The following is a 56,809-nucleotide window of genomic DNA, read 5'->3' as shown; positions in this document are numbered from 1 at the left end:
ACCACTAGTTGAAAAAGTGATTGAGAAAGTTGGGAAACCGGAAGCCGTTGCCGCAGATGCAGCTTATAAAACACCAGCGATTACAAGCTACCTGTTTAACAAAGAAATCATACCGGCTTTACCTTATACACGTCCTCGCACCAAAGAAGGATTTTTCCGCAAACAGGACTATGTATACGATGAACATTTTGATTGTTACCTTTGCCCTTCGGGCAAAACTTTAAAGTACTCAACAACAAATAAAGAGGGCTATCGCGAGTACAAATCGCCAAAACAAATTTGTACAACATGCTCATTTTTATCTCGGTGTACAGAAAGCAGAGACTGTCAAAAAGTGGTGACACGGCATATCTGGCAAACACATGTGGAAGAAGCAGATCATCTGCGTCATCATCAAGATGTAAAACCTATATATGCAAAACGTAAAGAAACGATTGAGCGTGTATTCGCTGATGCAAAAGAAAAGCATGGTATGCGTTGGACTACTTTAGGGGACTTAAAAAATTGTCGATGCAGGCGATGCTTACTTTCGCTGCCATTAATTTAAAGAAGATGGCCAATTGGACATGGCGAGGTCCAAAAATGGCCTAACATAGTGGGCTCGTAGAGCCCCAATCTCTTAACTTTAGGCGGAAATTCAAAGGGAATTTCAAAAGGGGTTCAGAATTTTTTAATTCCGAACCCCTTTTGTCTACAAACTGTAATGAGATGCTTCTTGATAAGAAGCATCTCATTTTTTCATAAAAAATACTATTTTTATCTTCGAAATAAAGATTGATCAAAAGTTCCGCCCGAGCCCCATATTAACTTAAATTAGAATCCATTTTGAAAAAAGATTGACCAAAATGGATTCTTTTATTTATAAAGGTTGCCGAAGCAACCAATTATTGATGCACAAATCCTCTCTTTTCTTTTTTTGTTGATGTAAAGTTTAGTTCTCATAAACAATAGGCTAGATCCATTCCACCCTTTTTGCAGCAATATATCGTCTGTAACCGTCCGGATGGATCTTAGTTCATCCACCTTTCCAGATCCATACTTGCTTATCATCGTATACGAAGTATTCTGAAAAAAGAGTTGACATCAAACTTGTACTTACCTTAAAGTATAGCTTATACAACAAAAAGTTTCCTTAAGGAAACTTTTTAGAAGGGGGTCAAGTAATGACTGATGAGAAAAAGGTTTCCCGCAGAGATATTTTAAAGATGGGGACTGCAGGTGCGTTTGGAGTAGCTGGATCTTATTACTTAAATAAAATGGCACAATTTCCAACTATGGCTCAGGCATCCAATAATTCGTCTCACAAGAATGGCAATCATTCCAATCATTCCAATCATGCAAATATGAGTGATAAAACAAAAACCACAGGTTATAAAATGGCAGAACGGCTCCTTACTGAGTTTGATTATGGAAACGCTACCAAGCTGCCCAACGGTCAAACACTCCGGGAATATGAAGTCGTGGCAATTGATAAGGAAATCGAAATTGCCAAAGGAATTAAATTTCCAGGCTGGACTTATAATGGAACAATTCCAGGGCCTTCTTTTCGTTGTACCGAGGGGGACCTTTTGCGGTTTCACTTTATTAATCAGGGCAGCCATCCCCACTCTATTCATTTTCACGGAATTCATCCTCCAGAGATGGACGGTTTAACTTCTATTTATCCTGGACAGAAATTCACGTACGAATTTGAAGCGAAGCCTTACGGATTACAAATTTACCATTGCCATGTGCTCCCCCTAGCCCGCCATATTCATAAAGGCTTATACGGTAATTTTATTATTGATCCAAAGAAGCCAAGAGAGCCGGCATTAGAGTTAAACATGGTTATGAATGGATTTGATTTGGATTTAGACGGCGAAAACGAGTTTTATACGGTGAATGGCTATGCCTTCGCATTTATGAATCACCCTATTAAAATCAAAAAAGATCAACTCGTAAGGATCTATCTAAGTAATTTAACAGAATTCGACTTATTAAATTCGTTTCACTTGCATGCGAATTACTTTACGTATTATCCAACCGGGAGAAACGATAACCCCTCTCAGTTCACTGATACGATCATGCAATGTCAGGGAGAACGTGGAATTATTGAAGTTCGATTTCCATACAAGGGAACATATATGTTCCATGCCCATGTAAGTGAATTTGCTGAGTTAGGCTGGATGGGATTCTTTGAGGTCGAATAAAAAAGGAGGGATAATTATGAAGGGAAAATGGCTAATTACTGTTTTAATACCGTTAGTATTACTTATAGGGGTGCTAGGATGGGTGCTAATGAATGGCGCAGGTGTAGAAAAAGATCCTGCAGCACCGATAGAAGTCTTGAACATTGAACGCATCAAGGTAACTAAAATCGGTTTCGAATTATCTGTTAGTAATACCGGACCTAAACCCTTAACGATTTCTCAAGTGATGGTTAATGATTCGGTGTGGAATTATAATGTCTCTCCTCAAGCAAAACTTGAACGATTTGATGAGGGAAAGGTGACCATCTCATACCCATGGGTGGAAGGTGATCCACATACCATTAAGTTAATCACAGAGAATGGCATTATCACGGAAGGTGAAATTGCAGCTGCCACACTCACTCCAGAAACCACCTGGAGCAACTTTCTTAATTACGGCTTAATCGGATTTTACGTTGGAATTGTCCCGATCACATTGGGGTTGTTATGGTATCCATTTATGAAACGTTTCTCACGAAAATCTATAAATGGGATTCTTGCTCTAACCGTTGGGCTCCTTTTATTCTTATTTGTCGGGACTCTGGCTGATGGATTTGAAATTGGTGCAGAAGCACCTTCTGTCTTTCAGGGGAATATGGTTGTCATAATTGGGGCTTCCTTAACCTTTTTATTATTGATCGGCTTTGATCAGTATCAACAAAGAAAACAAGAAAGGAAAGGATATTCCCCTTTTGGTCTGGCTTTGTTAATGGCTACCGGAATTGGCCTTCATAACTTTGGAGAAGGTTTGGCAATTGGTTCTTCCTTTGCACTAGGTGAAGCTGCTTTAGGAACCTTTTTAATCGTAGGGTTTACCCTTCACAACATCACGGAAGGGATTGGAATCGCTGCTCCTTTATTAAAGGCCACACCTCGTTTTAGAGACTTTCTATTACTTGGAGTTATCGCAGGTGCACCCGCCATTGCGGGTACATGGGTGGGCGGATTTATCTTCTCACCAATTTGGGGAGCTTTATTCCTTGGTATTGGAGCAGGGGCCATTCTTCAAGTAATTTATGTAATAACAAAAATGCTCATTGAGGATCATAGAAAACATAATGAAGCATCTGTTTCATGGTTAAATCTTTCTGGTTTCGCGATTGGACTATTAATCATGTACTTTACTGCATTTTTCGTGAAATTTTAAGGGATGCCTTAATCTTGTTTGGACCCATAAACAATTCCCGAACTTGGTAGAGCTATTCAACATTGTTGAATTTAAAATTTAATCAACGCTGCTAAAACTAATTAAAAGGAGCGTAATTGGTAATGAAACTTTGGAAAAAAAGAAGTAATTTTGGTAGATGGGTGGATAAACAAAAAGACCTAAATGAATTAGATTTAGAAAGAGCATCAAATATAAGTAGAGGTACAATTTCAAAATTATGTAGCGATCCGAACTATCGACCAAAAATTTCAACGGTAATTAAAATAAATCAGGGCTTAAAAAAACTTGATAAGAATATGGATTTAAACGATTTTTTTTACTGAAGTTATTCTAAAAATGATCTAAAAGGAATTACAAAATTTAATTACTTGGGGGAATTATTATGTTTCAAAGTATAGGTATACCAGGTTTAATTTTAATACTTGTCATTGCCTTGATTATTTTTGGACCTAAAAAGCTGCCGGAAATCGGTAGAGCCTTTGGACGTACTTTAACTGAATTCAAGGGTGCAACCAAGGGATTAGTATCTGATGAAGATAAAGGAGAAGGGGAAAATCCTGAGTTAACGACTGTTGAAAAGAAGCAGGATAAATCAGGTGATGCCTAAGAATTAAAAATTGTTCCTGCTTTTTGATTTTTAGAATATCAACAAAAAAGTATTACGTTTACAAACGGTCAAGCAAACTATAAAGCCCATTTCCGAAATTTTATACGCTAAAAGAATTCCAACATAAAAAGTCGATCTCCTTTACATTAAGGAATCGACTTTGTTAGTTTTTCTTAAAGAATCGCGCCCTATAATTGAACAAGATAAATTGCCTATTTAATATTTTTTATCGGTTCTTCTCGCCATAAACGTTCCATATTTACTTCATTGTTTGTATAACTTAATAGAAACACATCAGGATTACTAAGATTCTTCCAACAATCAAAATCAAAGCTGTTATCATAATTCTTTAGCAGTAGAGACATTAAATTTCCGTGAGTAACGATTATTGTGTTTTCAGTTTCACTTTTAAAAACTTCATCTACAACGTTTACTATTCGGTTCATAGCTTCTTTACTCGACTCTCCTCCTTCAAATTTCAACTCCAAATCATCGAATGTTGCTTTAAGTTTTTCAAGCCAGTCAGGTAAATCCGTTGTACTAAGTGTGCGTTCTGATAAACGTTCATCAATCTCTATTTTTATGTTTGTTTCCTCACTTATTGGTTCTACTGACTGAATTGCACGTAAGAAAGGACTTGATATGATTCGGTCAATTTTAGGATTGGAGAAAAATTCAGATAAATATATCGCTTGTTTATATCCTTTATCAGTTAGTTGTGACTCCGAAGGTTGCCCTTGTGCTTCACAATGTCTCACAATATAAATCTTTTTTTTCATACAAAGTTCCCCCAATTATGTATTACAAAATTACTTCTATTATAGTTTCTTATTTTCCCACTTCAACTGGCCCAATACAAAAAGACGCCTTATTATTAAAGAAAGACGCCCTTTCGTTGAAGAAGAAACGAGGTTAGATTTTAAGCTTGAAATATATAAGGAGACGAGGATTTAAGTAAACTTTCTACACCATTAGGATGATAAGGCATCCATTCATTAGCCTTTGGTATGTCTACCCATACTATTTCTGAAATTTCATCTTTATCTTGAATTGAAATTTCACCATCTACGATTTTTGCTTTAAATGTTATAAATAATGCATGATGGTCCTTTTCCTTAAAAATTGCTTCATTAACAGCTGGAACCTCTTCAACTTCAATTGTTAAACTGTTTCTTCCTTAGTCTCACGAATAACTGCCTGTTCCAAAATTTCCCCTTGTTCCACGGCACCAACAGGAAGAGACCAAGTCCCACCTTTGTTATTAACCATCAGGATTTTGTGTTCATCTTCCTTATATAAATGCATACGCTACATCTACTCTAAGCATTTCTTACTGTCACTCCTAAGTTTTTTAAGGTTCAATAAACCATATTATAACAGAATGATATTCAAGAATATGGTCCTATTGTTGAACAGAGAATCATCTTGTTGTAGGAATTGATATTGCACAACAATTTCATGTTGCTTGAGCTGTTAACTATCGAGGAATTTTGGTCGGTCATCCTCTAACCTTTGAAAATAACGATGAGGGGTTTACTAAATTTCTAAGTTCGATCAAAGAACTTAGAAATTTAGTAAACCGTTTAGACACCGCCATCGTGGGAATTCATTACTGGCTGAATCTATCAAAATGGTTAGTCATAATGAACAAAAACGGTAATCTGCCCCGATAGTTGCATAAAGAAAAAGCTGCCTTAAAGGCAGCTCCGATTTAAACTAACGCAGTGTTCTTTCACAAACGTTTTTCCTGATCAATGTCAAAGCCATTGATTCTCAAAGGTATCTCACCTTCTCGCTTCCCAGTTACTTCACCCACCCAACAGCAATACAATTCAAAAAAAAGTCTTCAAGATGACTAATCATAATATGTGTCAGACCCCATCATTAGTTTTAACTCATGACTTTCAACAATGGGGCGAAGAATATCCAGTCCTTGCTACTTGTATCATTGCTTTTCCCAATTCTTCTGATGTAATGATACTGCTTAACGTATCATCAAAATGTTGGTGGTACCTGCCGAATGCTTGACTGTTCTGTTTGAGCTTTCCATTCTTCCTGACGGAACTCTTTTTCCCACTTCGAAACCACAATACAAGCGAGAACATGTCCAGGAGTATTACAAGCTGTACGTGCCATATCCAGCACACGGTCAATGCCTGCTATAATTGCGACGCCTTCTGCAGGAAGCCCTACTGCTGAGGCGGTAGCTAAAAGGACAACTAGCGAACCGGATGGAACAGCAGCAATTCCTTTTGAGGTTGCAACAAGAACCCCCATTACAATCAACTGTTGGCCAAAATCCATTGGGATGCCATATGCCTGTGCTAGGAAAATAGAGCAAACAGAAAGGTACAATGTCGAACCATCACAATTCAGTGATAGCCCAGAAGGAATAACGAATGAAACAACACGTTTCGAACAACCGTATGCTTCCATTCGATCCATTAACTGAGGCAGAATGGTTTCCGTACTTGTTGTAGAAAAAGCGATAAGGAACAAATCCCATACCATTCGAAACACTTTAAAGTAAGAAATCTTCAAGAACCAAGCAATTATTGGAAACAGAACGAAAATAACAATAGCAAGCCCAAGATACACAACCCCAATCAACTTTGCCATAGGGATTAAAAGGGCAATACCATACTGACCTACAGAGGCTGCCATGAGAGAGAGTACACCAATCGGAGCGGTTACCATGACCATTTGTGTCAGTTTAAACATGATATTTGCAACTGATTCCATAAACTTCATTGCCGGCTCTGACTTTTTGCCAATTGCTCCAGCAGCTGCACCAAATAAAATAGCGAAGAATATAACAGCTAATAAATCACTTTTTGCCATCGCATCAACAATGTTGCTTGGAATGATGTTAACAAGCATCGTTTTAAAATCGACAACTTTGGTAACGCTTTCATTTAATTGTGTGATATCCTTTTGAGCGAGGTGGGACAAATTAAGCCCAGCACCAGGCTTTAGAATGTTAACAAGTAAAAGACCTATACCTAGAATCAGAGTGGTAATAAATTCAAACCATATAATTGTTTTAAGTCCTAATGAACCCATTTTTTTCATGTTTCCGTCGCCCGATGACCCAATGACAATGGTTGTGAAAACAATAGGCACAACAATCATTTTAATAAGATGAATAAAAGCGTCGCCAATTGGTCTTAAGGATTGGCCAAGTTCAGGGAAAAAATGTCCGATAAGTGCTCCAATAAACAATGCAATTAAAACTTGAAAAGCAAAAAACTTTTTCATAGGTTGTCCTCCCTGAACGAAAGATTAATAGCCTCATCACACAATATGTCCATAAATAGATCATTCCTTTCTCATTTGACTATTGAAAGAGAAAGAAGAAATAGCTTTTAAAAATCGTTTCTGTATATTCCATATATAACCTCCTTTTAAAAATATTTGTAAATATAAAAAAACTGTATCACCTATTCGCGATTCAGTAAAATACTGAATTACTATAAAGTTATAAGAATAAATTATTAATCCCGTTTACATTTTTAATTGTTCCTTAATCAGCTAACGCACCCGTTCGTATAAGGTCAGCCAGAAAATATTTCTGGTTGACCATTTTTTATATGGTTTTATTATAACGGTAGCCGGGGCAAAACGTACCTGCTCGTGGGATAAACCCCGTCAACTAAACAGTTTGCCCCTGCTTGTAGAAACATGATTAGGCTGGTTGGGACGTAGATCTCATATAACTAGCGAAGCTGTGACACTACAAGGAGAAATAGGGTAATCGGCAATCCACTAGATTAGGAGGAGATTTAGAATTTATATAAATACGCTTGTTTGCTACCGAATTTGATTAAATTCTTCAAGATGTAAAACCAAAAATACTTTATGTTTACTAAATGAGAGTAGAAGATTTATCTTCATTTAATATGGCTTAATGGAAATAGGGTGCATGATTTACACTGATTTTGGATATGTTTCGGAAACTTGAATGTATAAAAGCGAGTCTAAGATGCCATCATCAATCTTTATTTTATACTCCCAGTTTGACTGAATCTGCTGGAACGAATCTTTTTAATTCGCCAACAATTTTTCTTCATTTGACCCAAGCTTGATCGTGTATTCAGTCGGTATCCATAAGCCTGTATTCTCATTTCTTCCTTGGAGAACATATTTCGGGTTGTTTTTGCCCATACTTTCTGCAGCTGTTTTCGAAAGCTTGCCGATATCACCTGTTTTGAGGCGGTTGATAATTAAACCTAGTTTCAAACTCTTAATTGTCAGCATTTCATAATCTGTACTGCTGTCTCCAGCTACGAATATCGGACCGTATCCGCCCCGCTTTTTGGAGATGGCGTGTTCGATCACTTCCACCTTACCTTCTCGAGCAGTGATCGGCCAATTGTCTTCATATTCTGCTTGAGTAATTCCTTCCTTCTTTTTTAATCTCATCCCAAAGACATTTTCCTTTGGAAGGTTGTAGCCGTATTTTGGATTTGACGAAAATACCTCCACCACCTCTTCCATCGAAGCCGAAATAACATAAACGTCAATCCCATTCTCCATAAAAGTATGCATTAAGTTTGCGATTTCCGAGGCCAGACGCAGTCCTGTTGTATAGGTAACTTCAACTGTACCGGCTTTTCCTAACATGGACCCAGGACTTATAAGCGTCACCGATGCCATTCCCGCCCCTAAGTTATAATCATTTGAAGCCTCTGCAAGCTGCTGAATTTCTTCGGTCGACATGTTCGCAAATAAATAAAGCACCCATGGATATCCGATTTCAACACCGTATGTTTCCCCAATGGCTTCATACAGAAAGTACATTTTCGCTTTAAAATCTTTAAATCGATCAGTTGAATGTAGCGTTTCTAACCGCTCTTTTCCATTCATCCCATTATAGTTGGAATAAAGAAATTCGTAATCGCGTTTCAGATCCTCGGCGATTTGCTTGAGAGTGACTGCATCTCCCTGAAGGTTTTTAAACTCGTGTGAAAAGGGTCCATTCGGCACATTTTTTTTGATCACTTCATAAAACTCTTCCGGTTGCATGTTATATGCCAAGTGATCAATTTGATAAAGAAAGAGGGCCTCCTCCGTATCATTCATGATGCTCGAATGATCCCAATCAAAAACAACATAAGGTTTTCGTTTTGGATCGTATGCTGTACTTCCAGCACCATGCTTATCAATTAGGTTTTGAATAGACTTATAGGTGTCAGGAGCCCATTTTCCTTTATCCAACACTTGAATACAGTGGCCCTCCCTTTTTGGCTCATTCGAAACTGCATTTCCGCTTGCAGTCGCTCCTAAGGAAGCAGACAAAAACAAGCAAATGATGATCATGCCAAATAGAGCCTTTAATTTGGTTCTATTATTCATATTATCCCCCCCTGAAAAATGCAAAAGACGCCTGCCCAATAGCTCGTTATTAGCTATTGAAACAGGCGCCATTGCCGATTGATTCTTTTATGCGTAAATATTATCAATAATTTCCAGAATAGTCAAATATTTATTTGTAATTCTTAACATTTTCTATAAAATCCTCTCTAATAAGTCCCCTACGTTCTCTGCCATTTCCTTTGGTGGATAAGGCATGCCATTTTTTAACCACCATTCCACTACACCTACATAAGCATTTGCCACAAATTCGACAACTACATCTTCACTTTGGCCAAAATTTTTTCCTTTTGTTATATCCACGTCTTTTTTGAACTCTTCGATATTATGCTGAACAAACCGGCTGCGAAAGTACGGAGCTCCCTCACTTGCCAACATCGTCGAAAAAAATAAATAATTACGTTCAAGATATTCCATGCAGTGTACAGTCGATTCAATCCAATCCATTTCAGCTTCCGATTCACAAAGGTTAACCATGTTATTGATATGTTCTTCTATGATTTTATCCAACAGATCAAATTTATCCAAGTAATGGAGATAAACAGTTGCACGGTTAATATTTGCCCTGTCAGAAATATCCTGAATGGTCATGCTATCAAAATTTTTTTCAGACATCAATTCAAGAAATGCTTTCTTAATTGCTTCTTGAGTTCTTACAATTCTTCTATCCACTTTTGCCATATTTACACCATACTTTCCTTGAGATAGTCAACAATTTTTATTGATTTGTTGTTTAAACAACAAAACTGATTAAATTAACGATTTATATGCCTTGTTTTGTTAAAATTTATATTTTAAATTATAGACAGATGTCGAGAAAACATCAATTGTAGTTTTATTTTACATGAAAGGATGAAACGAAATGACAATTGAAAACAAAGTGGTTGTAATTACAGGCGCAAGTTCGGGTATTGGGGAAGCAACAGCTAAGCTGTTAGCTGAAAAAGGTGCAAAAGTTGTACTTGGCGCAAGTCGTGAAGAGCGTTTAGCAAAATTAGCAGAAGAAATTAGATCGAACGGTGGTCAAGTGACTTATCACGTCACAGATGTCGTTAACCCAGATGATAGTCAGCAGCTTGTTCAACTAGCTAAAGACACTTTTGGCGGTGTTGATGTTATCTTCTTGAACGCTGGACTAATGCCTAATTCACCACTTTCCGAATTAAAAACTGACGAGTGGAACAGCATGGTTGACGTTAATATTAAAGGTGTATTGAATGGTATCGCAGCAGTATTGCCAACATTTACTTCGCAAAAGTCTGGACATGTCATCACTACGTCATCAGTAGCTGGGCTTAAAGCATACCCAGGCGGTGCTGTTTATGGAGCAACAAAGTGGGCTGTTCGTGATTTAATGGAAGTTTTGCGTATGGAATCTGCCCAAGAAGGTACTAACATCCGCACAGCAACTATTTATCCAGCAGCGATCAACACGGAATTGCTGGATACGATTACTGATAAGAATATTTCGGAAGGTATGACTGCGCTGTACGAACAATATGGTATTGCACCTGATAGAGTTGCCAATATTGTGGCATTCGCTATTGATCAGCCAGAAGATACGAACATTAATGAGTTTACAATTGGACCAACAAGTCAACCTTGGTAATAATAAAAGGAAGATAAAACTAAGAGCTATTCATTTTCTGAAATTTAGGCTGTCGAGAAGATCTTGACAGCCTTTCAATTTCTTCTCGGGATGTTTCAGGCTTTAACTGGAGAAATCTCCTCTGATCAAAATTATTATCCGAAAAATGGAGGAATTAACATGTCAAAGGATACGAAAGTTGCACTTGTCACAGGCGGAAATAGAGGAATTGGATATGAATTGGTCAAACAATTAGCTTTGCTAGGTTTTAAGGTTATTTTGTCAAGTCGAAATCCGGAGATGGGTCATAAAGCGATACAACAACTTAGGGAGTCAAATCTGGACGTTTCGTTTGTGTCGATAGATGTCAATAATCAAGAAAGCATCCGTCAAGCTGCGGTAGCAATAAATGAGAAGTATGGAAGATTAGACGTATTGATTAATAATGCTGGCGTGTATCTGGATGAGAATAAACAATTATTGAATATGGATCCATCAATTTTAGAGAATACAATGGCAACCAATTTCTTTGGAGTTTACCATATGATCCGTTCCTTTATTCCCCTCATGGAAAAACAAGGCTATGGGAGAATCATCAATGTTTCCTCAGAATATGGGGCAATGAGCGAAATGTCATATCCAGGAGTAGGGGCTTATAAAATGTCCAAATTTGCCCTGAATGGATTGACACAATTAATAGCTGTAGAAATCAAATCTGATATCAAAATAAATGCGGTCGACCCGGGATGGGTAAGTACAGATATGGGGGGACCATCTGCTCCAAGAACTCCTGAGCAAGCTGCTGAATCTATCCTTTGGTTAGCTACTACTGGGGCTGAAGGACCTAACGGGGGATTCTTCAAAGATGGAAAACGAATCGATTGGTAGCAATACTTCATGAGCAAATTATTTGGTGTTAAAGCTGGTTCCATGAAACCATCTTTTGCAATTGTTATTGCTTTAGAACCAATTAAAGAAAAAATCCGGTTTTCCTTTGCCTAACTAGGATAACCGGATTTTTCTATAATTTGGTGAAGAAATATACCTAAACTAAACTGTCCCGTTCGTGCCATATGAAAAAGGCTGCCTCAGCAACCTGCCTTATTGAAGTAAAGCACTTTAGTTGAAGTATTTTGCGAGTATTATTTCATAGACTGTAGATATGCTGGTTTATTAACTTTCAATGGAGATTTTTTTCATAAATCGTTTTTAATTTATCTTCCGTAGCTGTTCCCTCTACTGGTGTATAGATACTGCATCTTAGGTCCATGTCCCCCTGGACTTGGAGAGAAGTTAAATTAAACAGCATCTTACCGGCTTTGGCATGTCTAAATTCAATCATCATTTCTGGAGCTTTACTCACTTGACTTTCTTGCCATAAAGATTGAAATTCCGGATGAGAATCACTCATTTCTTTAATAAATAGGTTATACCACTCATCACCTAAGTAGTGACCATAATAGGCACGAAAAATGGAAAGAAATCCTTTAACAAAATGCTCCCAATTCACAGCTAATGATTTTAATTCTTTTCTTGTAAATAATAGATGGATTAAATTTCTTTGGTCATCAGGAAGTTGTTCAAAATCTAGAAAGACGTGAGCGGCAGCATTGTTCCATCCTACAATATGACAATGTCGATCTGTAATGATAGTAGGGCAATACGTTAACTCCGCTAAAATTCTTTCCAAAGAAGGACTAAGTTTTGGCTGATCCTTCTTTCGATGAATAATGGATGATTTCACTTCTAAAGCTAAATCATATAGATACTCTCGTTCATCATTATTTAATTGCAGAGCTGTAGATATGCAGTCCAATACGCTTGTAGAGACCTTTATATCCCGACCTTGCTCTAGCCACGTATACCAAGTAGTACTGACTCCCGCCAAATGTGCAACTTCTTCTCTTCGTAAGCCAGGTGTTCTTCTCCGTGTACCAGTAGGTATACCTATAGATTCAGGCTTAATTTGGGATCGCTTCGTTTTCAAAAATGTAGACAAAGCTTCAAGTCTGGTTTTATCATTCATTTCTAAACCCTCCATCATAACCATTTAACCGGGTAGTTATTATACCAGGATAAACGCTCACTTGTAATAGGATAACCCTGAGATATAATACGAGTATACTATTCATTTGGGGTGATGAAAAATGGAAAGAGTCGTTATTACCGGAATGGGAGTAGTCTCTCCTATTGGAAACAACGTAGAAAAATTTTGGAGAAATCTGACTGAAGGTAAGTCAGGCATTTCCTCTATTGATACATTTGATGTGAGCAACCATAAAGCAAAAATTGCTGGAATTATTCGTGATTTTAATGCAGATGATACTTTAGGAAAAAATGAAGCCCGACGTCTAGATCGCTTTTCCCAATTTGCTTTGGCTGCTGCTGAACAAGCTTGGACTGATTCTAAATTAGATATTGATGATATCAATCTAGAAAGACTTGGCGTATATGTTGGTTCGGGGATAGGAGGAATTGAAACATTGATTGAAAATGTGGATACTCTTCGAGAGAAAGGTCCAAGAAGAGTCAGTCCAACCCTGGTACCAGCCATGATTTCTAATGCTGCCGCAGCCCAAATTAGTATTAAATGGAACGCAATGGGACCTACTATGTCACCTGTTTCTGCTTGTGCAATCGGAAATACCGCTATTGGTGAAGCATTCAGGCTTATTCGCTTTGGAGAAGCTGATGCCGTTTTTGCTGGAGGAGCAGAGGCAGCTATTACAGATTTATCACTAGCTAGTTTTGGTAATGCTACAGCATTATCAACGAGAAACGATAATCCAGCTAAAGCTAGCCGCCCTTTTGATGTAAATCGAGATGGATTTGTCATGTCAGAAGGAGCAGGAATTTTAATCTTGGAATCTTTATCCCACGCTTTACGCAGAGATGCAAAGATTTATGCTGAAGTCATAGGGTATGGTGCAAGTTCTGATGCCTATCATATGGTAGCTACACACCCAGAAGGAAAAGGAGCCTACCTTGCAATGAAAATGGCTTTGAAAAACGCAAATATTTCTCCAGAAGAGATTGATGTTATTAGCGCACATGCAACAAGTACAGAAGTGGGAGATCTATCTGAGACACTAGCGATTAAAAAGCTATTTGAATCAAAAGCTTATCAAATCCCAATAACAGCTAATAAATCTATGCTAGGTCATATGTTAGGAGCAGCTGGAGGCGTGGAAGCAATTGCTTTGGCAAAAAGTTTAAAGGAAGGAATTATTCCTCCAACCATCAACTTAGAAAAGCCTGATTCATTATGTGATTTAGATTATGTACCAGGTGTTGCTCGGAAAGTGAAAATAAGTACTGGTCTATCCAATTCATTTGGTTTTGGAGGTCATAATGCAGCTATCGTTTTAAAAAAGTACGAGTGAATTAACTTTCACTCGTATTTTTATTAAAGTCCTCAATAGTACCTTTAGTTAGCGCATTGGGACTTTTTCTTCGATTAAGGTTTTTTTCTTATTCAGAAAGCCATATTTTTTTAAATACCTTTTAGCTATACTAACTAATTTAGTAAACAAAACAGTTAGAATTCCTTGTACACAAGTTTTCTGAAGTAAAACATATTAATACTCTTATTGGTATTGCACCACAAGCAATAATTTTTCATTATCTTTTATCATCCATATAAACAAGGCTACATTTTTCTTCGATTAAGAAAATGACAAAAAAAGATCTAGTGCCAATGACTAGATTCTCTTTTTAATATCTTCTCTTAATGATTCAATGATAGTACCTGATAAGTTTGCAGGAAGAGATGAACCATCCTCAAAAACCCATGCATTAATTATTTCAAGATCTTCTTTTTTTAAAGTAATGCTATAATCTTTATCATTGTGAGTAAAGTCAGCTGTAACCGATTCTTCACCATTAAACTCGTCATCAATAATCATATTTTTTATTTCATATGGCTTCACGATGTAATCTCCTTTTTAACATTCTTGTCTATAGAATTAGCCTTATATGATTGTTTATTCATTTTTTTCACGCCAAACCAAAAAATGAAGGGCTATTTTCAGAAGATGAAAGAATGTCAATTCCATTAACTTTGTGGTTATCATAGTTGAACATTCATATTTTCTCTCCATCACTTCTTCATTTTCCTTCATGATCTTCACCTAATCCTTTATCACAATCGGCTAGCTATGACTTCGTTTTTAGTGAACTGTTCCGGGAAAGGAGAACGGAGATTTTAGACTGATGATAAAACTTTTCCAAATATAGGAGGATTAAGGGGGAATCGGAGCGCAATAGAAAGCAAGTGCACTATGAAATGTTCTCTTCCTGGCTTATAAAAACAACAATAAAACAAGCGTTACTTACTGATCAAAGTAAGTAACGCTTGTTTACTAATTCATACTCAAGAACTGATTAGTGCGCCTTTTTTTATTTTATAACATACCCTAATTATTTTTAGGATTCCCCATCCCCATTATCAAAAAATGAATCAAATCCCCCATCAAATTCCTCTGTTGCTTCTTCAAACATCTCCTCCATATCAAAACCTTCCATCATCTCAGTGAATAACATAGTCCCTAAAACACCCACTGCTAATCCACCAACCATTCCAGGAATAGCGTTTCCCATTTGGGAAGAGCGACCATGAGTATGGTTTGCGGAATAAGAGAACGGCCGTGTAAAAGCATGAGGCTGTTCAATAGCTTCCGATATATACTTTCCAAGTAGCTTATGAAGATCGTCTTCTTGCTCAAGAACTTCTCGATTTAAAAGAAACTCTCGTTTCGCTTCAATTTCCTTGTAGCCGCTTTTACAGTCAACCTCCATCCAGACCCGGATACCTGATTCTTCATTGGCAAACCGCATTTCCACTTCATTTACTTGTCCCATGAATTGTTGAGTGGGAAAGAAAGCAAATTCCTGTCCATATTGATCGATTTTACCTGAGTCAGCTGTCTCGCGAAATCCTAATTGAGCCATTGCATTAAAAATGGATGTGATGGATTCCTGGGATTGGATGACTAGCCGGTCTACATCTTTGCGGTCGACCCCGCCCTCAATATCAAGATGTGTATCCAGATAGTATGAGACAGTTCCCCTTGAAATAGGTAAATTCGCAGGTAGGACGTAATGAAAAGGAATGACCTTACGTTCTTTGGGCTGAATACAATCTCGATTAATTAATGGTATATGTGCAACTTCCTTAGTAACGCTTCCTTGGTTTAATACCACATTCATCATCAGCCGGACAGTCACTTGATTGATTTTCTGTTCCACCTCACCGCCTTGAATGACTATCTGCCCTTGAATGCTTTCTCCAGCTTGATAATTATGATTGTCACATTGTAAATCTACAGTTGCAGCTCCTTTTCCAAAGCTGGCTAAGATTTTTTTAAACATACGTCCTCTTCCCTTCGTCAAACCAATATTAGAATTTATATGTATAATGGGGCGTAATTAGAAATAACTGGAAATCCATTTGTTTTTTATGAGATTTCTAAATTATCCCTGATAGTATTACGTGAAAAAATGAAAATAGTTTCAAATAATTTGCCGCAGTAAGTGATCTTCTTTTGATAATGGAGTTCGTCGTCTTTTATGATGCTGTTGATGGATTATTAAATTAAAAGGCTGTTTTCACATACTTTGTTGCTATTTAACCGGGTAGTGAGTTGTGGTTGATTTCCCCTCCAGATGCTCGCTTTCCGCGGGGCGGGCGGTGAGCCTCCTCGGTGTAAACGCCTGTGGGGTCTCACCTGTCCCGCTGCTCCCGCAGGAGTCTCGCACTTCCGCTCCAATCAACCTTAAATAGTTTCGTTTTAAAAACAACAATCTTTACGAAAAGAGCCAATTAAAAAGAGAAGGATTGATTCCTTCTCTTTAATTATTAATTATTTTAATATAGGGGAAATCCAGCAACAAAACGTCAAAGTAAAGAAAGAGAGAGTTCAATTTTCTCTCTAAAAAAAATGCCAGGAGCTAACAATCCTCCGTCCTGGCATTTTTTTTGTTTAGAAAATACTTTAAAAATAACAGTTCGTCTTTATTATGATATATCCATTTCCCGGAACATTATTAGCCATTAAACTAATTTATCCTCGCTGGTAAAACAAATCTATTCCATCCCTCTTAAATGCATGCGCTTACATTCAAATCCGGATAAACACGTCTCCCTTTCACAACAGATCCGTTCATTATTACCTTACTGGGCTAAAGGTATATTCCTATCTAAAATATATAGAAATAACCGACTTCACGTTATTAAGGGATATTAGGACCATATTATAATTTCTCGATTAAGGATTGCAATTCCTCTTGAAGGTTTTCTTTTGAAAAAGCAGAGTGCAGAATTTCATGAACAGTATTTAAGGATATTTGTAGTTTTTCTTCACCTAATGTAGTTAACCGTGTGTAAATACCTCTTCGATCATCTTCGCATATTTGCCTTTGTAATACGCCGCAGCTTTTTGCTTCAAGCCTGACTACCAGCCTGGATATAGCACTTTGACTTAATCCTACCATCTCTTGTAATTGTTGTAGCCTCAATTGTTTTTCGCTTGTTTTGGATAAAAAGTAAAGAACGTAAAACTCTTTTAATGAAAGGTTATGATTTTTTTGCAAAGCACTTTCCAGCTCATTCGTAATGCCCATTTGAATATTTGTAATCGAGAGCCAATTATCTAAATACTTCTTTTCTTGGTTGTTTTTCATGCACATTCCACCCTGTTCCATCCTATATAATTAAAATTTGGCACTTTAATTGATTATCATAAGGCATATAAATTGTTCTAAGATACTCCATAAAAAATAATTTTACCAAGCCATAATGTAATGGTTAAACTTATTTTAAAAAAGTGCGTGCCATCCATGTATGTTATATGGTTATTTTAGACGAGTTTCTTCTTTTTGTCTAAAATTGAGCTAATCCATAAAAAAAGCAGTCAAAATGACTGCTTTTTTCTTTAACCCATTGTAACAGAACAGGACCCTATTTCATTTCCACCCCAGTTAAGTGAAAGCTGGTCCTGATCTGAAAGAGGACCGACGCCACTTGGAGTACCGGTATAAATTATATCTCCTTTTCCAAGCCCAAAATGCTCTGCTGTAAATTCTATAATGGTTTGCAAATCAAAAAGTAAGTCTTTAATATTCCCGACCTGTACACGCTCTCCATTTTTTAAAAGGGAAAAATCTAATTGTTCACATGCTTCAACACCTGGAAACGAAATAAAATCACTAACAACTGCCGAATTTTTGAATCCTTTAGCCAAAAGCCAAGGATGCTGTTTTTGTTTTAACTGTGATTGAACATCTCTAAGTGTCAGATCCAACCCAATGGCCATGGAGTCTACTATTTCATCTACTTTCATTCCTGGTTCGAACTGTTTTGCGATATGTATGACAAGTTCAGTTTCAAAGTGAACGGAACCCTGATTACTCGGCAAAGTAATTGACTGACCGTGTGCCTCCACGAGCGAATGAGTCGGTTTTGAAAATAAAAAAGGGGAAGTTGGTATTTCATTATTCAATTCCTTTGCATGCAAGGCATAGTTTCGACCTACACAATAGATATTTTTAATGTCTTTCATCATAAAAACCACTCTTTTCTCTTAAGAAATAAATATTTAAATGATAGTGGAACAATTTGAAAACCTTACTCATGACATAAGAAGAAGCCCTCCGATTTAAGTACATTTTATATTTTTCTGACTTTTTATACAATGATTAATATAATTCCATGTTGAAACGACGTTAGGTCGGTCCAGATTTTAACTTGCGGATAAAATACGAAGTCTTAATGCGCTATGATTGGTGAAGAAGAATTCATACATATAATTATTTTTTATTTTGACAAAAAAAGAGCCAACAAAAATTGTTGGCTCAAACTGTAGGCAAACTCGATGAAAATCGAGTTTGTCTATTTTTATGGCTTGTACAAATACGGACGTTGATTTCCACTACAGGCACTCGCTTTCCGCGGGCGGTCGGGGAGCCTCCTCGGCTTTCGCCTGCGGGGTCTCCCCTAGACGCGCTTTTCTAAGCAGGAGTCTCGAACACCCGCTCCAATCAACTTTGTCTTACCTTTTAGATAGAACACTTTTGCCTAGAGTCATTTTTGTTTTAAATATAGAAGTATTAAAACCTGAGGTGATGAGGATGCTTTCTAAACATGATTCTATTCAGCGAGATCAACTTGAAATGATTACTTTAGATCAACTGGTGCCACCGAACCATTTGGTTCGTAAACTGGAGGCTACCATTGACTTCCCTTTTTTATGACTTGGTGAAAGATATGTATTCAGAGGTAGGAGGCCCAAGTATTGATCCAGTTATTTTAATTAAACTGACCTTCATTCAATAATGGAAACCATAGTTGAAACAAATATGGCTTACTTTCGCTGCCATTAATTTAAAGAAGAGGTCAATTGGACATGGCTAGGACCAAAAACGGCCTAACATAGTGGGTTCGTAGAGCCCCACTCTCTTTAACTTTAGGCGAAATTCAGAGGGAATTTCAAAAGGGGTTCAGAATTTTTTAATTCCGAACCCCTTTTGTCGACAAACTGAGCCAACAAAAATTGTTGGCTCCTTGATTTAAAAAGTAGAAGCTAGATCTTTTGAACGTGCTATAGCATTTTCTTTAATTTCTTGTGCTTTATCAGGCATTGCTGCATGTCCTTCAACGAATAAACCTTCAAAGGAAGGCACTCCGAAGAATTGCATAATGATATTTAAATATCGGTGACCCATTTCCATTTCAGCTGCCGGTCCTTCTGAATAAATACCACCGCGGGCTTGAATATGCAAGGCTTTTTTATCAGTTAAAAGACCAACTGGGCCTTGTTCGGTGTATTTAAATGATTTACCTGCAACAGCTACTGAATCAATATACGCTTTCAAAACCGGCGGGAATGAAAAATTCCATAAAGGCGATACAAATATATATTTATCGGCAGCTATGAATTGCTCACATAATTCTGAGAGCCGACTAACTTTCGTTTTCTCCTCCGACGAGAGTTCTTCAAAACCCTTTCCAGCTTGAAGTTTCCCCCAACCACTGAAAACATCCACATCAATTTCAGGAATATTTTCTTTATAAAGGTCAATATTCACAATTTCATGGCTAGGATTTACTTCTTTATATGTGTCAATAAATGCTTTTCCAACGGCCATACTGTAAGATTGTTTGTCATCATGAGGATGAGCCGTGATATACAATACCTTTGTCATTCAGTATCTTCCCTTTCTTTTTAAATATTTGAACATTCTAGTTTGTCTAGGGAATTCAACCTTTATACAATTACTCGAACTAAAATATCTTTAATTGATGGGTATTAAATTAAATCCGTAAGATAGAAATTCGTTTTCGAGGGTAGTAAGGTATAAATCTTCTTTCATTTTGTGAGAAAGGATATGAATTTTGGATATGATAAAATAAGACAATCTGGTTCACTTTAGGAGGACTAAGTAAATGACGAATTCAATAAAATTTGATCTCCACACACACCATGAACGCTGTGGACATGCTATCAGCACAATTGAGGATTATGTAAAGCAAGCCATCGAATACGGCTTGCATTATATTGGGATTTCTGACCATTCTCCATACTTTTATAGTGAGGACGATCATCTATACCCAACTATTGCGATGGCAAAAAGTGAGCTTGTTCCTTATATTGAGGAAGTACTTCGCTTAAAAGAGAAATATGCAGGCAAAATTCACGTGTTATTAGGAATGGAAAGTGATTTCTTCCCTGATCACATTGAAGTCTACCGCGATCAATATCTTTTACACCCTTTTGACTACATAATTGGATCTGTTCATTATGTTCAGGATATTAGCATTTTTAAAAGAGGGCGTTGGGATGGCTTAACCTCTAAAGAACAGTCAAAAGTAAAGGATGAATATTATGAATTAATACAGAAATCGGCTAAAAGCGGAGTGTTCCAAATCTTAGGCCATATTGATGCAATGAAAGGTTTTTATCCAGCCTTTTCTTCCATTGAGACAGACAGTATTGAAAAAACGCTAAAAATCATTAGTTCAGAAGATATCGCCATTGAGATTAATACCTCTGGTAAAACGAAAGATTGTGGTGGGTGGTATCCAGCAGATGACATTTTAGAACGAGCTCTTTTCTATGATGTGAAGGTAACCTTTGGATCGGATTCGCATACACCGGAACGTATTGGCGATGAATTTGAACTAGTTAAAAAAAGACTAAAGGAGATCGGCTTTTCTGAGTGGGCTTACTTTGTTAAAAAGGAAAGGATTCTCACTCTACTTTAACCTTTCAATTAGAACGGGTCCGATCATTAGAGCTTCCTGTAACCACAAGTGGAATGAACTTTTTCAATCCTTTTGCTACTAAGAAGGCCGAAGACCAAAATCCCTCAACTGATCAATGAATCGGTACCATTTTTTTTTATGGGCATAAAATAATCATTATGCATCCTGTCATAAAAATCATCACGATTGCTTACACGTTTTTCTCCGTTCATTTCAATGAATTCCAGTCATCACCATATTTTTTTGCATAAAATAAAAGTATTTAGGGAATTAATAACTAACCATTCGTTTATCTTATAAAAAGGAGTTGATTTTGGGATGATTGATAACCCATTGCATAAAGAGAATGACGAAACCCTTGTAGAGTCAGTTGAAGGTGGTATCAACTCTTCAATAGGGCGATCCGAAGCCCCTCCAAAAGCCCAGTCAAAAGATCCTGAATTCGATCTTTTTGGCACAGTATTAAATGGGTATCTTTAATTTATACTTCCTTATTGAATAAACCTTATTTCAAGACCTAAAACATTATAAATTCCTAAAAAGAAGAGCACATATTAGTCACGCATAATATGTGCTTTCCTTTTATTAAATTCAAGCGCCCGTTAAAGCTGGTGTACCCGATTAATAATTAATCTTATTATCTTAGATATTCTCCATTAATAATGTTACGCCTGTAAAATGTTTGGCTCTATCTGATTTTAAGTAGACAACCGTATCCAGTCACACATTCAGGCAGGACAGGTGTATTTATGAGATGGTGATTTAAATAATCGCCTTTTCTCCAAGCAGGTATCTTACCATCATCGGAGTATTAGCCATCGCAGGAGCGACAGCATTAACTCTGCTTTAGACACCGAACAACTCTAATTAAGACTACCAACATATCATTCATCCTGAGCGCAACTAATCTTGGCAGGTCATTTGTAAAGGGAATAAACATTCAGAAACAAAACAACCATCTATATGGCTGATTTTTCACTTCATGTAACTACAACTACAAGTCTTATTTCCAATGGTGTGGATACCACCTGCGTCATCCATCGCGATCAAGTGCAGATGCATCCGGCCTATCCTCTAAAGGAATTTTCCAATACCACCATTTTAACTTAATGGATATTACAACGCAGACAATAGAAATAGCCGCGTAAATGCCAATAAATGACCAGTGTTGTCCACCTAATAGCATTGCCGGTCCAGCTGACCATGCAAATAATTCTATAGGCGTATTAAGCGGCCCCACGATAGCTGTATCTGTGAGTGTCTTAGATTTATTATTTGGATCAACTACTCTTAATAGGGTCAGCCCTATGGCAAAGACACCTGTTGCATAACCGTAAACAAATATTGAACGCTCAAACCAGCTTTCATAGTTCATGAGTGGACCGACTGCCCATAACATTAAAATGACAATTATCATTCCTGAAAGCATTAATAATCCAAGTGGAAGTGCATATTCAAGAACGACAGGTAGTTTTATTGAGGCTACTCCAAAGAATACAAGGTAATCCGTTGCTGAGCTACCTAATCTATTTACAACATTTTCGTCCACATATTTATAGACACCCTTTTTCCCCTTGCCCATGAATGCATACATTAACAATGCAACGATGAATGCTATTGTAAATGTTGGAAAGTCTAGGCCCCAGGTATCTGCAATATATGTATTAAGTAAGTAACCTAAACCGGATGGAATTAGTAAAAGCGCAACATGAAATGCTAATGGATCAAGTGCTATTGGTGAAATCGTCTCCGTCCCTATGGATACTCGATTACCAGGCTTTACTAAACCTGTCCTCATGTCCTCTGATATTTCGGAGAAGTCTTTAACATATTGTGTATATCCTTTTTTTGTGGCCATTTTTATAAATATTAGTCCACCGAAGATACCTGCTAAAATACCAATGGTGGCTGATGTCATACCTAAATCAGTTGCTGCAGCAAAACCTAAATTTTCAAAGGTTGATCCTACCGCAGCTGCTGTTCCATGACCACCATAGAATCCAGTTGCCAAAATTAACCCAAAACCATAATTAATCTCAGGAACCCATTTAGAAATAACCAATATTGAAAATGTAATTGGAATAAAAATGAGGACGCCTATTATCAATATTTTGTATGAAGCATATGCCCCCATTCTTTTGAGGTCTTTTTTCATATTTCCCGGGGTAAATGAAAATCCATTTATCCCTACCGAAGCAAACACGAAAATTATGATGACTCCTGCATACGAACCTATGTCCGCTGAGAATGGTAGGATATTCAGGAATCCAGGACCTAACGCTAAACCTAAAAATCCTGCCATTAAACTTGCGGGAATGAAATTCTTTTGCAATAACTTGATTTTTGACCGCATAAACATACTTACTAATATAAGTATACTTGCGAGAGTGAAGTCTACCAATAGCGTATATAACGTCATAGCTGAATCCACCTTTTCTGATTAGATTTTTAAAAAGTAATCTGATCTTGTAACTGTAGCGGGTGGTGCAATGTCCAATTTCACTTGTGTAATATCGAGGATATCTTCCGGTTTTATCCATGGTCTGTTTTGAATAGCACTAGTTTCTTCATGAGTGAGATAGCCTTTATACGCCGTCAGACTCCGTCTTAAAAAACCATCTTTTATGCAGGCTTCTTTAACACCTGAATTTAGAATAGATCTAAGGTGGCCTAATACAGATGCAGCATATGCTACGGATGTGGAATTTGCTATAGCGCCTGGAATATTACCCACACAATAGTGAACGACGCCGTTATCAATATACGTAGGATTATCATGAGTGGTTTCACGGAAGGACTCGATTGCCCCTTCAGCATCATTGCTAATATCTACAATGACAGATCCTTTTTCCATTAAGTTGAGCATATCTCTATCTATTAAATATTCCTTATTACCTTTTGGCCATTTCACGCTATTAATCACTATATCAATTTCCGGAAGTATTTTTTGGATATTTTGTTTAGTTGATATTTGAGTGTTTACTTTTTCGTTGTAGATCTTTCCAATTTCCCTTAAAGTACCGAAGTTTATATCCATTACAGTACACCAAGCTCCTAATGAATGTAGAACTTGTAATGCGGATTTTCCGACTAGACCTCCCCCGAGGATGAGGACTTTAATGCTGGGTGCTCCTGCTAATCCGCTTACAAATTTCCCTTTGCCTCCATTTATCGTTAGCATCGAGTGTAAGCCCATTAGAGCTCCTTGTTTACCTGCTGCTTCACAATTCACTGAGCCGAATCGATGTGAATCTTCTGCCGTAAATGCAATACATTTGCTGTCAAGAATGGCTTGGACTTGTTTTTCATTAGCAGCTGGATGGATACAGGTAAAGATAATTTGATTCTCTCTAAGTAATTTGTACTCGATTTCTTCAATTTCTTTCACCTTTGCCAAGAGGTCAGACCTTTCATACATTTCCTTCAATTCGTCTACTATTTCAGCACCTTGCTCTTCATATTCTTCATTGCTAAACCCTGCTAGGAGTCCCGCATCTTTTTGAACAAGGACGGTATGACCATCGCTTTTAATAGTTCCGACCTCTAATGGAGTTGCTATTACTCGGAACTCCCCGACTTTACTATCTTTCAATACACCAAATATCAATTTGCTTCCCCCTTAGTTTCAAAATTCACAGCACCATATTGCCTATTCAATACCGACTGTGTTTTCATTGTGACAATAAAATTTTTTCACTATAAGGTACCTTTTTAATTCAATATAATTCCTAATTTTTTATAATCCTTTTTCCTAACTAACTCAACCTTTCACTCCTTTCCCTACCTTTATGACTAAATATTACTTCCTATTCTTCGAAAGGTTACAAATCCCTTGTGTTTCATATGTATACGTAAGCAAGAAGTATGCCAAAATAAATCATCATTTTCGGCTGATTTAAGCAGAAAAAGCATGAGTTTCTCTTTATAAATATTTCAATTGCAGTTATAAAAAATGATAAATTGTTAATATTTGAGCAGTGAATGTTATTTTTTGGGCACTTCGTGCATAACTTTATTTCTTTATTGTTAGTTTTTGGGCACAATATCGTACAATCTGATCTTATTTTGCAGAGTTTGTCTAGGGATTTCGAGCATTTTAGCTGCTTGAGACACATTGTTTTTTGTTTGTTGAATTGCTTTTTCAATCATTTTCTTTTCTAATCTGGCAACAGCTTCTTTTAAAGGTCCAACCTGAAGATCTTCTTCACTATGACGAATGAAATTCTTCACACGTTCTTCAATATCTTTCATTTGAAGTGTTTCTTCCCAGTCCTCTATTTGATTGATAGCAAATTCAACAATATGTTCCAACTCCCGTACATTACCCGGCCAGTTGTACCTCAAGAGAAAGTCATATACTTCTCTCGATACATTGTTTATATTTTTGTGCAGCAACACATTATATTTAGAAATAAAAGTTTCTAATAAAAGCTTAATGTCATCTTTCCTTTCCCGTAATGGCGGAATATTGAGTGTCATTACACATAATCTGTAATATAAATCAAGCCTAATATCTTTATCCTTCACACAATCTTCAGGGCGTTTATTGGATGCAGTGATTACACGCACATCAACTTTTCTAATATTTTTATCTCCTAATCTTCGAATATATCCGTCTTGCAGTACTCTTAATAACTTGGACTGTAGATGAATTGGCATTGAATTAATTTCATCTAGAAATATCGTTCCTCCTTCCGCTATTTCAAATAGGCCTGGATTATTTTCCGCCCCGGTAAAACTCCCTTTAATTGTACCGAATAAAATACTTTCAATTAAGGCTTCCGGAATTGCTGCACAGTTTTGCGCAATGAAAGGCTTTTCTACGCGATTACTGGCATTATGCAGCGCTTGAGCAAATAATTCTTTACCCGTTCCTGTTTCACCATATATAAAGACGGGTGAGCTCCCTTTTGCAATTTTTTCGGTTAAGCGCTTTATATTCTTCATTTGTTCGTTATTCGTAATAATATCTTTCAATGTATATTTTGCTCGTTCTGGATGAATATTTTCTAGTAATCGTTTATCACCTTTAAACATTTCTGAGTTTATATCGATAGTATTATTAGGAATAAGATTTTCTTTACTTAATTCTTTCGAAAATTCAATCGCACCTATAATTTTCCCATGGGCTCTGATAGGTAAAGAAATATTTGTGGTTTCTATTTTCCGCCCCATAAAATCAACAATCTCTTGCTTACCTCTAAAAATCGGACGACCTGTTTTCATTGCATTTAACAACGTACTCGATTTTTCATTCAACGTAGGAAATACGGAAAATAAGCTTTCTCCCAATATTTCCTCACGTTCAAGAACTTCAGAGTGAAATCGAGGATTAAATTTGACTGTAAATAAGATAGTCCCTTTGTTATCAATAATAGTTATACCATCAATGTATTTCAGTTGATTTAGAACCTCGTAATTATTTAATCGACTCATTGTATACTCCTCCATAGATTTAGTAGTAATAGGTGAAATTTTTATCTAATTTGGGATATTCCAGTTAAAATATCTTGATGTTTTACGAAAGACTTAGAATGTAATGGCTTTTCGCTTGGAAGTCCGATGAACTTTTCCATGGTTATTGCGATTAACGCCACGATTTCGAAGAATCCTGGAATTCCGTTGCGGTTTCTTTGCAAGCCGGGTGCTTACTATGGCCTCTTGGAGTTAACAGATGCGGGATTTCTCGCGAAGGCAACAGAGCGTGACCATGGTGCCAATAAAGCATTTAACATAACAAATAGCCATCTATTCCGTTTGATCGCTATCTATTTCGGCTTCGGTGCCGGCGCTCCGCTGCAAATGTCCCCTGTGCGTTGTCATGGCGAGCAGCTTCGGAACAAAATGGTCGAGAATATAGGGCTTGCTCTCGCAAATGCATAGATCATTCCATAAACCAAAAGCCGGCCTTATATTAGGTCGGCTTCTTATATATTTTGTACGTTATCAAGCTGCCGGTTAAAACGACATTGACCCTACTTTTTCTCTATATCAAATCCTCCAACCACTCCGTGGCTCCCCTTTTCGAATATTTCGACATAAATCACTAGTCAACATCGGAGTATGGACCATAGCATTAAATTCCTTCTTTGAACATTATATCTGCAAGCAGGCTATAACGCTATCTTGCCCCCTTAAATACAATGTTTTATAATTCCATTCTTACAAATAATCCCTTCTTTTATTTCCTTATCTCATATCTTTAATCCTGAAAGCAGCTTGTTTTAAAGGTTGGTAATATTCTTCAATAGTTCGTTTAGGAGAAAGGAGTCAACCTATACATGAATAATATCAAAATTTAAATACAAAATATAAAAAAGTTAAAGGTTTAGCCTTTAGTAAAAATAATGAAGGAGACTTTTAGAAATGACACAGAAACAACAATATCAGCAAGCTATCATTGCGGCGCAACAAGCCAAACAGGCTATACAATCTGCCCAAGTTAATGATAATCCACAACTATTCCAACAAGCACAGCAACAACTTGAAGAAGCTCAACAACAACTTCAAGTTGTTCAACTGTCTTGGTTCAAACCTTATTCGTAATGTAATGTTCTGGCATCAAAATGAATAAAATGAAGGTGAAGAGAGAGTGAAAAAATAAGCATTATCATAGACTCCTGGAGCCATTCACGATATTCATGTCGGGGATTTTTTTCGTTCAGTTTTCCTTAATAATTTTTAATTAAAAAATCCTGCATGACTTGTTTTTAGTCTAAGCAGGCAAAAGCAAATTTTGATTTCTTTCCGTGTTTCATCCTCTATTCGTATATGAACTATATAAAATTCCTCGTCTTTTTCACTGATTTCTTCTGACGGACGGCCTGGCTCTGTTTTTCCTTCTTTACCTAACTAAAAAAGGAATCCATCTTTTTTGGATTCCCTAGAGAAAAAAATATGCATTTATTTGGCTTTGGTAAGGCAGCTTATGTTTCAAACTCTCATCGCATTAATTAATAGGCCTAACTCATTTGCTTCGCTGCAGCTCTGCCCGTTTTAGCTTCCCGAGTTCGCCTCGTTAACCGGCTGTTGTACTTGTACCTCTTCCCCTATTTCAATGGATAGTAAATCCTCCCCTACTAACACAGTTCCTTCATATGTTTTTTTAGTTCTTTCGAGCAAATCAGCTTTTTCTTCTGTTAATCCTCCCAATAATGCTATATGTGAGTACACAGCAAGTTTTGGTTGTATTTGGCTAAAGACTTTACCTGCTTCCTCCGGTGTAGTGTGAAGATCAAGTATATTGGCGATTGATTCTGATTCATTATCAGGTTTTGCCGCTGCAACCTCATGAATCACCACATCAGCACCTTTGGCAAATTTTATAAGATTTTCATTATAGCGGGTGTCGCCTGAAATAACTACTGAATGTCCTTTGTAATTAACCCGATAACCGAAAGCCGGCTCTATTGATTTATGGTCAACCCTAAAGGCTATTACTTCAATTCCCTTTTTGTTATAGACAATACCCTCCTTGATATCATTTGCGACAATACTTGCTCCTTCAGCGTTCCCATTTCCAGAGTCATCCCTTGCATCCAAATCGGCTTTAAATGCTTTATTCATATGTACCATCATTTTCTCGGTTCCCTTAGGTCCCCAAATCTTAAATGCTTGCTCTCTTTTCCCTCCTGTTGGTAAGGAACCTGTAAGCCATACGTCCGGTATGCCGATTGTATGATCCGAATGCAGATGCGTCAGGAATAACTTATCAACACTTCCTGGTAACATATTCGCTTTATATAATTGTAAAGCGGTTCCGCGTCCAGCATCAAAGAGGAGTTTTTCATTACCAACTTCTACAAGAGTAGCTGGACCGGAGCGGGATGTACTTAAAAGTGGAGAACCTGTACCTAATAGGGTTACTTTAAAATCGGTTTGCTGGACCGCTGTTTGGCCAAATGAAGGAAGAAATAATGATAATGATAGAATTATGGTCACTACCAGCAAAAAACCAAACGAAGTATTTCTTATTCTTTTCTTCATAACAAAAACCTCCTGTCAGATTATTTGACTGTACACAAGGAAAACCAGTTGTTTCGAATATAAAACCCCGTTTCAAAAAAACAAATACGCAAAATAAATATTACAATATTTATAATATTCAGTCAATGATAACCGGAGGAATATCGTGTATGTTGTTTCAACCTTCCATTAAGACAACCGGACTCAATTTGGGAAAGAAGCTGAAATAATCTTAGTGAATATTGGATGAATCGTTCATACTAAATAAAAAATAACTGTTCAAGAAGGAGTTTATATGCCAAAAGAAAAAAATAATCCAGCTCTGCCAAAAAGTCAGGTTAGTCGATTAAACGACGTGATGGAATTGGATACAGATGTCAATGAAGATCCTAATCGGGAAAAATTATTGGATGAATCCGTTGATGCTTTTCTAAAATCGAAAGAAGGACAGGGATATTAGGGGCAAAATTTTGGTCGCTATTGACTTGTTTTAAGACGTTTTTATATTTTTTTTCACGTTAAGTGGGCCCCTCATGAAGCTATTGAGCGGCCCGTTTTGTTTCCTTATCAACGAACGTTTTTCTTATTGGGATACCGCCACATCGCCATCAAAGTACGCGCGCAAGAGATAATATACAAGGATGTTCTCTTTAATTTACTATGGTAACGCTAAAAATAACGCATGACAAAAAAACCATCCATGTTGAAATTGATTCAAAACTCTTCCATTCTAACTGAATAAAGAGAGTACCTTTCTTCACAGTCCCATTCCAAAAAAACTCTGGTTCATCATTCTTACGATATATACGAGAATTCAACTTCAAACGTGAGATTTAGTAAGCACCTTCATCATTCATTTTCTGTAAGCGTGTAAGTCGAAATAACCTAAATCCCTTATGTATAAGCCTTTCGGTTGAATGGTTAGTAGACCCGTGGAACAGAAGGTGGTTTTATCATTTCCCCTCGCTTTTCCTACTAAACGTGGAGGAACTCCCCACCCCTCAGGGCTCATGAGGACACCTGTAGATGCTTCGAGGCGGCTACACAATTGTGTGAGTGGTGTTACTCGCGACTGTTGACTAAACCATACACATAAAGCAATTAATTCTTGTGCTTGATATTTAGTTGTACGTTGAACAAAACCAACTTCTTTAGCTAATTGTTGTAGAGAAGATGGAGATAAGTAGTTTTGAAACTCTCGTTTTTTTATGATGATACAAATTCACCTTAGCTTGATGGCGATGGGGTCCGGCCACAATTTTAACGAAAATATACGCAAAGCCTTCGGATGTTACCAGACCCGGCCGTCTCTCTTCTATAAAGTCTGTTTTTATGAAGTAAATCTTTTTGTTCGTGATAACAAAAAGGAAATATTTGTTTTTGTGTGAATAAGTCGAAAATATATAAAGGTGAACTAAACATTGTATATTTTCGACTTGTTGCTAAAGTACCAGGGTTTCATTCACATCTGTACTTGAACTGAGGCTCTGTCTGTATATAAAAAGCATTTCTTACTTGTGCACTCCAATTTGCAAAGGCTGATCTCCATTCAGGAGTGTTAAAGAATTGATCTACAGTTTGAGTTTCAGAATGCCAAACTATAAATAGGTTGAGTGGGGCAATTCCTCCTGCCCAAATTCCATTATTTGCGTCAGTATCTTCTTCCCTTACTAATAATAAGGGTAGACCAAATTGAAAAGCCATTGAAGGTTCTACTTGTGAATAAACTGATCCTGTCCAGAATGGAGTGGAAGGTGGAAGGGGTCCTGCATTGACATCAACTGTTTGAATTTTAAAACGACGAAGGTTTACTGCCAACATTCCATAGCTTGATGATACTAACCGACGAATATCAGTTAAAATGGATTCAGGATAACTTTCGCTTAATGGTAATGTACGCGGAAAAAGCAAAGCATTCTCAATCTCTAAAATTAGACGGTTTAGAAACCGTTGTTGGTTGTCATTTAAATGAGTCGTCGTACTTAAAAATATAGGAATACGATAAGCACGATCAATACACTCTTGCTGTGCCGATTCTATTTTCGCTTTATCTTTACGTAAAGAGCTATGCTCATTATTACTCAATTTCTCTTCATCCTTGCGTGAAGAGCTATTCTTACTTTTACTCACTTTCTCACCTCCTTTTTTTATTAGTATATGGAAAAGGAATAAGTGAGCTTGGACATAACAGGATTTCATAATAGAAAGGCTTTATACAACAAAAATTAGTAATTTTGTCTAAATATGAATAATTTTTTAAAAATTTATTTAATTTATCTGAAGGAGGAAATAGGTAATCTTTCATTAAGCTATCCACAATAAGCTTTTGGATGAATTCAATGTTGAGGAAAAAAATATACCCACAACAAGATTGTGGGAAAATGCTCTTGGGCATGGGGTACCGCCAGCAAACACTGGATTATAATGATTTAATGCACAAAACTCCCCATTAGTTGAAAATGACGATACAATGTTAGTGGAATAATTATATTAGATAAAAAGGAGGTCGTTTCCATGAATATTTTAATTTTGGGTGCAACTGGACGAGTTGGGGGTCAATTAGTTATTTATGGTCTGCAAGACAATCATCATGTTACGGTTTTAGTTCGCACTCCAGAGAAGATTGCTATAAACAATGCCAATTTAACCATCATTCAAGGTAATGTTTTAAATAAAGATGATATCGTACGCGCCATGCATGGAATTGATGTAGTGATTAGTGCACTTAATACAGATGGGACAACGACTTTATCAGAAAGTATGCCACTAATTATCGAAGCTATGGAAAACGAAGGTATACAACGAATTATTACCATTGGAACGGCAGGTATCCTCCAAAGTAGAACAATCCCAAATTCTTTGCGTTATCAGACAAGTGAATCAAAGCAGAAGTCTACCCGTGCAGCGAAAGAACATCATGAAGTTTTCGATTTGCTTAAACAATCAACACTTCAATGGACAATTGTCTGTCCTACGTATTTGCCGGATGGAAAAAGAGTTGGTATATATCGTATAGAAGGCGACTTTTTGCCGGAGGATGGGGTTGAAATATCCGTTCCGGATACAGCAGAATTTGCATTTAGCCAAATAAAAAGTAACGATTTTTTAAAAGCACGTGTAGGCATCGCCTACTAAAAATTCCAATATGCATTAATCCGCTTCGAAGTTAAATCGTATAGAAAGCCGGTTCAATTTTCTTCGTCAATGAACACAGTCAGGTGAACCATTGCCAGGAATATTTTCCGGTTTTTTTTGGGCGAAGATTTTGCCTGTACCTTGTTCATGACCATCTATTCCTTCGTGCTATATTCCCTTTCCAAAAATAGCCACATTCTGCCGGTCAGGAACAAATGCTTTCCCGTTCCATTTCAATACGGTCTGTACATATCCCAGTGAGTCGGCATTGTACCTCCCGGCGATCCTCTGATACGCTTCGAGCTCATATATGCCATCCCTATTGAAATCAACCGGATATAAACCAGATAAAGGATTGACCCATCCTTCAATCGGCGCCTTCAATATACCATCCTTGTTATAAATTTCAGATAAATATTCCTGATCATTATAAGTCAGGTCAAGAATGTACCTTTCTTTTAGGTAATGACTGTTCACCTTCACTTTGTATTGGTTTTCATAATGAACATCGTATTGAAAGGATTCATTGAATGAATCTGAATTAAAAATGGTCATGAGTTGACCGTTAAGGTAGGAAAAAACATACGCATAAATGGAACCCCCGCTTCCTCCTGTATCAATGACCACTAAAATGTCATCCCCCTCATTACTTGTAAAATCACCAAGAAAAAGAGTCGGATTATATCCTGTGTCATTTTTCATGGGAACTTGTTCATATTGATTAGTCCTCCCATTTTGGATAACCAAGGTTATATTCCTCCAAAAGGGACTATCAGGGGTTTTGTTTGCGGTAAGAAAAACATTGTCCTTTGTCCCGTCCCCATCAATATCTCCCTGTTTTGAGGTCACTATGACTGTTCTGTTGGAGATCATTTGTCTTGAAAGAACGGTTTGGAGGTTCAATTGCATGACTAGCAGTTCCTGTTTGGAAGGATAAGGATTCTGAAACGACAAGGCATTATCTATCGTTTTCAGTGCTTCATTTGTTAATCCGGCCTTACTTTGGGTCTCAGCCAAACAGTACCAATAATAAGGATGATTCGTTTCTTGTATTTTTGTGTAATAGTAATGAATCGCATTTCTGATGTCATACATATCCAACTTCATCCCACCTGCCTCTTTATTTTCCATATAGAATTATATGCAGGAACTTTGTGAGTAGCCTTTAGTACATAGCTATGTCCTTTTCAAATATAGCGCCATAATTATCAATGATTTCGGGCATAATACCTTTTTATTAACATATTCGCTTGCATATAATTATGTAATTTGCTATTATAACTGACGAACGTTCGTTAAATTATGAGGTGATATTATTGAAAAGTAATGAAATTAAGGAAGCCGCTCTAAAATATTTCACGATTCATGGTTATGAAGGAGCTTCGCTTTCTCAAATAGCTGAAGAAGTCGGCATGAAAAAGCAATCCATTTACGCTCATTTTAAAGGCAAGGATGATCTTTTCCTGCAAGTTTTACGTGATGCGAAAGAGACGGAGCTATCGTCGAAGCTCCAATATTTCCGTAAAGTTGATTCAAAAAATCCTGAAAAAGATTTATACGGATTCCTTCAATTGGTCATCGACCTTTTCCAAAAAAATGAGCATATAAAGTTTTGGCTGCGTATGTCCTTTTTTCCGCCAGCGCATCTTGAAAAAGAAATCGGGCAGGAAGTGATCGATATCGAGGAAAAGGTGCAGGCGATCCTGGAATGTAAATTCCATGATTGGATCAATGCCAAATTAATCGTCGAAGATGAAGCCATAACTCCGACCTATGCATTCTTGGGAGTCGTGGATTCCATTTTGCTTGAGCTTGTATACGGCAATGATGAGAAACGGCTGAATGATAAATTATCGGCCTCCTGGAAAGTGTTTTGGAGGGGTATTTCGCAAAAATGATTCACAAAGAAAGTGGTGTTAAAACATGAATAAACCAATTAAAGATCAAAAGGCGGTATTAATTATTCTTCTAAGCAATATATTCATTGCTTTTCTGGGAATAGGACTCATCATCCCCGTTATGCCGTCATTTATGAATATCATGCATTTATCCGGAAGCACGATGGGCTATCTGGTTGCCGTATTTGCGGTTTCACAGCTTGTCATGTCTCCTTTCGCAGGTCGTTGGGTTGACCGTTACGGCAGAAAGAAAATCATCATCATCGGCTTATTCCTTTTTGGTGTTTCTGAACTAATCTTCGGTGTAGGGACAAATGTGTCGGTGTTTTATTTATCTAGGATCCTAGGCGGAATCAGTGCCGCCTTTATCATGCCTGGTGTTACTGCATATGTTGCGGACATTACATCCGTTCAAGAAAGGCCAAAAGCAATGGGCTATATTTCAGCCGCCATTAGCTTGGGATTTATAATAGGACCAGGAATCGGTGGCTTTGTTGCAGAATATGGTATACGCTTGCCCTTCTTCCTTGCGGCGGGCATTGCTTTTATAGCTTGCCTTTCATCAATATTCATTTTAAAAGAACCGATGACAAAGGAACAGCTTGCAAAAGTTTCTGCTAATACAAAGCAAACGAACTTTATCGGCGATTTAAAAAAATCTCTGAATCCGCTTTACTTCATTGCGTTCATCATTGTATTTGTTCTCGCTTTTGGTTTGTCAGCCTATGAAACGGTTTTTAGCCTATTTTCTGATCATAAATTCGGCTTCACGCCGAAGGATATTGCCATTATCATTACAATAAGCTCTATTTTCGGAGTTGTTGTACAGGTATTCATGTTTGGAAAGCTGGTAGATATTCTCGGCGAAAAGAAGCTTATCCAATTATGTTTAATCGTCGGGGCCATTTTTGCGGTAGCATCCACTATGATTTCCAGCTTTTTGGCAGTACTAGTGGTAACTTGCTTCATATTCCTTGCATTTGACCTGCTTCGTCCGGCATTGACGACATTTTTATCAAAAGCTGCCGGAAAAGAACAAGGATTCGTTGCTGGAATGAACTCCACCTATACGAGCTTAGGGAATATCGCCGGGCCATCCATGGGAGGATTGCTTTTTGACGTAAACATCCACTACCCTTATCTTTTCGCTGCTGTCATTATCGTCATTGGCCTTGGCATTACAGTCATTTGGAAAGAAAACCGATTGACAGAAAGCTTAGTAAAATAATGAAAGTCCTGGATTGTTAATCCGTATCTTTCCTTTCTATCTGGCAAATTCTCAAACTTGAAAAATGATATTCTACTAAAAACCCCCCTTGTCCATATCTGGGCAGGGGGGGTTTTTTAGTAATCTTTTTGTAAACGGGATTATTACTCCCATTTTGCTCACGATAACCGCTCCAAATTGATTTTGAATATATATCGATCAGCCCGGTAGACAGATCTGACAACCGCAAGTGGTTGATTCGTTTCAAGGGTAATTCTTCGATCTATCAGCAATACAGGGGAACCTTCAGCTACCCCGAGCATTTCCGCCTCTTTTTTTTGAGCGATGGCGGCTTCAATTACCTGTCTGCCATGCTGGATTTTTAAGCCGAACTTTTTTTCAACATAATCATGAATGGCACTTACAGCTATTTCTTCCGTAAGGTCCAGGGCATGATCTTTACGGATGTATAGCTTTTCATATGCCATCGGCAACCGATCAGCAAGCCTTACACGTTCCAGTTCGAAAATAGCAGTTCCTGCTTCAACCTCAAGATTTGCAGCAAGTTCATGATCTGCCTTGACCTCAGTAAAGCTGATAACTCGCGTACTTGGTTTAAGTCCTCTTGAAATCATATCCTCTGTAAAGTTAGTCAGACCTTGCAAAGGCGGCTCCGATTTTTGTTCGGCAACAAAGGTTCCTTTTCCGCGCTGTCTGTATAAATAACCGCCATTCACGAGGTTAGAAATGGCCTGTCTCACCGTCATCCTGCTTATGCCATATTTTTCAGTGTATTCTTTTTCTGAAGGAATCATCTCTCCTGGCACCAATTCAAGACTTTGAATCGCTCCTTTAATCTCCTCTTCAAGTTGATGATAAATGGGACTCGGAGAACTCTTTTGGATCATTCAGCTTACATCTTCCTTTCATCGTGATGTATATTTTTACAAGGCATCCTGATCGGAAACATCTCAAGCTAAAACTTAGGTTCGTTGATTTTATCCATTTTATTAGGCCCACATTTAGGTATCCACATTCCTTTTTGTGAATTTCAGTACCGATTCCCTTGAACGTTCAATTTCGTTTTTATTTTCATTATAGTATTTAGAAACATACGCATAGAAAATAATGCTGACCGTTAGAAATTGGGCAAATAGCGAACTTGTTGCAGCACTTCGGAATTTAGCCTCCGGTGCACGGACATGATTTAGTGACATATCAACTTTTTTAGTTAGTCCATTATTCCCCAATCGCGATAAACCAATTGTTTTAATGCCATATGCTTTAGCAATATCAACGAGTTCCAGAATTTCTTCAGTTTCGCCACTATTGGATATACAGAAAAAAACGGTATTCTTTGATGATGCAGCAAGTGCAGTGGCCGTAATATGCGGGTCTTGATTGGCACTTACAATCTTTCCTAACCGTAACCATTTCTGTGTAATATCTTCAGCAACGAGCCATGATGCCCCTAAGCCATAGACATAAATCACGTCTGCACTCCTCATGGTTTCAATGATATTGTCAAGAACGGCCTCATCCAAATAATGTGCCGTTTCTTGTATGGCCTGGACAGAGTTGGACACAATTTTATTTTTAATCGATGCTATTGTTTCATTAGGCTCAATGTCATGGAAACCTTTTTTCTCCGGCTGGGAAATCAGGGATGATAGGGATACCTTCAGTTCTGAAAAACTATTAACTTTTATGGAATGACAGAACCTCGTTACTGCCGAACTGCTTGCGTTGGCATGGTCGGCCAATTCATGTATCGTCATTCTTACTATATCTTTGGGATTTTCTAAAATATATTGTGCAATTTTCTTTTCTGATTTGGGCAATTGGTTCAATAAACTTTCAATTCTCAATATAATATTTTCGCCGTGCATATGATTTACTCTCCTTGATCTACTTACTTTAAATGCTTCATTGCTATGTAGTAACAACCCAAGGTAGCTGATACGTCTTCTAAAACAAATTTCACATTTGGGTTTTCAAGTTTAATATGATTGATGAATGAGCTTTGCACCAATGGTACATTAGACAATATGCTACCTTTTAATGCAATTGTAACATTCTCGCACAACTTTAACTTCTTGATAACCTCAAGCGTTTGTTTTGCAAGGTGGTACCCGGCCTGATTCAGAATATTTTGCGAGAAGCCATCCCCCTTCTCCGCATGTTGGACTATTAGGGGAACAAACGCGGCTATCTCGGATTTCGTGGCAGAATAAATGAATTTCTTCAGTTCCATTACATTAACATAGCCAAGTTTTTTCAGTATCGACTCGGTTAAATGGCTATATTCATACCCTTCATCCTCTTCTTGCGTCATTCTTATAAAAGCCTGCATGGCGATCCAATAGCCACTTCCTTCATCCCCAAGAATGTGTCCCCATCCACCAGCCGATTTCTCGATTCCTTCATGGATGCCGATACTTACAGATCCCGTTCCGGATATGGTCAAAATGCCATCATTTCCTTTTAGCAAAGCAGCATGAGCGATAATTGCATCATTTACAATGGTGAACGGCACCTTAAATGCCTTGCTTAATGCACTTTTTATGCCCTGCGGATTTTCAACTCCTCCATACCCGGCTAATCCTAAACAAATGTATAGGCAGCTGCCATCATCAATAGGAGTCATGGTTTGTTCAATTGCCTGTATAATGTTAGCGGTGGCTTGTTTTTCATTAATAAGCAGGTTTCCAAACCCCGCTCTGCCTTCACTAATTTTATTACCATCCATATCATAAGCCACTGCTTCAGTTTTGGTCCCTCCGCCGTCAACACCGATAATATAATTCATGTCATTCTCCTATTCAGTAAAAAAGGAAGGAATATCACCGTTCCTTCCCTGATCCATTAATATTGAATTGGAATTTCCCCCATGGTTCCAAATAATCGAGGAGAAAAATCTCCTCTTCTGCTATTCGGCCTACTACATTCGTTTTCCCCGAATTCTTCATTTCCTTCAATGCAATCTGCAATTCCCCTTTATATTGTCCATAGAGCTCGTTTTCAATTAATATATCACCGCGTCTAATATCAGGCGTATATGTTGGTTTAAATTCTTCGCTCTTATATTTCACTCGTGATTGAGTCGAGCGAATTAGATAATCGGAAACATCTCCACGGTAAAAATGGAATTCTTCCAATACTATTTTTTTCTCCAAATCTGTTATGGTTTCGTGAAGGTTAACATTAAATGTTAACAGACCGCTGTTTAACAAGCTAAGCTGTTTCAATTCATCTTCAGATGCGTAAGCATTTGCTATGATTACATCATCAATCAATCCTGTTGCATACAAATGTTTCGCTTGTGTTGTAATCGGTAATTCCCGGTGCATTTCCAAGGTACATAATCCTTCCATTATAGGCCAAGGTCCGTACGTTGCTGCATGTGAGCTTATGAAAGCTGCCGTGCGGATATTATGCTTTTTGAATGACTCACAGCATTTAATGAAATGTGGATAGCTCAATCCTGCATAGCGATGGGGATAGAAGTTGTGCGATCCAACTAAATGTTCTATATTTGGTTTGTAATCCATGATATTTTCTAGATACTTCGTTGCATTACTCATGTTTATTTCAATTTTTAGACCATATGGATTATGTGTCATGATCGACTCTTCGTTGCCTGTAAAACCCATGTCCAGCCTGATTCCATACGCGCCTAATTCTGCAAAGAATGATAAGTCATTATACGAAATGCCTAGTGAACCGAATACTCGGGGAGCAATATCGACCATCACTTCCATATTCAATTGATTGGCATAATGAATCGTTTCTTTAAATTCTTTTAAAATCTTCTCTTTGTCTCCTTCTACAGAAAGCAAGCAAGTAAAGATCTTTTTGAAGCCATATTTGTGTGCAAGTGCAATGTATTCCATGTCTTTTTCAACGGTTGAATGCTCTGGATAGATAGATATACCGAGTTTACCCATTTTCAATCACCTCTTTACTGTTGTGGGGCTAGCTTTTTTACTATGCGAATCATGTGTTCTATTAGTTTTTGTTCGCTCATTGCAGTCATCAAGTGATCTTGAGCATGAATCATCAATAAAGTTTTCTCACTTGGAACTCCATTCAATTCTGCTTGAATGAGCTTGGTTTGTGTCTTATGGGCACTGTTCAATTCTTCCTGGCCTTGTTTAATTAGTTCCTCTGCCTTTTCAAAATTAAATTCTTCCGCTTCTTTCAGTGCTTCGAATGCTAATCCTCTTGCATTTCCACTATGTGATATTATTTCAAAAATTTCCATTTCGTTATTGTTCAGTTCAGTTGACATATCATTACACTCCCATTTATGTTAGATTATGAAGGTTCATTGGATTTCTGTAATCCAGATTCACTAGTTAAAACACCATTCACTTGATGTTCGGAACAGCACTTTCACTGAAGAATCGCGGTAAGTATTCTTCATGCGCTTTTAAAAGTTTTTGTAAAACCATTTCCGCCAGGTCATCACTTGGGATGAGCGGGTTGATCGTTAAAGCCAATAACGCTTTATCATAAGAACCTGTAACGGCTGCCTCAGCACCAATTCTCTCAAATGATTTGATTTGTTGGATCAAGCCATGCACTTGTACGGGTAATTTACCGATAGCCAAAGGAATTGGTCCATTCTTTGTGACGATACAGCTTACTTCGACTGCTGAATCATAATCAATATCAGTAAGCGATCCTTTGTTTTGTACATTTAGCACTTGAATGTCTTTTTTATCATTATAAATAGAAGAAATGACGTTACATGCTGCATCACTATAGTAAGCTCCACCGCGCTGCTCTAGTTGTGGAGGCTTGATGTCAAGGGTTTCATCCTTGTATAGGTCAAATAAACCTTCTTCTAATTTTTTCACAACTTCAGCTCGGGTTTTCCCTGATTTGAATGCTTCCAACTCTTCTTCTAAAATCGTTTTTGTTTTGTAATAATACCGATGGTACGGGCAAGGCACCACTCCTAAAGATTTCAAAAACCTTCTGTTCCAAGCCAATGGGGCAATATTCTTCATTGTCAGCTGAATTTCAGGATTGCCAAGCATTTCAAGCACTTTATCTGTTACTTCTTGATCATCAACGAACACATGCATCCCGAATACCATGTGGTTTAAACCGGCGAAATCTATGTGCACTCTCTTCATATCGACACCAAGCATGCTAGAAATAGACATATGCATATTAAATGGAACATTGCATACTCCAATGACTTTTTTATGTTTACTGTAGCGGAGCAGGGCTTCCGTTACCATCCCCGCTGGATTTGTGAAGTTAATTAACCATGCTTCAGGGCAGAGCTCCTCCATTTCTTCTGCAATTTCCAGAAGTATGGGTATCGTTCGTAATGCCTTGGACAATCCTCCTGCCCCATTTGTTTCTTGACCAATTAATCCTAATTCCAACGGGATCCTCTCGTCCTTGATTCGTGCATCAAGTAAACCCACTCTCATTTGAGTTGTGACAAAATCAGCATCTTGCAAGGCTTGACGGCGGTCTAACGTTAGATGTATTTCCATTGGAAGTCCTGCTTTTTCAACCATCCGTTTTGCCAAGGTTCCTACAATCTCCAGTTTTTCTTTTCCTGCCTCAATATCCACTAACCACAGTTCCCTAATAGGCAACTCATCATATCGTTTTATAAATCCTTCTATTAATTCTGGCGTATAACTGGAGCCTCCACCGATTGTGGCAATCTTCAGCCCTTTTTCCATTTCCATTTCCCCAACACCTCATCGTAAGCTAATCTGGATTCTTCATTCATTTATAGATTATTGCATAACAAACCAGTGCACTTACCGCTAATAAAGACAAGAATAATAGCGTTGCTTGTTTCTTGTTTTTAAACTTACCTTCAACAAAACAAACAACCATCGTCAATCCTGCGCTTATGGCAAAGGTATTTCCTAAGTACAGTGATAATTGTTTATTTATCTCAAAGGCATCCATTAATCCGTTAAAGATAAAATTAAAAACAAGAATGAAGCCAAAAAATAGAAAGGCACTTTTGTAACTAAAAAAGTGAATTCTGGATGTTGAATTCATGTCCTTTCCTCCTCTCAATTTATAAAAGGAGTTTGGAGCATTAGTCCCAAACTCCCTTTTAGTTATTCCTTATAAAGCGATATTTTTATTATCCGTTGTTTCTACCATGTTTTCCTGTGCTAAAAGCTTTTTATCGTACATCTTAAAGAATGGCAGATATATAAGGACCGAAATGGTTAAATTCACCATCACGAGAACAATGGCTCTCCAATCCCCGCCCGTTGAAAGGTAGGCACCTATTGGAGCGGGCAATGTCCAAGGAACCATTACATATGTCGGGTTCACAAGTCCGATGGACGTTGCTATATATGCAAGTGTTGCTCCAATCAGCGGTGTAATGATGAATGGAATAATCAGTACCGGGTTTAGTACAATCGGCATCCCAAAGATAACAGGTTCATTGATGTTAAAAATGCTCGGCACAATTGTTGCTTTCCCCATTGCTTTACTATAGCTGGACTTCGCCGTTAAGAGCATGGCTATTACTAATCCCAATGTTGCACCAGATCCACCAATCCAAATAAACCATTGGAAGAATGTTTCAGGTGCTATGTGGGGAATTGCCTTTCCAGCTGCAACTGCTGCCGAGTTATTCCCCAAGTATACTTCCCATACCGGACGAGCTACGGCACCTACTACCGATACGCCGTGAATACCAAATGACCAGAAGAATGTAATCAAAAATACTGGAATTAATACACCTGGCAATGTATCGCCAGCACTGATGAGCGGTGCAACCGCTTTATCAACAAGTGAATGTAAATCAACAGCAAAAACGACTGTAATTAAAGTCATGACAAGCAGGACAATTGAAACTGGAATTAATGCTTCAAATGAGCGGGCTACTGAAGTTGGAACAGAATCCGGCATTTTAATCGTGATATTTTTTATTTTACAAAAACGTAGAATTTCGACAGCAAAAATGGATACAAGCATTCCTACAAAAAGGCCATGGCCACCGAGATTTGTCATTGGCAAAACAAACCCCACATCATCCATCATTTTTACACCAATTGTGAACAAGAAGGCTGCCAATGATAGTAAACCTCCAGATAGCGGATCAAGTTTATAGCTTTGAGATAAGCTGTAGCCAATACCAAAAGTAATATATAGCGTCATGATAAACATCGTTAATCGATATGGAATTAAAATTTCAGCTATATGTTTTGCAGACCATTCACCTAATGCAGTATCTGCTGCAACGGGCGGAAATGCAATGATCAAGAATAAACTGCCAAAGATGATGAATGGTAACGCGGAAACCACACCATCCCTAATTGCGCGTAAATGCTTTTGCTCAGACAATTTAGCCATAGGTGTTGAAAGATTATTTTCTAAAAAAGCTACAAACTTGTCCATTCGTGTTTTCCCCTTTTACGTTTAGTGATAAGAATAGTGGTCAGTTTATTATTTTACTAGTTCCGTTACAAGTTTAAGTAGCTTAGGTCCGCCAAGAGGGCTGTAGGCTTGAGCTGGAATGGCTTCACATGGGACGCCCGCTTCATCTGCAGAAGCCTTAAAGCCGTCGAAACGATGTTTGACTTGCGGAGCTACCATCGCAACATCCCAGCCATTTCGTACTTCTGCATCGAATTCTTGTGTGCCGACCGCCAATACTTCTATGTTTATACCCTGTTTTTCCCCTTCCTTTTTTAAAGCGCTTACAACGATTGCACTGGACATTCCACCTGAACATACGAATAATACCTTCATTATTTGTTCCTCCAATTTTTTGATTTTTTTTTATAAAAAGCGTTAAATCGTTTTTCTTATGAATCCTTGTGCCTTCACTAAACGATTTGACGCTTCTTCATATGATACATTCGTTAAAATCATGACAATGGCGATTTTAGGCTGGGCATGTGCCTTTTCTAAAAATTCATCTGCAATTTCATAGCTGCAGTCAGTAGCATCCATGATAATACGTTTTGCACGTTCAACCAGCTTTTCATTAGTTAACTGTAAATCTACCATTAAATTCCCATAAACTTTTCCAACTCCAACCATTGAGGCGGTGGAAAGCATATTGCATACTAACTTTTGCGATGTTCCAGCTTTTAAACGTGTAGAACCCGTCAGGACTTCAGGCCCATTTACCACTTCAATCGCAACTTTTGCAATCTTACCTATTTCGGAACCTTTGTTACAGCTTATCGACACAGTTCCTGCACCAACTTGATTGGCATATTCCAATCCAGCAATAACATATGGAGTGCGTCCACTAGCTGCAATGCCCACTACGACGTCCCTGTTTGTCAATTCGATTTTCTTCAAATCTTCAGGACCTAATTCAAAACTGTCTTCAGCACCTTCAACCGCCTTAATGAAAGCCTTTTCCCCACCAGCTATGAGACCCACTACTTCACTCGGATCGGTATTGAATGTCGGGGGACATTCTACTGCATCCAATAAACCGATGCGCCCGCTTGTTCCTGCACCCATGTAAATTAATCTGCCGTTTTTATTCATGGCTTCAACGATCATGTCCACAGCTTTAGAAATTTGCGGAAGTTCTTTTTTTACACAATGGGCAACTTTAATGTCTTCTTCGTTCATCACTTCTAAAAATTCAAGAGTTCCCATTTCATCTAAACTCATGGTCTTTTCATTACGACTCTCTGTCGTTAAATGCTCTAGCATACATATCATCCTTTTTTATTTCAGTGGTGAGGTGAAACTTTATTAGCTAAAGAGACTATATCACTATTAAAATTTAATTTCAATATTGTATATACATTTTTAAAATTTAATTTTAAAATAAAAGTAAGATAACTAATTGATTGTTATCTTTCTGCTAAAAATAAAAAATGTAAACCGAGTAGCCATTTAGTGAACCAAACCTACGATTCTTTTTATTGTTAGATCTTATCTCACTATTCATAGATGACAAATTCATATATTCATTATTTGTTAACGCTTACAAATAATTAAATATAAATATTAGTAATGAAATGAGGTTGTACTATTGATGCATGAAAGAATTACAAAGAAAAAATTGGGTTCATTGGCACTAGCCGCTTTGGTGGGAGGATCACTTCTCCTTCCAGCTGATTTGATTGCAAATGCAGAATCAGGGACAATCCCGCAAGCAACCACTTATGTAAAACAGGAACTGCGGGCAACTTGGATTGCAAGTGTGTTAAATATTGACTGGCCGTCCAAACCTGGTTTATCCATATCAGCACAGAAAGAAGAATTCATAAAATATTTGGATGAACAAAAAGCGATGGGGATGAATGCTGTCGTTATGCAAATCAAACCCACTGCGGATGCTTTTTATCCTTCTGAATACGGTCTTTGGTCAAAATATTTAACAGGGGTCCAAGGAAAAGATCCTGGGTATGACCCTCTTGCATTCATGGTAGAAGCGGCACATGATCGTAATATGGAATTCCATGCGTGGTTTAATCCGTACCGCATTACGATGCCTTTAGGTAAAACAGCTGAACTAGCGGATATTGATAATCTTCCAGAATCTCATCCTGCTAGAAAGCATCCGGATTGGGTCATACCATATGGACAGCAATTGTACTTTGACCCAGGCATTCCTGGCGTACAACGGTTTGTGATCGATGGAATATTGGAAGTTGTTAAGAATTATGATATCGATGCAGTCCATATGGACGATTATTTCTATCCTTACAAGATTGCAGGAGTACCTTTCCCAGATGATATTTCCTATCAAAAATATGGAGCAGATAGATTTACAAATGTTGAAGATTGGCGCAGGGATAATGTAAATAACCTTGTTAAGAATATAAACGAAGAAATCAAGGAAGAAAAATCTTTTGTGAAGTTTGGTATAAGTCCATTTGGAGTTTGGCGCAACAAAGCAGTTGATCCCACAGGTTCTGATACTGCCGCTGGACAAACGAATTATGATGATTTATATGCAGATACCCGAACATGGATCAATAATGGATACATTGATTATATTGCCCCTCAATTATATTGGAATATAGGATTGCCAGTAGCTGACTATGCTAAACTTCTAGATTGGTGGACAAAAGAAGTCGCAGGAAAAAATGTTCAACTCTATATTGGACAGGGAGACTATAAAATTAATACAGAGTCCAATGGTGTGCAAAACTGGTTCAACCCTGAAGAAATGCCCAACCAGTTAAAACTGAATCGAACATATAAGGAATTTGATGGAAGCATGCATTTCAGTGCCAAGGATTTACGGAAAAACCCTCTTGGGATAGCGGATCGCTTAAGCGAGGATATTTATAAGCATCCCGCATTGGTTCCAGCCATGCCTTGGATTGATGATCATGCACCAAAGGCCCCAAAGGTGAGCAAGGCCACACAATCAGGAGATGGGATACAATTCGAAATTCAAGATCATAAGCAATCAGATGCAACCTATTATGCCATTTATCGTTTTGATGGGAAGAAAAAAGGAAACATTGAAGATTCAACGAACTTACTTGCCACAGTGCATAAGGAAAATACAAGTCAATTGTTTAATGACGGCAGTGTAGAAAAAGGAAAGACTTACACATATGTTGTGACAGCATTGGACCGCACCCACAATGAAAGCAAACAAACTAAACAGATTGATATAAAAGTACAATGATCTTCAAGAAATAGCATTATAGTTTAAAAGGCCCTTCTCAGTGAACAATGGACGTAAAGCAACCATAAACAATATATTGGAAAAGGTTTTATCTTAATAGCATACACTGTTGTATATTATGCTATATCAGGATGAAAAAAGAATCGAAGTAGGTGGAATGACGATGTACATAGTTGGATTAATGTCAGGAACATCACTGGATGGAATTGATGCCGCACTCGTTCGGGTGAATAAAAGTGGACTCGAAACTGAAATCGAAATGATTGAGTTCATGACATGCCCGTTTCCAAAAGAAATTGAAAAAGAAATTATGCAGTCTTTATCTGCAGATACATCCAATGTGCAGTTAATATGCAGTTTGAATTTTAAATTAGGGAAATTATTTGCCAATGCCGTAAAGGAAGTTTGTCATAAAGCTGGACTTCCCATTAATAAACTTGATCTTATTGGATCCCATGGACAAACCATTTACCACCAGCCTTTAAAAGAACAAAATTATATACCCTCCACTTTGCAAATTGGGGAAGCTGCAGTAATTGCTCACGATACAAACACACTTGTAATCTCTAATTTCCGGACGATGGACATGGCTGCTGGTGGACAAGGAGCTCCTCTTGTTCCTTTTACCGAATACATTCTTTATAGAAGTGAAGCAAAGGGACGATTACTTCAAAACATAGGTGGCATTGGAAATGTAACCGTCTTACCCAAGCAAGCATCTTTGGATGACATGTACGCTTTTGATACAGGGCCTGGGAATATGATCATTGATGAAGTATGCCGCCAATTGTTCAATATAAGCTATGACGAAGGTGGAAACATAGCTAAACAAGGACAAATCAATGACGAACTTTTATCTTATTGTATCAGTCATCCTTATATTATGAGCCCTCCACCTAAATCAACCGGCAGGGAATTGTTTGGAAAGCAATATGTAGTAAAACTATTAAAGATGTTTGAATCGCTTCCAAACCAAGATATTTTGGCAACAGTAACGATGTTTACAGCAAAGTCCATTGTGGAAAACTATCGAAATTTCATCTTTCCAAAAACCAGTATTGAAGAAGTGATCATTGGCGGCGGTGGCAGCTATAACAAAACGTTATTAAACATGATTCAATCACTGCTTGGAAATTCTATTCGAGTTTTGACTCAAGAAGAGTTGGGATACTCTTCTGAAGCGAAAGAAGCGGTGGCCTTTGCATTACTTGCAAATGAGACTTTCCATGGTCATACAAGTAACGTTCCCATGGCTACCGGTGCTGACTTCGATGTCATCCTTGGAAACATGACCTTTCCTCCTTCCTATCTGAAGGGACGTAAAATTGCATTTTAACCATTGAAAAAGAGTGGAAGGCACATCGATAATTGATGTGCCTTCCACTCTTTTTTTGCCTTAAGAATCATGGCGGACCCTTCTGTTTTTTTACTTGCCAAGCTGCATGGAGACATACTTCACTTCTAAATATTCATCCATGCCGTAGTGTCCGCCTTCCCTGCCTATACCGCTTTCCTTCATGCCTCCAAATGGCGCTTGTGCAGTGGATGGGGCACTGTCATTAATACCGACAATCCCATATTCAAGTGCTTCCGAGTAGGCAACCGCCTTATTAAGTGACTCGGTATACACATAAGCTGCCAAGCCAAAATTCGTGTTATTGGCTCGATCTATCGCTTCTTGATCGGTTTTGAATGTACTGACTGGCGCAATTGGCCCAAACGTTTCTTCCTGCATGCACAGCATATCATCCGTTACATTGGAAAGTATGGCTGGTGCTATGAAATGGCCTTGTTTTTCATCGACTCTTGAGGTGTTATGGAGGATGGCGCCCTTACTTGCAGCATCCTCCAACTGAAGCCGAACCTTTTTAACTGCAGCTCCATCTATCAATGGACCAAGATCGGCTCCTTCCATTCCATTTCCAACCTTCAAAGCTAAAACAGCTTGTTCGAAAGCTTGTAAAAACGGCTGTTCAATTGTCTCATGGACGAATATCCTGTTCGCACAAATACATGTTTGTCCAGCATTCCTGAATTTCGATTGAATCAAACCATTTACTGCTTCTTCGATATTCGCATCCTCAGCAATGATGAACGGAGCCAATCCACCGAGTTCAAGCGAGACTTTTTTCACTGTTTCTGCCGCCTTTTTCATTAAATGTTTCCCTACTGGAGTGGAGCCGGTAAATGTGATCTTCTTAACACGTGAATCATTCATCCACACGTCTGATACATCTCCCGGTTTTTGTGTAGTTACAATATTTATCACACCAGCCGGAATGCCCGCTTCATGAGCACTTTCAACCAATAGCAAAGCGGTCAAAGGCGTTTGTTCCGCGGGTTTTATGACCACGGTACATCCCGCAGCAAGAGCTGGCGCCACTTTTCTCGTGATCATGGCAGCAGGAAAATTCCACGGGGTAATGGCAGCAATGACACCGACTGCCTGCTTTTGCACTAAAATACGCTTTGATGCAACGGAGGCTGGTATGATTTCCCCATAGTTGCGCTTTGCTTCTTCAGCGTACCATTTCACGAAACTTGAGGCGTACTTCATTTCACCTTTTGCCTCTGCCAATGGCTTTCCTTGTTCCAGGGTCATGATCGTTGCGATTTCATCCAGCCTGTTCTCAATGATGGTATACCATTTCTCAAGTAATTCCGCCCTATGGTATGCACTCGTTTTCGACCAAGTCAGAAAAGCAGCTTGAGCTGCATCCACAGCAGCCTTTGCCTCTTTTTCGTTAGCGTCCGGAACATAGCCCACATGCTCCAATGTTGCTGGATTTTCCACTACAAAGTGACTTTCTGTATGAATAGGTGCGCCATTAATATAAATTGGCCATTTTTCCACTACTTTTTTCATGATGCTTTACTCTCCTCTTCTTCTCCATGATCTGTAAAAGTCTTATCATTCTCTCCTTTGAAAAAGTCCTTGCCATATAATAGGGCACATAATAGAATGCCTGCAGCAAACGCCATGCCAGCACCTTTTATAACAAGGATGGCAGCAACGACACCTGCAATTCCGAGGTCGCGTTGGCTCTTCGCCTGCATCACGCCTACGCGTACGCTAACATATCCTTGAACCAAAAGCGTCAAGGCCAAGGCGACACCGAGAATGGGTTCCACCAGGCTGACTACCGGCAATAAGAATAACCCTGTATTCGTACCCCAACGGAACGAGCCGGCACCGCCGAAGAAAGAATTCATGGCTTTCTTGCCATTCTTGAACCGTTCCACAACCACGACCTGCATGGCTGCCCACAACGGACCGCACATTGTTATATCAGGTCCGATAAAACTCATGATCACATTTCGGCCGCCAAAAATTAAATGGGCTCTGTTTGGATTGTAGTCCACCTTTTCATCTTCCCTGACCTCATCGGATTCAGAAAGCAGCGCTTTTGTTTTGAGCACATCTCCGAATACGACTAAATAAGTAGCAAAAACAGCTGGAATCGCACTTAAAAAGAAGGTCAAGGCAGGAAAACCTAAACCGAAAACAGTATAGTCTGACCATAGCGTAGCAAAATCCGGACTGCTGAATCCCCATTGGATATCAGGCCATTTTGCTTCTCCAAAAATTGGGGCTACAAAGACCGCGAGCAAAATTGCCGGCAATATCCCTAAATTCCCTATGAATACCCAAACTTTATTTCGCATTTTCAATTTTCCAAAACTTTTCGAAAAAAGCAGATAAAAAGCAAAGCCGATACAAATGCTAATTGTATAAGGAAATAAATCAAACTTTCCACCCACTTCAAAAATGGAAACGACAGCACCAATACCCGCCCCTAAAATAATGCCTGATTTGATTGCATTCGGCACTAGTCGCACGACCTTACTGGCAAGTCCGGTCATTCCTAGCAATATCGATAAAATACCTAATGTTAATTGAAACGCAACGAGTGCATAGACCCGATCAGGCCCCTCCGGAAATTGCCCGACGAACAATACAAGCAATGGAACCGCAGGTGTAATCCAACCTGGTATAACCGGGTCCCCGAGTAAATGATGCGCCAAGTATAATAATCCATTCAAGACAACGACGGCTAGAGCCACATCAAAAGGCATACCAAGATGATCTGCAAGCAGTGTAATCGCTCCAAGATCAACTGCACACATCAATAACCCTTGAACATAGTCAGGCCACTCAAAACGATAATGGACAAATGGCAGTCTAATTTTAAAAGGTCCCGCAGGTATATACGATGTCTCTTCTCCATAGCGACGGTTTTTCCATTTCATAATGTTTCCTCCACTTAAAAGCCATAGGCTGAACGGTAAATTTTTTCGATATCCCGGACGTTTAATGCACGGGGATTATTGCGAAGTAAACGGACTTGTTTGATGGCCTCGGCAGCCATTTCACTTAAAGCCGATTCAGGAATCTCAAATTCACTTAGTGACTCTGGTATATCAACATAGCGACAAATTCTGGTCATCGCTTCTATCGCTTTATCCGCTGCCTCATCATCATTTAAATGATTGACTTTCTCTCCAAGTGCTTCAGCAATGTCGCGAAACCTTTCCAAACAGGCAATTTTATTCCACTTCATGACAAATGGCAGTAATAATGAATTGCTGACTCCATGTGATAAATGGAAGCGGCCTCCAAGCGGATAAGCTAAGGCATGAACAGCTCCAACACCTGCATTGCCAAAAGCTAACCCTGCCATTAGGCTTCCAGTGATCATCGCTTCCCGAGCTTCCAGATTATCTGGCGCAGCATAAGCCTTAGGTAAATTTTTTGCGATTAACTTCATGGCCCCAATTGCCAATGCATCTGTAACGGGCGAAGCAAATTTGGAAATATAGGCCTCGACCGCATGAACAAGTGCATCCACTCCACTCGCAGCAGTCACACTTGGCGGGCAAGTTAGCGTCATGACGGGTGATACAATCGCTACATCCGGTAAAAGGTACGGACTTACGATTCCCTTCTTTACCTGTTCTTTTTTGTCCGATAAAATCGAAATATTCGTCACTTCTGACCCGGTCCCTGCCGTCGTGGGTATCGCTATTAAAGGGAGACCTGGAACTTCAATCAAGTTCGTACCGAAATAGGTCTCGATGCTGCCTGAATTCGTAGCCATGACGGAAGAGGCTTTTGCAATATCAATCGCACTTCCACCGCCTACCGCAATCAGTCCATCATGTTTTCCGTCCTTGATTGTCCGTACACAATTCTCAACGATTTCAATTTCCGGTTCTGGATTCACATCCGAGAATATACCGTATGCTGATGAAAGTAAATCCTCAACCCTTTGTACAACCCCGGCACCCACTAAAACTTTATCTGTAACGATCAACGGATTCCTCATCCCTAATCGCGTAGCCTCATCAGTCAGCTGCTGTAAAGAGTCTGCTCCTGTCACCAATTTGTTAGCCATAGAAAATATAGAAATATTCATGGTTATCTCCCCTTTCATGTTTTTACTAATGCAGGAATCATGCCAAAGTGAAAACGCTTAATTCATAAGGGAGAAACCCTTTTTTTCATGTGTTACCGGATCAATAATGAGTAGAAATCAAATCAAATAAACTAATTCGATTCGTTTTCTAATCGCATGTGAAATTTTTTCATTTTTTGCACCAAAGCGCTTTGACTGATATCCAAAGAGTTGGCAGCGGCCCTTGTAGTCCCATATTTTTTCATCGCATTCAATATGAGTGAACGCTCCAGCTCGGAAACGGCTTCCTTCAAAGAATGTGTTGTCGTTTTTCTTGATAAGACCGGCTGGATGAAAGATGGTAAATTAGGTAAATCAATCGTATCATCATAAGTCGTGACGACCAGCCGCTCTGCAAGACTCGCAAGCTCACGTATATTGCCAGGCCACGAATAGTTCGTCAGCCATTCATAGCATTCCGGTGTCATCTTTTTATTCTCATTATATTTTTCATTGAATTTTTTCAAATACATTTCTAAAAGCGGGATCGTTTCTTCCTTTCTCTGGCGTAAAGGAGGGACTTCAAAGGAAACGATATTAAGCCGGTAATAAAGATCTTCGCGGAAGGATCCTTCTTGCACGAGGGAGGCTAGATCGCGATGGGTGGCTGTAATTAACCTGACATCCACTTCTTTCATTTCGGTAGAACCCACTCTCATAAACTTGTTTTCTTCTACTACTTTCAAAAGTTTCACCTGTAACTCTAAAGGTAAATCCCCAATTTCGTCCAAAAATAACGTGCCACCATTCACTTTTTCAAAAATCCCCATTTTTCCATTCTTAAGGGATCCGGTAAATGCCCCTGGTTCATATCCAAAAAGTTCAGATTCCACCAAGTTCGCTGGAATGGCTCCGCAATTTAATTCAAGGAAAATTTTTTCCTTTCTGGAGCTTTTGGCATGTATGTACTTGGCGATTAAACTCTTCCCTACTCCCGTTTCCCCCTGTAACAAGATCTTCGCATCCGTTTTAGCCACTTTATCAGCCAGTTTGAATAAAGGAGTTGTAGAAGGACCAATGATTATTTCCTGTAAATTCACCTGTTCCGAGCCAGGCAATAATTGAGAAATAGGTTGGAAAGATAACTTTTGGCTGTCAATCGTATACTTCATCCGGATTAATTCAGTAATATCCCTGACACTATTTATGACAAATATGACTTCATTTTGTGGCGATAGAATAGGTGTGGCCGATACGATAATCTTTCTTCCATTTCGAATTCTTTGTGTCAAAGTAACTTGATTCTTCGTTCGAATGGAATCCAATGAAGCTGAAACGGATATCATACCTTTCTCAATTAAATAACTCATCGGTTTTCCGATGATTTCCTCTTCTCTTATTCCAGTAATTCGTTGATAGGCTTGATTGATAAATAATGTCGTTCCATCACCATCCGTGATATACACGCCATCATACAGAGCATTAAAAACAACCCTGCATAAATCACTCTCAAAGAATGCTTGAAATTGATCATATGGTATTGAGTAATTCCGTAAATTTTGCAGCGGTGCATTAACCGTAATGAAATGAGAAATGGGCTTCGTTAAATCACTCTGCTGCACTGCCGCTGATAAAGCCTCTATTGTCAAAAATCCGATGAAATCCTCTGAATCATCCAAAACTTCCACTTCAGTGCTTCCTATCGGGAAACAAGATATTGCTTCCTCCACTGTCATATCCGAATAAAACTTAGTCATCAATATCCACTCCCTGGCTGGTCTTTACTATTTGATAGAACGCTTCCTCCTTGATTGAAGACTTTTTGAAGGTCCTGTCGGCTTCCAAGTCTATTCAATTAAAGAAGACAATGAACTTATTAAATTATATTGTGTGAGCATTATGTAATGTTTTTCCCTTTTTCTTTTTAATGATACTATGTACGACAATCAACGACACCAAGAATAAATGCTGCACCGGTAAAACGATTCAATCTCATTGCCCTATTTCTGATTAAAACGATAAATGGGCAATGGTATGTTACTTTTATCATATCAATGGTGTTTTTTATGCTCAAATCCATTTTCACTCATCACAGGAAAACTTGTCCTTTTGTTGCATAATAAAAACGCCTGCGAAATGGCTCATACCTTAAGATTGTTTAATTTCAGATACTTTAAGGGTTAAGAACTATTTGTTAAGTGTTTTAAAAAGTTTCTCGACAGTTTGAAAAAACCTAATCCGTATTTGGATTAGGTTTCAGATTGTAGACAAATTGAACGTTGATTTCCTCTCCAGGCACTCGCTTTCCGCGGGCGGTCCGGGAGCCTCCTCGGCACCTTTGTGCCTGCGGGGTCTCCCTTGGACGCGCTTTTCCCGCAGGAGTCTCGTACCTTCCGTTCCAATCAACTGGAATGTTTTTTAGAAAAAATCTAAGTGAACTGACTTTTCTTGAATTAATTTATTGTCTGACCGGGCCGAATGCTCTCACTCTGACCCTTGGTTTTTAAAAAATTTGGTTATACTACATGATTTTTTACTTTTTTATTAGTAATGCAACCTTACTGGATTTCTGAAATCAACCGGAACTTTTTTGAAGGTTAGTAAAATCTGATCTGATTTCCTCTCCAGGCACTCGCTTTCCGCGGGCGGTCCGGGAGCCTCTTCGGGGCGCCCTTTGCGCATGCGTTGTCTCCCTTGGACGCGCTTTTCCAGCAGGAGTTTCATACCTTCCGTTCCAAACAACTTTGATAGAACTCTTTTAGTAGGTTTAAAGCTTAAGGTGATGTGTATGCTTTTTAAACATGATTCTATTCCGAGATCAACTTGAAATGATTACTTTAGCCAGCGAACCTGCCATTGATTAACCTTGGACAAAATTTCAAAGGAAATTCCATAAGGGGGCGATATTTTTTACTTCCGGACCCCTTTGGTTAAATTATGGTAAGTAGTTTGTCTCCTCTCTAATCATATGATTATTTTGGAAACCAGCCGACGGGTTTTACATCGAGATTGATGTTGATTTGTTTAATTTCCTGGTATTCGTCCAAGCCGTATTTTCCTAAACTGCGTCCAATCCCGCTCTGTTTGTAACCGCCCCATGGTGCCTCGACATATGTTGGATGATAATCATTTACCCATGTGATGCCTGCCCGTACCTTCTTGATCACACGCAATCCTTTTGCTCCATCGTTCGTGAAGACGCCGCCTGCAAGTCCGTAGTCTGTATCATTTGCCAGTTTAATAGCTTCTTCTTCATCTTTGAACTTTTGAATGACAACGACTGGACCGAAGATCTCCTCTTGTACGATGCGCATGTCAGGTGTTACATCGGTGAAGACAGTCGGTGCAATGAAGTACCCTTTGTCAAGACCGTCATCAACAAGACGGTACCCGCCTGCCGCAAGTGTCGCACCTTCCTGTTTGCCGATTTCAATATAGTTCAAAATGCTATTCATTTGCGCTTCGCTGACAATGGCCCCCATGTTGCTGTCTTCTGCAAGTCCAGGTCCAACTTTAATTTTATTTGCGCGTTCAACATAGCGTTTTACATATTCATCATAAATACTTTCTTCAACTAGAATTCGGCTGCCTGATGAACAAACTTGACCGGCACCGAAGAAGATGCCAAATAATCCATAATCGACGGCTGTCTCTAAATCTGCATCTGCAAAAACGATGTTAGGTGATTTACCGCCAAGCTCAAGGGAAATTTTCTTTAAGTTGCCCGCTGCCGCCTTCATGATGGAGCGGCCAACATCCGTACTTCCTGTAAATGAAACAATGTCAACATCGTTGCTTTCCGCGATGGTTTGACCGACAACGGTGCCGCGGCCCATCACCATATTAGCCACACCTTTCGGGATGCCTGCTTCCTCCAGGATTTCGAATAATTTCATTGCTGTTACAGGTGTTACTTCAGCCGGTTTATATACAATGGTGTTTCCTGCCGCAAGCGCCGGTGCGATTTTCCAGACACTCATTAGAAGTGGGAAATTCCAAGGTACAATCAAACCGGCTACACCTACTGGCTCACGAACAACCATCGCTTGCACGGGTGAAGGAACTTGATACGTTTCCCCTTCTGGATGAAGGACCAAACCAGCGTAGTAACGGAAACACGCGGCGGCATCAGCAATATCGAAACCTGCCTCTGCTTTAAGTTTCCCGTTGTCCATTGTTTCAAGAATCGTTAACTCTTCGGCACGTTCATCAATTTTATCAGCGATTTTATATAGGTAGGAAGCACGCTCCTGTGCTGTTAGGCCTGACCAGATTCCACTTTCAAAGGCTGCCTTCGCTACTGAGATTGCCCTTTCTGTATCTTCTTTGGTGGCACGCGGAGCTTTTGCGATGATTTCCTGTGTTGCAGGATTGATTACCGGGATTACTTCATTTGAAGATGAGGTCTGCCACTTACCGTCGATGTAATTTTTAAGCTCTAATACTGCCGTTTCTAATATTGTCATGTTTCATTCCTCCGGTTTTCATTATTTTTTTATAATCTGTACGGGATTTAATCGTTACAGTTTTAAGACCAGTCTGTCGTCCTTCGCACGTGAGCAGCATGTCAGGATTGATTTCCGTGTTTGACGGTTTTCTTCGCTAAGGAAGAAATCACGGTGATCCACTTCACCTTCTGAAACATCCACCTCACAACTTCCGCACCCGCCTACTTTACAAGAATAAGGTGCATCGATTCCTTCCCTTAAAAGCGCATCAAGCAGTGTTTCACCCTCCTGAACGCGGATGGACCGATCGCTGTCTGTAAGGTCGACGATGAAAGGATCTCTCGCCCCATCATTTTTTGCCGCAAATAATTCGAAGTGGATCGCATGTTCCGGATAACCATAGGAACTGGCAGCTTTTCGATACTCTTGCACCATCTCGATTGGTCCGCAAAAATAGACGTGCGTGCCAATGCGATGATCCATCATCGTCTCGGGCATCATTCTGCGTTTGTCTTCTGCCTGCGAAAAATAAAAGGTGCATTGATCATTGTATTTGGCTTTCAGCAGATCATAAAAAGCACATAACTCCGGAGTGCGTGCAGCATAATGGAGTTCGAAGGTTTGCCCTTCGGCGGCCATGTCTTCCATCATTGCCAGAAATGGGGTTATGCCGATTCCAGCTGCATAAAAAGCATGATGCTTAGCTCGAAAGCTGAGAGGGAAGTTATTTTTAGGAAAACTGACTTCCAACCTGGAATCTATCTTTACTTGATCATGCCAGAAAGCCGAACCTCCGCGTGATGCCTCATCACGCCGAATGGAAATCGCATATTTATTGCGGTCCCTTGGGTTGCTGATAAGGGAGTACTCTCTCTCGAAAATCTTATCTCCAGCCGGCATGTAAGTGGTCAAAT

General features: G+C 38.6%; 49 protein-coding genes and 6 pseudogenes (1 of these 55 only partly in view). 20 read left to right on the top strand and 35 right to left on the bottom strand.

Annotated features, from left to right (window positions below; translation table 11 throughout):
- The 5 genes and pseudogenes from AC2YHV_RS12695 to tatA form a co-directional block, all read left to right on the top strand.
- Positions 1-591, top strand: a pseudogene (locus tag AC2YHV_RS12695) (transposase); the annotation flags it as partial.
- Between the two features lie 572 nt (positions 592-1,163).
- Positions 1,164-2,189 carry a multicopper oxidase domain-containing protein gene (locus AC2YHV_RS12690; RefSeq protein ID WP_487373329.1) on the top strand — a complete coding sequence of 342 codons (1,026 nt, stop codon included), beginning with the start codon at positions 1,164-1,166 and terminating at the stop codon, positions 2,187-2,189.
- A 16-nt stretch (positions 2,190-2,205) separates the two neighbouring features.
- Positions 2,206-3,375, top strand: coding sequence for a ZIP family metal transporter (locus tag AC2YHV_RS12685; RefSeq protein WP_095679395.1), 1,170 nt, complete (start codon positions 2,206-2,208; stop codon positions 3,373-3,375).
- A 122-nt stretch (positions 3,376-3,497) separates the two neighbouring features.
- Positions 3,498-3,719: a helix-turn-helix transcriptional regulator gene (locus AC2YHV_RS12680; RefSeq protein ID WP_239858368.1), complete on the top strand. Its 222-nt coding sequence runs from the start codon at positions 3,498-3,500 to the stop codon at positions 3,717-3,719.
- A 59-nt stretch (positions 3,720-3,778) separates the two neighbouring features.
- Positions 3,779-4,003: a twin-arginine translocase TatA/TatE family subunit gene (gene tatA / locus AC2YHV_RS12675; protein ID WP_034307658.1), complete on the top strand. Its 225-nt coding sequence runs from the start codon at positions 3,779-3,781 to the stop codon at positions 4,001-4,003.
- Between the two features lie 212 nt (positions 4,004-4,215).
- Here tatA and AC2YHV_RS12670 read toward each other — a convergent pair whose 3' ends face one another.
- On the bottom strand, positions 4,216-4,782 hold the full coding sequence (locus AC2YHV_RS12670; protein WP_063575853.1) for a histidine phosphatase family protein: 567 nt from the start codon (positions 4,780-4,782) through the stop codon (positions 4,216-4,218).
- Positions 4,783-4,922: 140 nt separating this feature from the next.
- A pseudogene (locus AC2YHV_RS12665) lies at positions 4,923-5,330 on the bottom strand (NUDIX hydrolase).
- Positions 5,331-5,415: 85 nt separating this feature from the next.
- Here AC2YHV_RS12665 and AC2YHV_RS12660 point away from each other — a divergent pair.
- Positions 5,416-5,640, top strand: a pseudogene (locus AC2YHV_RS12660) (IS110 family RNA-guided transposase); the annotation flags it as partial.
- A gap of 358 nt (positions 5,641-5,998) precedes the next feature.
- On the opposite strand, the gene AC2YHV_RS12655 reads toward AC2YHV_RS12660, so the two are convergent.
- From AC2YHV_RS12655 to AC2YHV_RS12645, 3 genes are all read right to left on the bottom strand, one after another.
- Entirely contained in the window at positions 5,999-7,261 is a 1,263-nt protein-coding gene (locus AC2YHV_RS12655) for a dicarboxylate/amino acid:cation symporter (protein WP_063575852.1), read from the bottom strand.
- A gap of 786 nt (positions 7,262-8,047) precedes the next feature.
- Positions 8,048-9,358: an HAD family hydrolase gene (locus AC2YHV_RS12650; protein WP_487373328.1), complete on the bottom strand. Its 1,311-nt coding sequence runs from the start codon at positions 9,356-9,358 to the stop codon at positions 8,048-8,050.
- 153 nt (positions 9,359-9,511) lie between these two features.
- On the bottom strand, positions 9,512-10,057 hold the full coding sequence (locus AC2YHV_RS12645) for a TetR-like C-terminal domain-containing protein (protein WP_487373327.1): 546 nt from the start codon (positions 10,055-10,057) through the stop codon (positions 9,512-9,514).
- A 181-nt stretch (positions 10,058-10,238) separates the two neighbouring features.
- Between AC2YHV_RS12645 and AC2YHV_RS12640 the strand changes: the two genes are divergently transcribed.
- Both AC2YHV_RS12640 and AC2YHV_RS12635 read left to right on the top strand, forming a co-directional pair.
- Positions 10,239-10,985 carry an SDR family oxidoreductase gene (locus AC2YHV_RS12640; protein WP_487373326.1) on the top strand — a complete coding sequence of 249 codons (747 nt, stop codon included), beginning with the start codon at positions 10,239-10,241 and terminating at the stop codon, positions 10,983-10,985.
- A gap of 159 nt (positions 10,986-11,144) precedes the next feature.
- Positions 11,145-11,852 carry an SDR family oxidoreductase gene (locus tag AC2YHV_RS12635; protein WP_487373325.1) on the top strand — a complete coding sequence of 236 codons (708 nt, stop codon included), beginning with the start codon at positions 11,145-11,147 and terminating at the stop codon, positions 11,850-11,852.
- A 285-nt stretch (positions 11,853-12,137) separates the two neighbouring features.
- Here AC2YHV_RS12635 and AC2YHV_RS12630 read toward each other — a convergent pair.
- Positions 12,138-12,990 (bottom strand): annotated as a pseudogene (locus AC2YHV_RS12630) (helix-turn-helix transcriptional regulator).
- Between the two features lie 121 nt (positions 12,991-13,111).
- On the opposite strand from AC2YHV_RS12630, the gene fabF reads away from it, so the two are divergent.
- Positions 13,112-14,347, top strand: coding sequence for a beta-ketoacyl-ACP synthase II (gene fabF, locus AC2YHV_RS12625; RefSeq protein ID WP_098864227.1), 1,236 nt, complete (start codon positions 13,112-13,114; stop codon positions 14,345-14,347).
- A gap of 318 nt (positions 14,348-14,665) precedes the next feature.
- Here the strand turns inward: fabF and AC2YHV_RS12620 are convergent, their stop codons facing one another.
- From AC2YHV_RS12620 to AC2YHV_RS12600, 5 genes are all read right to left on the bottom strand, one after another.
- On the bottom strand, positions 14,666-14,893 hold the full coding sequence (locus AC2YHV_RS12620; protein ID WP_063575845.1) for a hypothetical protein: 228 nt from the start codon (positions 14,891-14,893) through the stop codon (positions 14,666-14,668).
- A 54-nt stretch (positions 14,894-14,947) separates the two neighbouring features.
- Positions 14,948-15,085, bottom strand: coding sequence for a hypothetical protein (locus AC2YHV_RS12615; RefSeq protein WP_487373324.1), 138 nt, complete (start codon positions 15,083-15,085; stop codon positions 14,948-14,950).
- Between the two features lie 304 nt (positions 15,086-15,389).
- Positions 15,390-16,334, bottom strand: coding sequence for a sporulation protein (locus AC2YHV_RS12610; RefSeq protein WP_487373323.1), 945 nt, complete (start codon positions 16,332-16,334; stop codon positions 15,390-15,392).
- Positions 16,335-17,216: 882 nt separating this feature from the next.
- Positions 17,217-17,645: a MarR family winged helix-turn-helix transcriptional regulator gene (locus AC2YHV_RS12605; RefSeq protein WP_187049656.1), complete on the bottom strand. Its 429-nt coding sequence runs from the start codon at positions 17,643-17,645 to the stop codon at positions 17,217-17,219.
- 251 nt (positions 17,646-17,896) lie between these two features.
- The gene (locus AC2YHV_RS12600) at positions 17,897-18,523 is read right to left on the bottom strand and encodes a fumarylacetoacetate hydrolase family protein (RefSeq protein WP_487373335.1); all 627 of its coding nucleotides are present in this window, start codon (positions 18,521-18,523) and stop codon (positions 17,897-17,899) included.
- A 568-nt stretch (positions 18,524-19,091) separates the two neighbouring features.
- On the opposite strand from AC2YHV_RS12600, the pseudogene AC2YHV_RS12595 reads away from it, so the two are divergent.
- Positions 19,092-19,293: pseudogene (locus AC2YHV_RS12595) on the top strand (transposase); the annotation flags it as partial.
- A 236-nt stretch (positions 19,294-19,529) separates the two neighbouring features.
- Here the strand turns inward: AC2YHV_RS12595 and AC2YHV_RS12590 are convergent.
- Positions 19,530-20,165 (bottom strand): FMN-dependent NADH-azoreductase, encoded by a 636-nt coding sequence (locus tag AC2YHV_RS12590; protein WP_487373322.1) that lies wholly within the window; start codon positions 20,163-20,165, stop codon positions 19,530-19,532.
- Positions 20,166-20,406: 241 nt separating this feature from the next.
- On the opposite strand from AC2YHV_RS12590, the gene AC2YHV_RS12585 reads away from it, so the two are divergent.
- Together AC2YHV_RS12585 and AC2YHV_RS12580 are read left to right on the top strand one after the other, a co-directional pair.
- Positions 20,407-21,225, top strand: coding sequence for a histidinol-phosphatase (locus AC2YHV_RS12585; RefSeq protein WP_487373321.1), 819 nt, complete (start codon positions 20,407-20,409; stop codon positions 21,223-21,225).
- A 318-nt stretch (positions 21,226-21,543) separates the two neighbouring features.
- Complete coding sequence (locus AC2YHV_RS12580) at positions 21,544-21,705, top strand: hypothetical protein (RefSeq protein ID WP_156500289.1); 162 nt, start codon at positions 21,544-21,546, stop codon at positions 21,703-21,705.
- A 553-nt stretch (positions 21,706-22,258) separates the two neighbouring features.
- Here AC2YHV_RS12580 and AC2YHV_RS12575 read toward each other — a convergent pair.
- From AC2YHV_RS12575 to AC2YHV_RS12565, 3 genes are all read right to left on the bottom strand, one after another.
- On the bottom strand, positions 22,259-23,644 hold the full coding sequence (locus AC2YHV_RS12575; protein WP_095679387.1) for a sodium/glutamate symporter: 1,386 nt from the start codon (positions 23,642-23,644) through the stop codon (positions 22,259-22,261).
- A 21-nt stretch (positions 23,645-23,665) separates the two neighbouring features.
- Positions 23,666-24,832: an alanine dehydrogenase gene (locus tag AC2YHV_RS12570; RefSeq protein WP_095679386.1), complete on the bottom strand. Its 1,167-nt coding sequence runs from the start codon at positions 24,830-24,832 to the stop codon at positions 23,666-23,668.
- A 419-nt stretch (positions 24,833-25,251) separates the two neighbouring features.
- The gene (locus AC2YHV_RS12565) at positions 25,252-26,661 is read right to left on the bottom strand and encodes a sigma-54 interaction domain-containing protein (RefSeq protein ID WP_095679385.1); all 1,410 of its coding nucleotides are present in this window, start codon (positions 26,659-26,661) and stop codon (positions 25,252-25,254) included.
- Positions 26,662-26,886: 225 nt separating this feature from the next.
- Between AC2YHV_RS12565 and AC2YHV_RS12560 the strand changes: the two genes are divergently transcribed.
- Both AC2YHV_RS12560 and AC2YHV_RS12555 read left to right on the top strand, forming a co-directional pair.
- The gene (locus AC2YHV_RS12560; protein WP_487373320.1) at positions 26,887-27,108 is read left to right on the top strand and encodes a hypothetical protein; all 222 of its coding nucleotides are present in this window, start codon (positions 26,887-26,889) and stop codon (positions 27,106-27,108) included.
- Between the two features lie 483 nt (positions 27,109-27,591).
- Positions 27,592-27,771, top strand: coding sequence for a hypothetical protein (locus AC2YHV_RS12555; RefSeq protein WP_487373319.1), 180 nt, complete (start codon positions 27,592-27,594; stop codon positions 27,769-27,771).
- 450 nt (positions 27,772-28,221) lie between these two features.
- Here the strand turns inward: AC2YHV_RS12555 and AC2YHV_RS12550 are convergent, their stop codons facing one another.
- Entirely contained in the window at positions 28,222-29,211 is a 990-nt protein-coding gene (locus AC2YHV_RS12550; protein ID WP_487373318.1) for an MBL fold metallo-hydrolase, read from the bottom strand.
- Positions 29,212-29,485: 274 nt separating this feature from the next.
- On the opposite strand from AC2YHV_RS12550, the gene AC2YHV_RS12545 reads away from it, so the two are divergent.
- A complete protein-coding gene (locus AC2YHV_RS12545) occupies positions 29,486-29,650 on the top strand; it encodes a hypothetical protein (protein WP_487373317.1) in 165 nt (54 codons plus the stop codon).
- A 268-nt stretch (positions 29,651-29,918) separates the two neighbouring features.
- Here AC2YHV_RS12545 and AC2YHV_RS12540 read toward each other — a convergent pair.
- Both AC2YHV_RS12540 and AC2YHV_RS12535 read right to left on the bottom strand, forming a co-directional pair.
- Positions 29,919-30,412, bottom strand: a pseudogene (locus AC2YHV_RS12540) (transposase); the annotation flags it as partial.
- Between the two features lie 236 nt (positions 30,413-30,648).
- Positions 30,649-31,275, bottom strand: coding sequence for a hypothetical protein (locus AC2YHV_RS12535; RefSeq protein WP_057277958.1), 627 nt, complete (start codon positions 31,273-31,275; stop codon positions 30,649-30,651).
- Between the two features lie 429 nt (positions 31,276-31,704).
- Between AC2YHV_RS12535 and AC2YHV_RS12530 the strand changes: the two genes are divergently transcribed.
- Complete coding sequence (locus tag AC2YHV_RS12530; protein ID WP_145504762.1) at positions 31,705-32,325, top strand: NAD(P)-dependent oxidoreductase; 621 nt, start codon at positions 31,705-31,707, stop codon at positions 32,323-32,325.
- 168 nt (positions 32,326-32,493) lie between these two features.
- Here AC2YHV_RS12530 and AC2YHV_RS12525 read toward each other — a convergent pair whose 3' ends face one another.
- Positions 32,494-33,234: a VCBS repeat-containing protein gene (locus AC2YHV_RS12525; RefSeq protein ID WP_487373334.1), complete on the bottom strand. Its 741-nt coding sequence runs from the start codon at positions 33,232-33,234 to the stop codon at positions 32,494-32,496.
- Between the two features lie 407 nt (positions 33,235-33,641).
- On the opposite strand from AC2YHV_RS12525, the gene AC2YHV_RS12520 reads away from it, so the two are divergent.
- Together AC2YHV_RS12520 and AC2YHV_RS12515 are read left to right on the top strand one after the other, a co-directional pair.
- Positions 33,642-34,223, top strand: coding sequence for a TetR/AcrR family transcriptional regulator (locus tag AC2YHV_RS12520; protein WP_095679382.1), 582 nt, complete (start codon positions 33,642-33,644; stop codon positions 34,221-34,223).
- 25 nt (positions 34,224-34,248) lie between these two features.
- Positions 34,249-35,451: an MFS transporter gene (locus AC2YHV_RS12515; RefSeq protein WP_487373316.1), complete on the top strand. Its 1,203-nt coding sequence runs from the start codon at positions 34,249-34,251 to the stop codon at positions 35,449-35,451.
- Positions 35,452-35,609: 158 nt separating this feature from the next.
- Here the strand turns inward: AC2YHV_RS12515 and AC2YHV_RS12510 are convergent, their stop codons facing one another.
- The 10 genes from AC2YHV_RS12510 to murQ all read right to left on the bottom strand — a co-directional run bounded on the left by AC2YHV_RS12510 (position 35,610) and on the right by murQ (position 44,112).
- Positions 35,610-36,338 carry a GntR family transcriptional regulator gene (locus AC2YHV_RS12510; RefSeq protein ID WP_487373314.1) on the bottom strand — a complete coding sequence of 243 codons (729 nt, stop codon included), beginning with the start codon at positions 36,336-36,338 and terminating at the stop codon, positions 35,610-35,612.
- 114 nt (positions 36,339-36,452) lie between these two features.
- The gene (locus AC2YHV_RS12505) at positions 36,453-37,319 is read right to left on the bottom strand and encodes a MurR/RpiR family transcriptional regulator (RefSeq protein ID WP_054400352.1); all 867 of its coding nucleotides are present in this window, start codon (positions 37,317-37,319) and stop codon (positions 36,453-36,455) included.
- A gap of 23 nt (positions 37,320-37,342) precedes the next feature.
- A complete protein-coding gene (locus AC2YHV_RS12500) occupies positions 37,343-38,239 on the bottom strand; it encodes an N-acetylglucosamine kinase (protein WP_487373312.1) in 897 nt (298 codons plus the stop codon).
- A gap of 34 nt (positions 38,240-38,273) precedes the next feature.
- Positions 38,274-39,377: a DUF871 domain-containing protein gene (locus AC2YHV_RS12495; protein ID WP_427524503.1), complete on the bottom strand. Its 1,104-nt coding sequence runs from the start codon at positions 39,375-39,377 to the stop codon at positions 38,274-38,276.
- Between the two features lie 14 nt (positions 39,378-39,391).
- Complete coding sequence (locus AC2YHV_RS12490; protein WP_487373310.1) at positions 39,392-39,721, bottom strand: PTS lactose/cellobiose transporter subunit IIA; 330 nt, start codon at positions 39,719-39,721, stop codon at positions 39,392-39,394.
- A 79-nt stretch (positions 39,722-39,800) separates the two neighbouring features.
- Positions 39,801-41,147 (bottom strand): 6-phospho-beta-glucosidase, encoded by a 1,347-nt coding sequence (locus AC2YHV_RS12485; protein ID WP_427524500.1) that lies wholly within the window; start codon positions 41,145-41,147, stop codon positions 39,801-39,803.
- 40 nt (positions 41,148-41,187) lie between these two features.
- Complete coding sequence (locus tag AC2YHV_RS12480) at positions 41,188-41,472, bottom strand: hypothetical protein (RefSeq protein WP_057277887.1); 285 nt, start codon at positions 41,470-41,472, stop codon at positions 41,188-41,190.
- 69 nt (positions 41,473-41,541) lie between these two features.
- On the bottom strand, positions 41,542-42,831 hold the full coding sequence (locus tag AC2YHV_RS12475; protein ID WP_487373309.1) for a PTS sugar transporter subunit IIC: 1,290 nt from the start codon (positions 42,829-42,831) through the stop codon (positions 41,542-41,544).
- A gap of 48 nt (positions 42,832-42,879) precedes the next feature.
- Positions 42,880-43,185, bottom strand: a complete 306-nt coding sequence (locus AC2YHV_RS12470) for a PTS sugar transporter subunit IIB (RefSeq protein ID WP_063575833.1) — start codon at positions 43,183-43,185, stop codon at positions 42,880-42,882.
- Between the two features lie 42 nt (positions 43,186-43,227).
- Positions 43,228-44,112, bottom strand: coding sequence for an N-acetylmuramic acid 6-phosphate etherase (gene murQ, locus AC2YHV_RS12465; protein ID WP_063575832.1), 885 nt, complete (start codon positions 44,110-44,112; stop codon positions 43,228-43,230).
- 328 nt (positions 44,113-44,440) lie between these two features.
- Here murQ and AC2YHV_RS12460 point away from each other — a divergent pair, with 328 nt between their 5' ends.
- Together AC2YHV_RS12460 and anmK are read left to right on the top strand one after the other, a co-directional pair.
- Positions 44,441-46,051: a glycoside hydrolase family 10-like protein gene (locus AC2YHV_RS12460; RefSeq protein WP_487373308.1), complete on the top strand. Its 1,611-nt coding sequence runs from the start codon at positions 44,441-44,443 to the stop codon at positions 46,049-46,051.
- A 163-nt stretch (positions 46,052-46,214) separates the two neighbouring features.
- Entirely contained in the window at positions 46,215-47,387 is a 1,173-nt protein-coding gene (gene anmK, locus AC2YHV_RS12455; protein WP_283930894.1) for an anhydro-N-acetylmuramic acid kinase AnmK, read from the top strand.
- Positions 47,388-47,477: 90 nt separating this feature from the next.
- Here the strand turns inward: anmK and AC2YHV_RS12450 are convergent, their stop codons facing one another.
- The 6 genes from AC2YHV_RS12450 to AC2YHV_RS12425 form a co-directional block, all read right to left on the bottom strand.
- Positions 47,478-48,917 (bottom strand): NAD-dependent succinate-semialdehyde dehydrogenase, encoded by a 1,440-nt coding sequence (locus AC2YHV_RS12450; RefSeq protein ID WP_400448181.1) that lies wholly within the window; start codon positions 48,915-48,917, stop codon positions 47,478-47,480.
- Positions 48,914-50,302 (bottom strand): solute carrier family 23 protein, encoded by a 1,389-nt coding sequence (locus tag AC2YHV_RS12445; protein ID WP_063575828.1) that lies wholly within the window; start codon positions 50,300-50,302, stop codon positions 48,914-48,916. The genes AC2YHV_RS12450 and AC2YHV_RS12445 overlap by 4 nt, the downstream gene beginning before the upstream one ends.
- Before the next feature lie 14 nt (positions 50,303-50,316).
- Positions 50,317-51,468: an iron-containing alcohol dehydrogenase gene (locus tag AC2YHV_RS12440; protein ID WP_487373307.1), complete on the bottom strand. Its 1,152-nt coding sequence runs from the start codon at positions 51,466-51,468 to the stop codon at positions 50,317-50,319.
- Positions 51,469-51,599: 131 nt separating this feature from the next.
- The gene (locus AC2YHV_RS12435) at positions 51,600-53,204 is read right to left on the bottom strand and encodes a sigma-54 interaction domain-containing protein (protein WP_487373306.1); all 1,605 of its coding nucleotides are present in this window, start codon (positions 53,202-53,204) and stop codon (positions 51,600-51,602) included.
- 1,215 nt (positions 53,205-54,419) lie between these two features.
- Positions 54,420-55,913, bottom strand: coding sequence for an aldehyde dehydrogenase family protein (locus AC2YHV_RS12430; protein WP_487373305.1), 1,494 nt, complete (start codon positions 55,911-55,913; stop codon positions 54,420-54,422).
- Positions 55,914-55,967: 54 nt separating this feature from the next.
- Positions 55,968-56,809 carry the 3' portion of a PDR/VanB family oxidoreductase gene (locus AC2YHV_RS12425; RefSeq protein WP_145504841.1) on the bottom strand. Its footprint extends 100 nt past the window's final position, so only the last 842 of its 942 coding nucleotides appear in the window; the start codon falls outside the window, past its right edge; the stop codon is at positions 55,968-55,970.

The organism is Peribacillus sp. SRI_006, assembly GCF_057586375.1.
Note: the sequence above shows the minus strand (reverse complement) of the source record. Positions and strands in the feature narration are given on the sequence as shown.

Bases quoted from the DNA above. Each gene is read 5' to 3' on its own strand.
- AC2YHV_RS12680 (WP_239858368.1), top strand. From the start codon at position 3,498: ATGAAACTTTGGAAAAAAAGAAGTAATTTTGGTAGATGGGTGGATAAA.
- AC2YHV_RS12470 (WP_063575833.1), bottom strand. From the start codon at position 43,185: ATGAAGGTATTATTCGTATGTTCAGGTGGAATGTCCAGTGCAATCGTT.
- AC2YHV_RS12565 (WP_095679385.1), bottom strand. From the start codon at position 26,661: ATGAGTCGATTAAATAATTACGAGGTTCTAAATCAACTGAAATACATT.
- AC2YHV_RS12670 (WP_063575853.1), bottom strand. From the start codon at position 4,782: ATGAAAAAAAAGATTTATATTGTGAGACATTGTGAAGCACAAGGGCAA.
- AC2YHV_RS12655 (WP_063575852.1), bottom strand. From the start codon at position 7,261: ATGAAAAAGTTTTTTGCTTTTCAAGTTTTAATTGCATTGTTTATTGGA.
- AC2YHV_RS12490 (WP_487373310.1), bottom strand. From the start codon at position 39,721: ATGTCAACTGAACTGAACAATAACGAAATGGAAATTTTTGAAATAATA.
- AC2YHV_RS12515 (WP_487373316.1), top strand. From the start codon at position 34,249: ATGAATAAACCAATTAAAGATCAAAAGGCGGTATTAATTATTCTTCTA.
- AC2YHV_RS12585 (WP_487373321.1), top strand. From the start codon at position 20,407: ATGACGAATTCAATAAAATTTGATCTCCACACACACCATGAACGCTGT.
- AC2YHV_RS12685 (WP_095679395.1), top strand. From the start codon at position 2,206: ATGAAGGGAAAATGGCTAATTACTGTTTTAATACCGTTAGTATTACTT.
- AC2YHV_RS12475 (WP_487373309.1), bottom strand. From the start codon at position 42,831: ATGGACAAGTTTGTAGCTTTTTTAGAAAATAATCTTTCAACACCTATG.
- AC2YHV_RS12605 (WP_187049656.1), bottom strand. From the start codon at position 17,645: ATGAAAAACAACCAAGAAAAGAAGTATTTAGATAATTGGCTCTCGATT.
- AC2YHV_RS12510 (WP_487373314.1), bottom strand. From the start codon at position 36,338: ATGATCCAAAAGAGTTCTCCGAGTCCCATTTATCATCAACTTGAAGAG.
- AC2YHV_RS12530 (WP_145504762.1), top strand. From the start codon at position 31,705: ATGAATATTTTAATTTTGGGTGCAACTGGACGAGTTGGGGGTCAATTA.
- AC2YHV_RS12500 (WP_487373312.1), bottom strand. From the start codon at position 38,239: ATGAATTATATTATCGGTGTTGACGGCGGAGGGACCAAAACTGAAGCA.
- murQ (WP_063575832.1), bottom strand. From the start codon at position 44,112: ATGCTAGAGCATTTAACGACAGAGAGTCGTAATGAAAAGACCATGAGT.
- AC2YHV_RS12485 (WP_427524500.1), bottom strand. From the start codon at position 41,147: ATGGAAATGGAAAAAGGGCTGAAGATTGCCACAATCGGTGGAGGCTCC.
- AC2YHV_RS12615 (WP_487373324.1), bottom strand. From the start codon at position 15,085: ATGAAGGAAAATGAAGAAGTGATGGAGAGAAAATATGAATGTTCAACT.
- tatA (WP_034307658.1), top strand. From the start codon at position 3,779: ATGTTTCAAAGTATAGGTATACCAGGTTTAATTTTAATACTTGTCATT.
- AC2YHV_RS12555 (WP_487373319.1), top strand. From the start codon at position 27,592: ATGACACAGAAACAACAATATCAGCAAGCTATCATTGCGGCGCAACAA.
- AC2YHV_RS12525 (WP_487373334.1), bottom strand. From the start codon at position 33,234: ATGCAATTGAACCTCCAAACCGTTCTTTCAAGACAAATGATCTCCAAC.
- AC2YHV_RS12545 (WP_487373317.1), top strand. From the start codon at position 29,486: ATGCCAAAAGAAAAAAATAATCCAGCTCTGCCAAAAAGTCAGGTTAGT.
- AC2YHV_RS12460 (WP_487373308.1), top strand. From the start codon at position 44,441: ATGCATGAAAGAATTACAAAGAAAAAATTGGGTTCATTGGCACTAGCC.
- AC2YHV_RS12590 (WP_487373322.1), bottom strand. From the start codon at position 20,165: ATGACAAAGGTATTGTATATCACGGCTCATCCTCATGATGACAAACAA.
- AC2YHV_RS12450 (WP_400448181.1), bottom strand. From the start codon at position 48,917: ATGAAAAAAGTAGTGGAAAAATGGCCAATTTATATTAATGGCGCACCT.
- AC2YHV_RS12580 (WP_156500289.1), top strand. From the start codon at position 21,544: ATGATTGATAACCCATTGCATAAAGAGAATGACGAAACCCTTGTAGAG.
- AC2YHV_RS12495 (WP_427524503.1), bottom strand. From the start codon at position 39,377: ATGGGTAAACTCGGTATATCTATCTATCCAGAGCATTCAACCGTTGAA.
- fabF (WP_098864227.1), top strand. From the start codon at position 13,112: ATGGAAAGAGTCGTTATTACCGGAATGGGAGTAGTCTCTCCTATTGGA.
- AC2YHV_RS12690 (WP_487373329.1), top strand. From the start codon at position 1,164: ATGACTGATGAGAAAAAGGTTTCCCGCAGAGATATTTTAAAGATGGGG.
- anmK (WP_283930894.1), top strand. From the start codon at position 46,215: ATGTACATAGTTGGATTAATGTCAGGAACATCACTGGATGGAATTGAT.
- AC2YHV_RS12480 (WP_057277887.1), bottom strand. From the start codon at position 41,472: ATGAATTCAACATCCAGAATTCACTTTTTTAGTTACAAAAGTGCCTTT.
- AC2YHV_RS12610 (WP_487373323.1), bottom strand. From the start codon at position 16,334: ATGTTTAAAAAAATCTTAGCCAGCTTTGGAAAAGGAGCTGCAACTGTA.
- AC2YHV_RS12575 (WP_095679387.1), bottom strand. From the start codon at position 23,644: ATGACGTTATATACGCTATTGGTAGACTTCACTCTCGCAAGTATACTT.
- AC2YHV_RS12435 (WP_487373306.1), bottom strand. From the start codon at position 53,204: ATGACTAAGTTTTATTCGGATATGACAGTGGAGGAAGCAATATCTTGT.
- AC2YHV_RS12650 (WP_487373328.1), bottom strand. From the start codon at position 9,358: ATGAATAATAGAACCAAATTAAAGGCTCTATTTGGCATGATCATCATT.
- AC2YHV_RS12600 (WP_487373335.1), bottom strand. From the start codon at position 18,523: ATGAAAGACATTAAAAATATCTATTGTGTAGGTCGAAACTATGCCTTG.
- AC2YHV_RS12635 (WP_487373325.1), top strand. From the start codon at position 11,145: ATGTCAAAGGATACGAAAGTTGCACTTGTCACAGGCGGAAATAGAGGA.
- AC2YHV_RS12445 (WP_063575828.1), bottom strand. From the start codon at position 50,302: ATGAAATGGAAAAACCGTCGCTATGGAGAAGAGACATCGTATATACCT.
- AC2YHV_RS12505 (WP_054400352.1), bottom strand. From the start codon at position 37,319: ATGCACGGCGAAAATATTATATTGAGAATTGAAAGTTTATTGAACCAA.
- AC2YHV_RS12440 (WP_487373307.1), bottom strand. From the start codon at position 51,468: ATGAATATTTCTATATTTTCTATGGCTAACAAATTGGTGACAGGAGCA.
- AC2YHV_RS12550 (WP_487373318.1), bottom strand. From the start codon at position 29,211: ATGAAGAAAAGAATAAGAAATACTTCGTTTGGTTTTTTGCTGGTAGTG.
- AC2YHV_RS12430 (WP_487373305.1), bottom strand. From the start codon at position 55,913: ATGACAATATTAGAAACGGCAGTATTAGAGCTTAAAAATTACATCGAC.
- AC2YHV_RS12645 (WP_487373327.1), bottom strand. From the start codon at position 10,057: ATGGCAAAAGTGGATAGAAGAATTGTAAGAACTCAAGAAGCAATTAAG.
- AC2YHV_RS12640 (WP_487373326.1), top strand. From the start codon at position 10,239: ATGACAATTGAAAACAAAGTGGTTGTAATTACAGGCGCAAGTTCGGGT.